At 52.3% G+C, this 48,191-nt stretch carries 40 protein-coding genes and 2 pseudogenes; 17 read left to right on the forward strand and 25 right to left on the reverse strand.

Translation table 11 applies throughout. The features are described 5' to 3' along the window. Positions 1–310: 310 nt before the first annotated feature. The 3 genes from POG22_RS13745 to POG22_RS13755 form a co-directional block, all read right to left on the reverse strand. Positions 311–5,080 carry a PAS domain-containing protein gene (locus POG22_RS13745; RefSeq protein ID WP_498905864.1) on the reverse strand — a complete coding sequence of 1,590 codons (4,770 nt, stop codon included), beginning with the start codon at positions 5,078–5,080 and terminating at the stop codon, positions 311–313. Between the two features lie 870 nt (positions 5,081–5,950). Next, positions 5,951–6,856 carry a RimK family alpha-L-glutamate ligase gene (gene rimK / locus POG22_RS13750; protein ID WP_498905866.1) on the reverse strand — a complete coding sequence of 302 codons (906 nt, stop codon included), beginning with the start codon at positions 6,854–6,856 and terminating at the stop codon, positions 5,951–5,953. A gap of 62 nt (positions 6,857–6,918) precedes the next feature. Beyond that, positions 6,919–7,380 carry an ATP-dependent zinc protease family protein gene (locus tag POG22_RS13755; protein WP_498905930.1) on the reverse strand — a complete coding sequence of 154 codons (462 nt, stop codon included), beginning with the start codon at positions 7,378–7,380 and terminating at the stop codon, positions 6,919–6,921. 142 nt (positions 7,381–7,522) lie between these two features. On the opposite strand from POG22_RS13755, the gene POG22_RS13760 reads away from it, so the two are divergent. Then, positions 7,523–8,113 carry a COP23 domain-containing protein gene (locus tag POG22_RS13760; RefSeq protein ID WP_498905868.1) on the forward strand — a complete coding sequence of 197 codons (591 nt, stop codon included), beginning with the start codon at positions 7,523–7,525 and terminating at the stop codon, positions 8,111–8,113. 124 nt (positions 8,114–8,237) lie between these two features. On the opposite strand, the gene POG22_RS13765 is transcribed toward POG22_RS13760, so the two are convergent. Next, complete coding sequence (locus POG22_RS13765; RefSeq protein WP_498905870.1) at positions 8,238–8,372, reverse strand: hypothetical protein; 135 nt, start codon at positions 8,370–8,372, stop codon at positions 8,238–8,240. A 72-nt stretch (positions 8,373–8,444) separates the two neighbouring features. Between POG22_RS13765 and POG22_RS13770 the strand changes: the two genes are divergently transcribed. Continuing rightward, positions 8,445–9,911: a M17 family metallopeptidase gene (locus tag POG22_RS13770; protein WP_498905872.1), complete on the forward strand. Its 1,467-nt coding sequence runs from the start codon at positions 8,445–8,447 to the stop codon at positions 9,909–9,911. 220 nt (positions 9,912–10,131) lie between these two features. After that, entirely contained in the window at positions 10,132–11,934 is a 1,803-nt protein-coding gene (locus POG22_RS13775; protein WP_498905874.1) for an ArnT family glycosyltransferase, read from the forward strand. A gap of 72 nt (positions 11,935–12,006) precedes the next feature. On the opposite strand, the gene POG22_RS13780 is transcribed toward POG22_RS13775, so the two are convergent. The 5 genes from POG22_RS13780 to POG22_RS13800 all read right to left on the reverse strand — a co-directional run bounded on the left by POG22_RS13780 (position 12,007) and on the right by POG22_RS13800 (position 17,558). After that, on the reverse strand, positions 12,007–12,402 hold the full coding sequence (locus POG22_RS13780) for a hypothetical protein (protein ID WP_144053645.1): 396 nt from the start codon (positions 12,400–12,402) through the stop codon (positions 12,007–12,009). Between the two features lie 359 nt (positions 12,403–12,761). Further along, positions 12,762–14,819 (reverse strand): copper-translocating P-type ATPase, encoded by a 2,058-nt coding sequence (locus POG22_RS13785; RefSeq protein ID WP_498905876.1) that lies wholly within the window; start codon positions 14,817–14,819, stop codon positions 12,762–12,764. A 706-nt stretch (positions 14,820–15,525) separates the two neighbouring features. Next, positions 15,526–16,128 carry a Uma2 family endonuclease gene (locus tag POG22_RS13790; RefSeq protein ID WP_498905878.1) on the reverse strand — a complete coding sequence of 201 codons (603 nt, stop codon included), beginning with the start codon at positions 16,126–16,128 and terminating at the stop codon, positions 15,526–15,528. A 327-nt stretch (positions 16,129–16,455) separates the two neighbouring features. Then, positions 16,456–17,070 (reverse strand): Crp/Fnr family transcriptional regulator, encoded by a 615-nt coding sequence (locus POG22_RS13795; protein ID WP_498905880.1) that lies wholly within the window; start codon positions 17,068–17,070, stop codon positions 16,456–16,458. Between the two features lie 212 nt (positions 17,071–17,282). Beyond that, entirely contained in the window at positions 17,283–17,558 is a 276-nt protein-coding gene (locus POG22_RS13800; protein ID WP_498905882.1) for a DUF6464 family protein, read from the reverse strand. A 133-nt stretch (positions 17,559–17,691) separates the two neighbouring features. Between POG22_RS13800 and POG22_RS13805 the strand changes: the two genes are divergently transcribed. The 3 genes and pseudogenes from POG22_RS13805 to POG22_RS13815 all read left to right on the forward strand — a co-directional run bounded on the left by POG22_RS13805 (position 17,692) and on the right by POG22_RS13815 (position 22,723). Then, positions 17,692–19,488, forward strand: coding sequence for a protein kinase domain-containing protein (locus POG22_RS13805; protein WP_498905884.1), 1,797 nt, complete (start codon positions 17,692–17,694; stop codon positions 19,486–19,488). A gap of 88 nt (positions 19,489–19,576) precedes the next feature. After that, a pseudogene (locus POG22_RS13810) lies at positions 19,577–20,518 on the forward strand (leucine-rich repeat domain-containing protein); the annotation flags it as partial. Between the two features lie 30 nt (positions 20,519–20,548). Next, positions 20,549–22,723 (forward strand): COR domain-containing protein, encoded by a 2,175-nt coding sequence (locus POG22_RS13815; RefSeq protein ID WP_498905931.1) that lies wholly within the window; start codon positions 20,549–20,551, stop codon positions 22,721–22,723. A gap of 255 nt (positions 22,724–22,978) precedes the next feature. On the opposite strand, the gene POG22_RS13820 is transcribed toward POG22_RS13815, so the two are convergent. Continuing rightward, positions 22,979–26,134: an efflux RND transporter permease subunit gene (locus POG22_RS13820; protein ID WP_498905886.1), complete on the reverse strand. Its 3,156-nt coding sequence runs from the start codon at positions 26,132–26,134 to the stop codon at positions 22,979–22,981. 83 nt (positions 26,135–26,217) lie between these two features. Further along, positions 26,218–28,149, reverse strand: a complete 1,932-nt coding sequence (locus tag POG22_RS13825) for an efflux RND transporter periplasmic adaptor subunit (RefSeq protein WP_498905888.1) — start codon at positions 28,147–28,149, stop codon at positions 26,218–26,220. 357 nt (positions 28,150–28,506) lie between these two features. On the opposite strand from POG22_RS13825, the gene POG22_RS13830 reads away from it, so the two are divergent. From POG22_RS13830 to rppB, 3 genes are read left to right on the forward strand one after another with little or no spacing between them, the layout of a single operon-like run. Then, positions 28,507–28,989, forward strand: a complete 483-nt coding sequence (locus POG22_RS13830; RefSeq protein WP_498905890.1) for a hypothetical protein — start codon at positions 28,507–28,509, stop codon at positions 28,987–28,989. Between the two features lie 4 nt (positions 28,990–28,993). Then, on the forward strand, positions 28,994–29,680 hold the full coding sequence (gene rppA, locus POG22_RS13835; RefSeq protein ID WP_498905892.1) for a two-component system response regulator RppA: 687 nt from the start codon (positions 28,994–28,996) through the stop codon (positions 29,678–29,680). Continuing rightward, positions 29,673–31,064 (forward strand): two-component system sensor histidine kinase RppB, encoded by a 1,392-nt coding sequence (gene rppB, locus POG22_RS13840; protein ID WP_498905894.1) that lies wholly within the window; start codon positions 29,673–29,675, stop codon positions 31,062–31,064. Before rppA ends, rppB begins: the two co-directional genes overlap by 8 nt. Here the strand turns inward: rppB and POG22_RS13845 are convergent. Continuing rightward, positions 31,053–31,718, reverse strand: coding sequence for a type IV pilin-like G/H family protein (locus POG22_RS13845; RefSeq protein WP_498905896.1), 666 nt, complete (start codon positions 31,716–31,718; stop codon positions 31,053–31,055). The genes rppB and POG22_RS13845 overlap by 12 nt on opposite strands. A 101-nt stretch (positions 31,719–31,819) precedes the next feature. Between POG22_RS13845 and POG22_RS13850 the strand changes: the two genes are divergently transcribed. After that, positions 31,820–32,824, forward strand: a complete 1,005-nt coding sequence (locus POG22_RS13850; RefSeq protein ID WP_498905898.1) for a Gfo/Idh/MocA family protein — start codon at positions 31,820–31,822, stop codon at positions 32,822–32,824. Here POG22_RS13850 and POG22_RS13855 read toward each other — a convergent pair. Then, positions 32,810–33,379, reverse strand: coding sequence for a hypothetical protein (locus POG22_RS13855; RefSeq protein WP_498905900.1), 570 nt, complete (start codon positions 33,377–33,379; stop codon positions 32,810–32,812). The genes POG22_RS13850 and POG22_RS13855 overlap by 15 nt on opposite strands. 182 nt (positions 33,380–33,561) lie before the next feature. Here POG22_RS13855 and POG22_RS13860 point away from each other — a divergent pair, with 182 nt between their 5' ends. From POG22_RS13860 to POG22_RS13870, 3 genes are all read left to right on the forward strand, one after another. Beyond that, positions 33,562–34,185, forward strand: a complete 624-nt coding sequence (locus tag POG22_RS13860) for a TenA family protein (protein ID WP_498905902.1) — start codon at positions 33,562–33,564, stop codon at positions 34,183–34,185. A gap of 139 nt (positions 34,186–34,324) precedes the next feature. Further along, positions 34,325–34,948, forward strand: coding sequence for a MotA/TolQ/ExbB proton channel family protein (locus POG22_RS13865; RefSeq protein WP_498905904.1), 624 nt, complete (start codon positions 34,325–34,327; stop codon positions 34,946–34,948). 32 nt (positions 34,949–34,980) lie between these two features. Continuing rightward, positions 34,981–35,394, forward strand: coding sequence for an ExbD/TolR family protein (locus POG22_RS13870; protein ID WP_498905906.1), 414 nt, complete (start codon positions 34,981–34,983; stop codon positions 35,392–35,394). Between the two features lie 129 nt (positions 35,395–35,523). On the opposite strand, the gene POG22_RS13875 is transcribed toward POG22_RS13870, so the two are convergent. Both POG22_RS13875 and POG22_RS13880 read right to left on the reverse strand, forming a co-directional pair. Next, positions 35,524–36,147 (reverse strand): DedA family protein, encoded by a 624-nt coding sequence (locus tag POG22_RS13875; RefSeq protein WP_498905908.1) that lies wholly within the window; start codon positions 36,145–36,147, stop codon positions 35,524–35,526. 198 nt (positions 36,148–36,345) lie between these two features. Next, positions 36,346–36,897, reverse strand: a complete 552-nt coding sequence (locus POG22_RS13880) for an Npun_F5560 family protein (protein WP_498905910.1) — start codon at positions 36,895–36,897, stop codon at positions 36,346–36,348. A gap of 130 nt (positions 36,898–37,027) precedes the next feature. Between POG22_RS13880 and tmk the strand changes: the two genes are divergently transcribed. Together tmk and POG22_RS13890 are read left to right on the forward strand one after the other, a co-directional pair. Then, positions 37,028–37,714 carry a dTMP kinase gene (gene tmk, locus POG22_RS13885; RefSeq protein WP_498905912.1) on the forward strand — a complete coding sequence of 229 codons (687 nt, stop codon included), beginning with the start codon at positions 37,028–37,030 and terminating at the stop codon, positions 37,712–37,714. After that, positions 37,707–38,321 (forward strand): pentapeptide repeat-containing protein, encoded by a 615-nt coding sequence (locus POG22_RS13890; protein ID WP_498905914.1) that lies wholly within the window; start codon positions 37,707–37,709, stop codon positions 38,319–38,321. The genes tmk and POG22_RS13890 overlap by 8 nt, the downstream gene beginning before the upstream one ends. A 236-nt stretch (positions 38,322–38,557) precedes the next feature. Here the strand turns inward: POG22_RS13890 and POG22_RS13895 are convergent, their stop codons facing one another. The 5 genes from POG22_RS13895 to purN form a co-directional block, all read right to left on the reverse strand. Continuing rightward, on the reverse strand, positions 38,558–38,905 hold the full coding sequence (locus POG22_RS13895) for a type II toxin-antitoxin system HicB family antitoxin (protein WP_017663652.1): 348 nt from the start codon (positions 38,903–38,905) through the stop codon (positions 38,558–38,560). 98 nt (positions 38,906–39,003) lie between these two features. Then, entirely contained in the window at positions 39,004–39,285 is a 282-nt protein-coding gene (locus tag POG22_RS13900) for a type II toxin-antitoxin system HicA family toxin (RefSeq protein WP_498905916.1), read from the reverse strand. 322 nt (positions 39,286–39,607) lie between these two features. After that, positions 39,608–39,736 (reverse strand): hypothetical protein, encoded by a 129-nt coding sequence (locus POG22_RS13905; protein WP_281167048.1) that lies wholly within the window; start codon positions 39,734–39,736, stop codon positions 39,608–39,610. Positions 39,737–39,822: 86 nt separating this feature from the next. Further along, positions 39,823–40,425: an orotate phosphoribosyltransferase gene (gene pyrE / locus POG22_RS13910; protein ID WP_498905918.1), complete on the reverse strand. Its 603-nt coding sequence runs from the start codon at positions 40,423–40,425 to the stop codon at positions 39,823–39,825. Positions 40,426–40,574: 149 nt separating this feature from the next. Further along, complete coding sequence (gene purN / locus POG22_RS13915; protein ID WP_498905920.1) at positions 40,575–41,213, reverse strand: phosphoribosylglycinamide formyltransferase; 639 nt, start codon at positions 41,211–41,213, stop codon at positions 40,575–40,577. Between the two features lie 57 nt (positions 41,214–41,270). Between purN and POG22_RS13920 the strand changes: the two genes are divergently transcribed. Beyond that, positions 41,271–42,098, forward strand: coding sequence for a PHP domain-containing protein (locus POG22_RS13920; RefSeq protein WP_498905921.1), 828 nt, complete (start codon positions 41,271–41,273; stop codon positions 42,096–42,098). Between the two features lie 587 nt (positions 42,099–42,685). On the opposite strand, the gene POG22_RS13925 is transcribed toward POG22_RS13920, so the two are convergent. The 3 genes from POG22_RS13925 to rsmH form a co-directional block, all read right to left on the reverse strand. After that, the gene (locus POG22_RS13925; RefSeq protein ID WP_498905922.1) at positions 42,686–43,126 is read right to left on the reverse strand and encodes an ATP-binding protein; all 441 of its coding nucleotides are present in this window, start codon (positions 43,124–43,126) and stop codon (positions 42,686–42,688) included. 3 nt (positions 43,127–43,129) lie between these two features. Then, entirely contained in the window at positions 43,130–44,803 is a 1,674-nt protein-coding gene (locus POG22_RS13930) for a SpoIIE family protein phosphatase (protein WP_498905923.1), read from the reverse strand. A gap of 187 nt (positions 44,804–44,990) precedes the next feature. Next, positions 44,991–45,905: a 16S rRNA (cytosine(1402)-N(4))-methyltransferase gene (gene rsmH / locus POG22_RS13935; protein ID WP_498905925.1), complete on the reverse strand. Its 915-nt coding sequence runs from the start codon at positions 45,903–45,905 to the stop codon at positions 44,991–44,993. A 105-nt stretch (positions 45,906–46,010) separates the two neighbouring features. On the opposite strand from rsmH, the gene POG22_RS13940 reads away from it, so the two are divergent. After that, on the forward strand, positions 46,011–47,195 hold the full coding sequence (locus POG22_RS13940; protein WP_498905927.1) for an NAD(P)H-quinone oxidoreductase subunit H: 1,185 nt from the start codon (positions 46,011–46,013) through the stop codon (positions 47,193–47,195). A 258-nt stretch (positions 47,196–47,453) separates the two neighbouring features. On the opposite strand, the pseudogene POG22_RS13945 reads toward POG22_RS13940, so the two are convergent. Together POG22_RS13945 and POG22_RS13950 are read right to left on the reverse strand one after the other, a co-directional pair. Continuing rightward, a pseudogene (locus POG22_RS13945) lies at positions 47,454–47,924 on the reverse strand (IS1634 family transposase N-terminal domain-related protein); the annotation flags it as partial. A gap of 47 nt (positions 47,925–47,971) precedes the next feature. Next, positions 47,972–48,191: hypothetical protein (locus tag POG22_RS13950; RefSeq protein WP_498905929.1), on the reverse strand; the 220-nt coding region annotated here is incomplete at its 5' end.

Genomic DNA, 48,191 nt, shown 5'->3' on the forward strand with positions numbered 1-48,191 from the left:
AAAGCTTGCCGGAAGTCATTCTGCATATCCTACTATTTTTGTCAAGTCAGTTGGCTCTTGAATGTTATTTTCAAGTCAAGGGGTCAGTTGGCTGAGTCGAAATACCTAATTCCTTTCCGATTCACTTTATACTACTTATATACTACATTTGAAGTGCGGAATGTGGGTTTGGGGGGATTCACCACAGAGACACAGAGAACACAGAGGTTTGACTGCGGCGAGATCCCCGGCATCTCCAAGATGCCGGGGATCTGGAGAGATGCCGGGGATTTGAACGAGAGCGCCAGGTGGGGAGGCGTCGCGCTCTGGTTCAATCCATCGATCGCACGATCGCAATTCGACAATTTGTCCCGTTTGCCACTTCGCATTCAAAAGTAGCATCGAGTTGATCGACCAGAATATTAACTAGCTTCAACCCCATCGATTTCGGGCGTCCTTGCAAGTATTCCTTGGGAATTCCCACGCCGTTGTCGCAAACGGCCACTTCAACGGTCGTGTTATCCCGTTCCCGCAACGTGACCCAAATTTCGCCGCCGTTTCCGTTGGGAAATGCGTGTTCGATCGCGTTCGAGAGGAGTTCGTTGACGATTAAACCGCAGGGAATCGCCGTTTCGATACTCAATTCGATCGCCTCGGCTTCGATACGAACCTCGATCGGTTGTCGATGCAGCTCGAACAAATCCGACAAATGCCCGATCGCACTTCTCAAATAGTTTGAAAAATCGATTTTCGAGAGAGATTCCGACCGATACAAATGCTCGTGAATCAACGCCATCGTCCGCAGGCGACTTTGACTTTCGAGCAACAGCGATTTCATCCGTTTATCCCCGACCTGACGCGCCTGCATCGCCAGCAAACTGTGAACCACGTTGAGATTGTTTTTGACCCGATGGTGAATCTCCCGCAATAGCACTTCCTTTTCCTGCAACGATGCCTGAATTCGCGCTTCGTAATTGTGGCGTTCGGTAATGTCCTCCGCCAGTCCCGCAATTCGATAAGGTCGATCGGTTCGATCGCGAATCAAAAACGCCGTATCCCGTATCCAACGAATCTCGTTCTCCCCGCGCAAGATGCGATATTCGATGTTGTACGCCCCTCGTCCCTCAAAAAACACTTTCCACGCCGACGCAACACGATCGCGATCGCTCGGATGAATCGGATCGAGCCACGACAGCGAGCGATCGTACAGTCGCTCTCGTGAAATCCCCCAAATTTGCTCGTAAGCCGGACTGACGTAAAGAACCTCGTGAGTTTCGAGGTCAGTTAAATAAAACACCTCCTCAATATGTTCGGTGAGCTGGCGGAACTTCTCCTCACTGCTGCGAAGTTCGGTCTCGGCTCGCTTCGCCGCCGTCACGTCCCGAACGATTTTCAACAGCGTAACGACCTCAGACGTCCCGTCGAACTCGGGAATCACGCGAATCTCATACCAGCGATCGCACGGCTGAAAAAACTCCTCCACCTTCACCGCTTCCCCCGTCTCGAGAACCTGGCGCATCGCCGCATCGCAGGTGTCGGCGTACTCCGTCGGAACTCCCGTTTCCGCCAAAGTTCGACCGACAAGTTCCGTGGGATCGTCCGTTCTCGGGGGAATCGTGGCGTTCGTATAGCGATAGCGCAACTGGCGATCGAACCGACTGATAATATCCGGCGTGTTAGCCAGCAAGCGGCGAAACTCCGATTCCTGTCGCCCCAACGCTTCTCGTGAGGCTTGCAGTTCCCGCGTGCGAGCTTCAACTCGGTTTTCGAGTTCGTGGTTGAGCCGCTCGAATTCCAGTTCGACCGCCTTGCGATCGCTAATATCGTTGAGCGTTCCAAACAGTTTCACCGTTCCCCGCTGACCGTCCCGCAGTTCCCGCAACCACACCTCGAGCCAGCGTATCTCGCGCGATCGCGTTACCAAGCGTATTTCAACAATTCTCTCATCTCCCCCGTCGCTGAAAACCGCCTGTCGAAGTGCCTCGAACGGTTCGCGATCGTCCGGGTGCAAAAACTCCTCGAGCGGTTGTCCCAAACTGTCCGCGATCGCGAACCCAAACAGCCGCGTCCACGCCGCATTCAAAAACGTCAACCGTCCCCGGTCGTCCGTTTGAAAGATCGCCTCTTGAATATTATCCGTCACGAAGCGATAGTGCGCTTCGCGGTCTTCGACTGCCTGTTGCGCCGCCTTGAGTTCGGTAATTTCCGTCACCACCGAACTGACCGCAAGCTTTCCGTCAGGGAGTTCCAGGGGATTATAACTCACTAACCACGTCCGCAGGCGCTGGGGATCGGCTGGAGTGATGCCGCCAACTTCGAGATTGCGAATCGGCTCGCCAGTGGCGAGAACTCGTTGGTAAAGCTGCTCTAACTCCTCAGCCAGTTCCGGCAAAATCTCGCGAACCGTCTTCCCAAGGTGGTCTCGAGCCGCAGGTCCGTTTATCTCCGCCAGGATATCGTTAATTTTGAGAAACACTAAGTTTTCGTCGACCAAAGCCAACCCCACAGGTAACGTACTGTAGAGATAGCTCAACTCGGCGTTTTTTCTCGCGATTTCCTCCTGCGCGTGTTTGAGAGGATTTACATCTACGAGACTCAACACTAACCCGTCGAAACTGCCATCTCGTCGGCGAAAAGGATTGACCCGCAGCAAAAACCAGCTTTGGGTTTCGCGGTTGTAGACTTCCTGAGAAAATTCACCGCCGTTGTCCGTCACTTCAGTTAGGCGATCGAGTAAATCGGGAACGTCGAGGTTGTTTGAAAAATGCTGGAGAGGACGCCCGATATCGCTCTCGACTAAGGGAACGGCGTTCGTCACGGCGGGGGTAAACTTGCGAACTCGCAGGGTGCGATCGACGAAAATTACGCCAATTTGGGTACTGTCGATAAAATTATTCGTATCTTCGTTGAGAGCCGCTAACTCGCGAATTTTCGACTGATATTCGGCGTTGAGGGTGTGGAGTTCTTCGTTAACCGACTGAAGTTCCTCGTTCGTACTTTGCAGTTCCTCGTTCGAGGCTAAAAGTTCTTCGTTCGTCGCCTGTTGTTCTTCGTTGCTGACTTCGAGTTCTTCGATCGTCTGTTGCAGGTTTTCGCGAATGTTTTGAAGCTCGGTTTCCAATTCCAAAACTCGCTGGGCAGCTTCCGCATCCGTCTCGAATTCCAACGCCTTGGGACGTCCGATCTCCGACGAACCGTCAGCTGAGATCGAAATCGCAAAACATTCCTCTACCGGAGAGTTTGCCGGACAATAGGCGGCGTTGAGGTTGAGGTTAACGACCGTCTCTCCCTCCTGTTGCCAGCGAATTCCCCGATAGCGCACGGTTTTCTGTTCTCGCCGGGCCCGTTGCAAGGCGGCTTTGAGGGGCAAGTGCAACGCTTGAGGAAGCATTGTATCGATTTTGAAGGCCCCTTTCGGAACCTGTAACAGTTGGAGTCCGTCGCCGAAAACGTGTAACAGGCGATCGCCGCTACCGACAACGAAACAGGTCGCATTGCGATCGGCTACGAGGGTTTCAAACGCCGCTTGTAAAATCGGATCGAACCGAGGTGTTTTCATTTCGGGAGGGGATCGGTGGAGGGCGCGATGCCGCAGGGGTTCGAGGTTGCGAGGCGACAGGTTCAAGCGCACGTCGCGACGTTTGCGAAACAGTTTCGTTGCCGAATCGAGGCTCTCGAATTCCCCATCGAGATTCCCGAGGGTTTCAGAACTTCCTAAAAAGAGAACACCCTGGTGTACTAAGGAGAAGTGCAGGGTTCTCAACACCTGTTGTTGCAGGTGAGGCTGCATATAAATCAGCACGTTGCGACAGCTCACCACATGCATTCTGGAGAATCCTACGTTTTTAATCAGGTTGTGGGGAGAAAAAACCAGTAAGTCCCGCAGTTCCCGGCGAACTTGAAGCTGACCGTCTCGAACGGTGAAATAGCGATCGAGCCGTTCGGGAGAGATGCGATCGGCGAGGGTTTCCGGGTAAATACCGAGGGAGGCTCGTTCGAGGGCGATCGCGTCGATGTCCGTCGCAAAAATCTTCACGTCCAGGCGTCGGTTCGCCCGCCGTCGCGCCTCGTCGAGAACCATTGCCATCGAATAGGCTTCTTCTCCCGTCGCACAGGCGGTTACCCAAGCCCGTAGCTGCTGCCCTCGAGTGAGACGCTCCAGCAAGGGAGGTAACACCTTCGTTTCGAGAACTTGCCAAGTTTCGACATCGCGAAAGAAACTGGTGACGCTGACGAGGAGATCCCGCCGCAGTCGCTGGCGTTCGGTTGGAGAGTTCTTGAGATAGTCGAGATATTCTCGGATATCGCTGCAATCGCTCAGTAACAGTCGACGTTGAATGCGGCGGGTGAGCGTTCCCGTTTTGTAGTGGGAAAAATCGAGGCTATCGTCGTCTGAAAGAGACTCGATAATGTCGTCGAGGGGCAGCGAGAGATCGTCCGAGAGATCGCTGCGCCAGGATTCTGTTGAAGAACGTAGAGGTGAGTCGTTTTGCTTGAGCGATCGCACCAGGGTTCGCGCCAGTTCTTCGGGAGACAACACCAGATCGACGACACCACTGTCGATCGCACTTTCGGGCATTCCCGAAAACTCTGCCGATGCGGGAGATTGGGCAAAGGTCAACCCGCCAGCCTCCCGAATGGCTTGTAAGCCCAAGGTTCCATCGCTACCAGTTCCCGAAAGAACGATCCCGATCGCTCGAGCGCCCATATCGTTAGCCAAACTGCCGAAAAAGCGATCGATGGGGAAGTCGAGACCCGACGTTTCGAATTGAGGCTCGAATAGATAAAGCCGTCGCTGGCGAGCCACGAGCCTCGCCCTCGGGGGAATGACGTAGATTGTATTCGGTTCGATGGCTAATCCGTCGCGAACGACTCGCACCGCAAGCTGAGTTTGATTTTGAATCAGAAGGGGTAAGGCACTCTCGAAGTTAGCCGCCAGGTGTTGCACGACGACGAACGCCAGCTCGGTATCGGGGGGGACGTTCTTGAAAAAGGCTTCGAGGGCGCTGAGTCCTCCGGCAGAAGCCCCGATGCCGACGACTGCCAATCGATCTCCAGGTGAAGACGACGCATCGAACGGCGGGGAATGGGAAGAAGACATCAAGAAATTTTGGACGAGATCGAACGGTTCGCGTCCCAGTTCTGGGTCGTGAGAACCTCAACAAGACGCGACCGATTAGTGGGTAAGGTTTATCCTCTTTTTAACATAAAAAAGTTTGGTTAGCTGATAAGTTTTTATGTTTTGATATCGTTTTATTTATAAATATTCTTAGAATTGGTCATTAAAAAAACACTATAAGTCCGCTATCGTACAGACAAAATCAAGATTAAATGCCAAGCCAGAACTAAAGATCTCAAAACAAAGCTCTCTCTTGCAAGTTTCGATAAACTGATACGATCGCGTTTTCACACTTCGGCGTGAAAATTTGAATTGATACCATTTTTCGTTAAACTTGTTAGAGATAGTCCGCAAGTTTATTTGTCACATAAGTTGAGTTTCTTCGCCTCAACTCAACAGTCGTAAGTGTAGGTACTTTTTATTAGATTTCCTCGATCGAACCAACCTACAACCATTTATAGCAATTTTAATTCATTTGTGGCAACTAACAGAAGTGAAACTCCAGACTAAAGGTCGGATGGTCTCCTCAGATCCTCGACACCCCCAAGATGCTGAGGATCTCACACAGCCATTGACCGATAGGGGATTTTGCCACGAATTATTTAATATTGCCATATAGCAAAGTTTATAAAAAAATGATACGATACGGAATCCGAATTTCAAACGTAGTTTTATCAAACATGGCAAGCCCTTCTCTGTGTCCTCTGTGCCTCTGTGGTGAAGACAATAATTCAAACTAACAAACGCGATCGCAACAGTAAGAATGAAGCTAAACATTAGCCCTCCAGCATCATCGAGAAACGAGAGGGCTTAGTTACCATTTCGATCGCCTGAGTTCGATTCCCTTATAACTTAGTAAGGAATGCGATCGCGCGGCGCACTCGAACCCGCTTTTTTCTCAAGAAACTCGATAATTTTCCCAGCAACATCGACCCCAGTGGCAGCTTCGATCCCTTCCAACCCCGGAGACGAATTGACCTCCATCACCACCGGGCCGTGATTGGCGCGAAGCAAATCGACACCCGCGATTTTTAAGCCCATCGATTTAGCCGCCCGCACAGCCGTCGATCGCTCCTCCGGGGTAAGTTTGATTTTTTCAGCTTTTCCGCCCCGGTGAATGTTCGATCGAAACTCACCGGGAGCGCCCTGACGTTTCATCGAAGCAATCACTTTATCGTTGACCACAAAACAGCGTAAATCGGCTCCCTTCGCTTCCTTAATAAACTCCTGCACCAAAATATTAGCGTCCAAGCCACGAAAAGCTTCGATAACCGACTTGGCAGCTTGATGGGTTTCCGCGAGAACCACCCCGATGCCTTGTGTCCCTTCAAGAAGTTTGATCACCAACGGCGCACCTCCGACAATCCCGATCGCCCCCTCAATATCTTGCGTCGAGTGAATGAAGCCCGTCACCGGCAAACCGATGCCTTCGCGGGCGAGAATTTGCAAACAGCGCAACTTGTCGCGCGATCGCGAAATCGCCTGGGACTCGTTAGCAGTAAACACCCCCATCATCTCGAACTGTCGCACCACCGCCGTTCCGTAAAACGTATGAGATGCCCCAATACGAGGAATCACCGCCTCGAAATTTTCTAACGGTTTACCCTGATACATTATCGACGGGCGATGAGAGGTGATATTCATATAGCACCGCAAATGATCGACCACCTTCATGTCGTGGCCCCGTTTCTCTCCAGCTTCTTTTAAGCGTTTGGTCGAATACAGGGAGGCATTTTGAGATAAAATCGCAATTTTCATAGAAAAAAACTCGATATAATCCTTGGATGCGTTTTCGTGCTTCCGCACGAGCATTTTTCGCCTTATTCGTGGGCTTGGGATTTATGGGCTTGGGCGTGATGCGCCGCCTCTTCGTCCCGACTGAGGAGGTAGGACTGACCCGGATCGACGAGAAACCGTCCGCGCACCGCTTGACGTCCTAACAGCATCCGAAACCCCATCACGTCGCGGTTGGTGAGAGTCAGTTCGATCTCCCACCGTCGTCCTGCAAGTTCGACAGACGTTAGGACGACATACCGTAATTCTGCCTTCCCTCCAGAGTTGCGAACCTCGCGACGGTCTAAAACCTCAGCGCAGGCGATCGCCGTACTTTTCGTATCCCGTTGAATGGGATGGACTTGAAAACGGACTTTTTGCGTTCCGTTTTCTGTAAACGGTTCGATATCGAAAGCATGAAGTGCCGACGATCGCGCCCCCGTATCGATTTTCGCTTTAATGGCAGGAATCCCGAACTCTGGCAGTGCGACCCACTCCCGCCAACCCATCGTTTCGTTTGGTACTGTCACCTGATGCCAACTCCCTGTTTCTCCCAATTCCTGGCGTGGGTTCCAATGGCTCGATCGGCACTTTTTCGATCTCCTACGGTCTTGAATAACAGGCCGCCCTAAGATCTTAACGCGCTCTCGCATGAGAACGACAGCTCTCGGCTTCGTCTTCGCAACGATCGCCGCACTCGTCACCGCTACGCCCCGTCCTGTGTTCAGTCAGTCTGCTGAAGCGGCCGAGGCCCTTCAGTTTGTCTGCGATGCCAGCGATGGCGTACCGATCCTAGAAGCGGTCACCGAGCGAGGTGTGTTACCGCTAGTCCGATGGGAGCGCGATCGGGCAACGGCAGCGGGCGTCACTCCAGACGTTACCTTAGATATTACGGGATTTCGCGAATGTCGAGAGGCCGCAGAGCAATTAGAACTCGCCGCTCGTCGCGGCACGCTCGATTATTTAACCCTAGGTCGCGTTGACGGTCAACTGGCAATTTGTTCGGTGAGCGATCGCCGGTCTGGGTGCAATCGTATCAATCGCGTCGTCGTCATCGGCCAAATGGGACGCAACGCTCAAACGGTTATGTCCCAACTGTTCGAGTTAGACTTCATCCCACCTCAATCTCAATGCGACATCGACGAGGCCGTTTACGTGGACGTGAACCAATATCTCGATCGCGACCCCGAGACGCCGCTTTCCTGTCAATGTTACTGCGGGTTCTGCGTCTGTCCGAGGTAGAGCTAGGATGATGGGATGATGGGAAATTCTCTCCTTATATCCTCATCTTCCGGTTGGGGGCGGTGCGTGACGCGGTAACGTACCATTGACCTGACAACGGCCAACATTTTCCGGCCGCGTCACACTACGATTCTTCCCGGTTCCCAGTTCCCGGTTCCCAGTTCCCGGTTCCCCGTTCCCAGTTCCCGGTTCCCCGTTCCCCGTCTTCACTGGTGACTGGTGACTGGTGACTGGTGACTGGAACACTGTTCCCCGTCAACGGATCGATTATTCCCGAGCCGAAAACCATTTAACATAAAATATTGCAACGTCGTAGAAGTGAGACTGTTTTATGAAATTCAACGCGATCGCAACGGCACTGTTAGATTGGTCGGGTGACGCTTTAGCGATCGGATTGCCCGAAAATGCCGTGGAATTAACCGGCGAATTGGCGCAACTGGACGAAAAACTGGCTGGAACCCTCAAAGAACTCATTGAAGAAACGGAATTTGACGGCAAACGAGATAACAGTGCCGTCACTCGCGTTGGTGGGGGCAGTACTGTCCGTAAAGTGATTTTGGTGGGACTGGGTAAAGCCGACCATCTCGACGATTGGCGGCGGTGCGCGGCGATGATGGGACGTTTGGCGAAACAGGAAAAATGTAAAACCCTCGGCGTCAGCGTGCCGCAGTGGAATAACGACCCCGCTTCGACGGTTCGATCCCTCGTCGAAGGGTTCGAGTTGGCACTTCACCAAGACACGCGCTTCAAATCTGAAACAGATGACAAAGGTGCGATCGTCGAAACTGTCGATTTACTGGAACTGGACGGACAGGACGAGGCGGTTGACAAATCGCTTAAAATATGCTCTGGCGTTTTATTGGCGCGGGAGTTGGTGGCCGCCCCGGCTAACGTGGTCAACCCGATTACCCTGGCCGAAACCGCCCAGGCTATGGCGAACGAGTATGGCTTAGAGTTAGAAATTCTTGAAAAAGAAGACTGCGAAAAACTGGGAATGGGGGCGTTTCTCGGCGTCGCCCAAGCCTCAGCTTTACCGCCGAAATTCGTCCATTTAACCTACAAACCCGAAGGCACGCCCCGTAAAAAACTGGCGATCGTCGGGAAGGGTTTGACCTTCGACTCGGGCGGCCTCAACCTGAAAACCGGGGGTAGCGGCATCGAAACCATGAAAATCGATATGGGCGGAGCCGGGGCGACCTTCGGTGCAGCCAAAGCGATCGCCCAACTGAAACCGGACGTAGAAGTTCACTTCATTTCCGCCGTCACGGAAAACATGATTAGCGGTCACGCCATGCGTCCCGGCGACATCCTCACCGCGTCCAACGGTAAAACCATTGAAGTGAACAACACCGACGCGGAAGGCCGCCTCACCCTCGCCGATGCCTTAGTGTTTGCCGACAAACTCGGCGTCGATGCGATCGTGGACTTAGCCACTCTGACGGGGGCTTGCGTAGTCGCGTTGGGCAATACCATCGCCGGGTTGTGGAGTCCCGACGACGAGGTGGCGAACGGGTTGATGGCAGCCTCGGATTTAGCCGGTGAAAAACTCTGGCGTATGCCCCTCGAAGAACCCTATTTCGAGTTGATGAAATCCCTCCATGCAGACATGAAAAACGCGGGAAGCCGTGCGGGAGGCGCGATTACGGCAGCCTTATTCCTAAAGCAGTTCGTCGAAAAAACTCCCTGGGCGCACTTAGACATCGCCGCCCCCGTTTGGGCAGATAAAGACAACGGCTACGACAGTGCTGGGGCGACGGGCTTCGGCGTGCGAACTCTGGTGAATTGGGCGATGATGTGACGACCGGATGGGGAGATGATGTGACGACCGGATGAGGTGAAATTCTCTCCTCGTCTCCTTACCTCCTCACCTTTCGGTTGGGGGCGGTGCGTGACGCGGTAATACAACATTGACCTGACTGCGGCAACATTTTCTAGCCGCGTCACGGCACCCTACGAATCTCCCCCTCTCCCCTTCTCCCCCTCTCTCCTTCTCCCCCTCTCCCCCTCTTCCCTTTTCTATGAACTCGAACTTACGCAACCGGACTTCGTTGTGGTGGACTTCGCCGGAAAAGTTTCCGATGTTGGTGTGGAGTACGTCGGTGTTGGTGGTGGCGATCGCTGCGATTTTGGCGTTTCTCTACCAACTCGGCAGTACCAATCTCATCGACGAAACGGAACCCTTGTTTGCCGAGGCTGCCCGTCAGATGACGGTGACGGGAGATTGGATTACCCCCTATTTCAACGGCGAACCTCGGTTCGATAAGCCGCCGTTGGTGTATTGGCTGATGGCGGTGGGATATTTGACCTTGGGGACGAACGAGTGGGCGGCGAGGCTCCCCTCGGCGTTGTCGGCGATCGCACTGATGGCGGTGACGTTCGTAACTCTTTGGCGTTTCGTTCCCCCCGCGAAACTGACGGGACGGGGGGCGTTGATGCCTTGGGGGGCGGCCACGCTGGCGGCGGTGGCGATCGCCTTTAACCCGCAAACGCTAGTGTGGGGACGCACGGGCGTCTCGGATATGCTGCTGTGTGCTTGTATGGGATCGTCGCTGTTGGCGTTCTTCTGGGGCTACGCCAGCGAGGGGAAAACGTCAACTCGGGCGTATTTGACCTTTTTCGCCTTGATGGGTTTGGCGGTGTTGACGAAAGGCCCGGTGGGGTTCGTCCTCCCGGTCTTTATCGTGGGGGCGTTTTTGCTGTACGCGGGACAGTTGAAAGCGGTGTTGCGAGAAATGCGCCCGGTGCGCGGAATGCTGCTGTTTTTAGCGATCGCGGTTCCCTGGTACGTCTTGGTGATGGCGACCAACGGAGAAAGCTATATCGAAAGTTTCTTTGGCTATCACAATTTCGAGCGGTTTACGCGGGTGGTGAACCATCACAGCGCCCCTTGGTATTTCTATTTTTTGGTAGTTTTGGTGGGGTTCGCACCCTGGTCGGTCTATCTTCCGGCGGCGATCGCTCGTTTGCAGGTGCTACCGCGCCGAGCGTGGCGAAATCTCCCTCGCTCTCAACAGTTGGGAGGGTTTGCCCTATTTTGGTTTGCGGGGGTGTTCGTGTTTTTTACAGCGGCGGTGACGAAACTTCCGAGTTATGTTTTACCCCTGATTCCGGCGGCGGCGATTTTGGTGGCGTTGCTGCTGGCGGAGGAAACTTTGGGTCGTCCTCGGTTGCGGCGAGGTTGGCTGTCGGTGAGTCACTGGCTGAGTTTTGGGATTTGGTTGGTGTTGGCGGTGGCGATCGCCACGGTTCCCTTTTGGATTGGGAAAGATCCCGTCGTGGACGACATCGATGAGGAAATTTGGAAATCGGGGTTAACCTTGGTGGGATCGGGGGTCGCCGTGGCGATCGCGATGGCGATCGAGGGCGTGGTAGTCAGCGATCGCCGCCGTTGGATGTCGGGGGTTCATGTCGTCAGTTTTGCGGTGTTTTTGCTGGTGATGGTACATCCGACGTTTCAGTTGCTCGATCGCCTGCGTCAAGAGCCGTTACGGGATTTAGCCGAGACGGTCAACGCGGAACGGGTTCCGAGTGAGGAACTCATCGCCATTGGCTTTAAAAAACCGTCCCTGGCGTTTTACACGCAGCAACCCGTCACGTATCTATCTCGGCCGTCTTTGGGGCGGAAATATTTGCGAGAACGGGTACAGAACCACCCCGAATCTCCGTCGACGTTGGCGATCGTGGATAAAAAGCGCTTGCGGAAGTTGGGTTTGCGAGACGGACAGTTCGATCGCTTGGATAAAGAACGACGCTATCGACTGGTTCGGATTTATCACGATCGCCTCGATAAGTTTACTCACAAGGATAACGATATCGATTGAGTCGCGCGATCTCGATTCGGTTCGGGGCGAGCGATCGAGTCAACCCGATCGTTCGCCTTCGGGATTATGTCGCTAGTTGGAATTGGCGTCGCGAGTCTGGCCGGTAACGTCGCGCAGTTGTTCGAGCGTACTCTGCATTTCCGCCATCATGCGGTTGTGATGCTCCATCATCATCGGACGCACTTCTTGCATTTGTTCTGGGGTCAACGTAGACATCAGTTCGTGCATTTGACTCATCAAGTCCAGCATTTCTCCTGACATTTGCATCGGCATCCCTTGATGGGACATTTGCCCGCCTTCCATCATCTGCCCGGACTCCATCATTGAATTCGGTTCTCTTTGAGCGATCGCGGACTCTTGGAACGCTGTCGAACTCACAACGGGTTTGGCGATCGCGCTGAGAGTTCCGAGCGTCGCAAACGTCATTAAGGCAGCGATCGATTTTTGATACTTTGGGTATACGTTCATATCGTATTTCTCTTCAACGAACAGTTTCAATTCTCAAGATACCGATCGATTATGAAATGAGAGTGAATAGGAAACTCTAACCCGGGTGCATCCCAGTTTTGCAATTGAAACCCCACCCATCCTCCCCTTGCTAAGGGGAGGTGCTGAAGGCGGAGGGGTCTTTCTACAAAATTGATATGTACCCACTCTAACCTTAGAAAAGAGAACTCAGAATCTCATAAAAACTATCGAGAGAGTTACTGATTTTCAACTGATATACTCGAGAATTGTAGATTGTAAAGCGGAAAATCAAACCGCTTGCTGTGACTCGCGCTATCCACTTGAGCTGTACCGTAAAACTGACCCGTCCGGAACAGTTTTTAAGCTAACTTTGCCCGACGTAACATAACGGCATTAATCGCCACGATGACCGTCGAAAGACTCATCAGCAGCGCTCCCATTGCTGGAGAGAGAACGATTCCCCAGGGTTGAAGGACTCCAGCCGCAAGGGGAATCGCAATGACGTTATAGCCCGTCGCCCAGAAAAGATTTTGAATCATCTTTCCGTAGGTTTTTTTCGCCAAATTCAACGCTTTGACGGCATCTAACGGATCGTCTTCGACCAACACCAAATCGGCCGATTCGATCGCGACGTTGGTTCCCGCCCCGATCGCCAAGCCCATATTGGCTTCGAGTAACGCGGCTGCATCGTTGATTCCGTCTCCGACAAATCCCGTGGGGGCTTCTCGTTTCAATTCTTTAATGCGGTTGACCTTGTCTTCAGGAAGGACGCGAGCGTAATAGCGATCGATGCCTAAATCTTCAGCCACCGACCGAGCGACCGCCTCCGCATCGCCGGTAATCATCACCGCTTGAAGGTTCATCTCGTGCAAGCGATCGATCGTAATCCGGGCGCGTTCTCGTACCTGGTCTGCCATTGAAATCACGGCGATCGGGCGATCGGAAGTCATGAGAACCACAGCACTTTCGCCCCGCTTGTCCGCTCGATCTAACGCCTGTTGGAGTCGATCTGAGAGCGAGAGATCTCGTTCCTGCACCCATTCCGGGCGACCGACTCGATAGGTCTGTCCGTCGATTTTACCTTCGACTCCCTGTCCCGTCACCGTTTGGAAATCTGCCATTTCGGGAAGATCGAGCTGACGCTGACGAGCGGCTTCGACGATGGCTCGAGCGAGGGGATGTTCTGAAGCGTTTTCTAAGGCGGCGGCGATCGCCAAAGCTCGATCTTCGTCCGTTTCGTCTACTGCAACATTTTGAACCCCAAACTTGCCCTGAGTCAGCGTCCCTGTCTTATCAAACGCCATAATTTCGATATTTTTAGCTCGCTCTAAGGAGTCGCGGTTGCGGACTAAAATGCCGTTGCGAGCTGCCAGCCCCGTTGAGTTAGCAATGACGAGGGGAATGGCGAGACCCAACGCGTGGGGACAGGTAATGACTAATACGGTTACGGCTCGGTTGATGGCAAAAACCAGATCGTCTAAGGACAGCCAAACGATAAAGGTTAGCGTTCCGACGGAAATGGCAATTATCGTCAGCCAATAGGCGACTTTATCCGCTAGAGCCTGGTAGCGACTGCGAGACGATTGAGCTTCTTCGACTAACCGCATAATTTGACTGATGGCGGTATCGTCTCCAACTCGCGTGACTCGAACCTTGACCGAACCTTCTGTATTGACCGATCCGGCCACGACTTCGTCTCCGACTTCTTTCGTGACGGGTTTGGACTCTCCGGTTAAAAACGATTCGTTGACGCTAGTGTTGCCTTCGACTACTTCGCCGTCGTTGGGAATCTGTTCGCCAGGACGAATGAGGATGAGATCGTCTGTTTCGATTTCGCGAACGGGTACGTCTTCAATCTCGCCATCTCGTATCCGGTGAGCTTCGTTGGGTACGAGCGAAGAGAGTTCTTCGAGGGCTTTACTCGCTCCCTGCACCGAGGCCATTTCGACCCAGTGACCCAATAGCATGATGTCGATGAGAGTCGCCAGTTCCCAGTAAAAGGGTTTGCCCTCGAGTCCTAGGGATACTGCCAAACTGTAGATAAATGCGACACTAATCGCCAGGGCAATCAGCGTCATCATCCCGATCCGGCTCTGGAATTCGTTCCACGCTCCTTTCAAAAAAGGCCAACCGCCGTAAAAGTAGAGCGCAATGCCGAGAATGGGGCTAATCCAACCGGCACCGGGAAACGAAATTGCCTCGTAACTCAACCAGCTTTGTAATTGTGGTGAAAAGTAGAGAACGGGTAGGGTCAGAATTAAGGAGATGAAAAATCGGTTTTTAAACATCTCCGGGCTGTGATTTCCGTGACCGCTATGCCCGCCACTCTTTCCGTTATGGTTATGTCCGTTATGGTGTTGATGTTGGTGGTTCTGCTGTTTGCGATCGTCTTTGTTAGAGGTTTGATGATGATTCATACCGTTCTCCAAAACGTTTTGTTTTAGAATAAACTCAAATCAAAAAAATCAAATAATTTCTATAAATTATAAATTATAAATTATAAATTATAAATTATAAATTATAAATTATTTTTTTGTAATTAATTTTACTTAATTTGAATTCATTTTGATAGTTCCTGTACGTTCAATATAATATTTAAATTGCGCTCGAACTTCATACTTTTGGAGTAAATTTTTAGCTGACATGGCACGCGATCGCATCAAACTCAAACGAGCGATCGCAGAAAAATTGAAAACCTGTATCGATCGACCGGGTTTCGAGTGAAACGAATTATGCTAGGTTCTCTAAACCCTCGATCGTGGGTACATCTCACTTTTGTAAAAATATAAGTCTGGGGTCGGTTGGACTTCGGCAACGCTGCCGTCCATAGGTGGAGCGATCGCTTCACCCAATAACAGCTCAATTCACTGTAGAGACTCCGATCTGATAAATTTACATTTTTGAGATGCACCCCCAAACCCAGTGTATGGAAGGAAAAATCGCGATAACCTGTAGCAATAAAAGCCGCAATTTTTAAGCCATTTTTACAAAAATTATCTAATTTTTAGACTCAGAGAACCGATTTGACGAGTTCTCGAACTATCAGTTCGGAAGAACGCCCTCTCTTAGAGTTCGATATAAATATGAAATAGCCATGAATTGACACTCGAAGGCTGGGGAGTGTCAATCTGCATCTTCTGTCGAGTCTTCTGTTGCTGGGGGTGCGAAGGTTACATCTTCGTAAATCGCGGCGATCGCACACTCGAGTTCGAGACTGACAAAGCGGACGGTTTCACCTACAATATAGGGTTGGAATTCCCAAGTGCGATCGCCCGTGCGACGAAAGACATCGACAGCGGGATGGGTTTGACTGACGAGAACATATTCTTCGAGGCTTTCGAGTTGGCGATAGTGTTGAAATTTGTCGCCTCTGTCGAAGGCTTCGGTACTTTCCGAGAGAATTTCGACGATGAGTTTGGGGTGTTGTTTGTAGTAGCGGGTATCGCGATCGCGCGAGTCGCAGGTGACGAGTAAATCGGGGTAGTAAAACCGATTTTGCGTTTCGACACGCACTTTCATATCCGAGGTATAGGTTCGAGATCCGCGTTGACGTGCAACGGGGAGAATTAAGGCGGTGAGATTGGCGGCGATGGTAACGTGTTCGTCGCTGGCTTCCGCCATAGCGCGAACTTCGCCATCGTGATATTCATGTTTGATGGGGGAGTCGCGTTCGGCGGCGAGGTATTCTTCAGGAGTGAGGTGGATGCGATCGGGTTGAGCAATCATCGCGGAGTTGGAGAGGTTAGTTTAAGGGGCGATCGAGTACGAACACCGATCCGTTGGGTGCATCTCAGTTTTGCAAAAACATTTCATTTTTGAATCGGCGAAACCTTTAAAAACATTTGATTAAATATATATTTTTTTTGTTTAAATAATTTCTAGAACTTACGCAGTTCGACCGAAGTCACACTAAATGAAGAGGTCGGTGGGCATTGCCCACCCTACAAATGGTGTAGATGCGTAAGTCCCGATATCAATAAAAACCCGATCCAGTTAAGCGATCGGGTTTTATTATTGAAATTGTGAAATCGACACGTCATCTGCCACCTATAATTACGCTCGCATATAAGATAGAGCGCTATTTTGCTCGAAAAACTCTGGTTTTTTGACAATCCAGTGTTTGTGTCCGTCGAGGACGACGATACCTTGACGTTTGAGTTCTCCTAACATTCGCGTGACCGTAACGCGGTTAGTACCGATCGCGCTGGCAATTTCTTGATGGGTCAGTCGCGCTTCCAAACGTACCCCTTCAGCAGTCAATTGTCCCATTTCAAAGATTAACAAGCGAAATAGATTAGAAAGGCGATCGAGGGCGCGTCGCTGAGAAGCGATCGCGAGTAATTCTTCCAACTGACAGAGTCGCCGCGCCTTTTGTTGCAGCAGTTTTAAACCGAGTTCGGGCGTATTTTCGATTTCCGGTTGAGCGTACCAAACGACCATGACATCAGAGAGAGCGCGAGCTTGATGGTGAGCGCGAGTCGTCAAGCCAGAACCAAACCACATTGAAGGGCCGACCCAACCGAGAACCCGTTCTTCGCCCATGGCGACCCACGTACTCAGTTGTACCCAGCCTTGGCACACTTGCCACACCCCTGCTCCAGAGAGGGGAATTGCACCACCGCGTTCGACGAAACGACAGGGGCGGTGAAGGGCGATCGTAGATTGCATGGTTGTCGTTAGGGTGTGAGGTTCGCGAGTTCGGGCCGTTCCGCCATGCAAGACATATCATGACGGGACAGCTTGCACCTCAACCGTAACGACTCAACGTTAAGCCATGGTTAGGAGGTGAAGACAGTCACCAGTCACCAGTCACCAGTCACCAGTGAAAACAGTTAACAAATAACAGTTTCTCCACGGCTCCCCCATTCCCTCTTCCCCGTTCACTGTTTTTCGTAATGACGGCATCCTTGACAGGGCCCTTCAGGATTGACCGCACAACGAATATAGGGCGATCGCGCGTTGTAGCGACAGGATCGATCGCCGAGAATTTCGAGACGAACGGGTTCGACGGGAGGAACGACTCGACGGGAACGAACAGTTTCTCGAGCGGATGTCGAGCGATCGTGAAACTCGCGCTGGGCTTTGCGAGCGTACCACAGTGACAAAACCGGCGGCGTTAAGCCCAAACCGAGAACTACGAGAACTTCTAGCCACATCGTCAGGAAGTGCCGAACGACTCGACTTCATTGTAACGAGATCGCAAAAAAGCGACTGTCCTGTGGCGATCGCGCCGAGGGTCGGCAGTTTCGTACAATTGAAGCCGGACGGTCGTTTTCCTCCCCTAATACCATGACCCTCGTAAACCAGCGATACCGCATTCTCCACTCGATCGGACGGGGTGGTTTTGGCGAAACGTTTCTCGTTGAAGACACCCATATGCCTTCAAGTCGCCGTTGCGTTCTCAAACAACTCAAACCCAGGACGACGGACGCCAAAACCACCCAACTGGTACGAGAACGGTTTGCGCGGGAAGCCGCCACGTTGGAATCTCTCGGAGAAGCGCACCCACAAATCCCCACGCTGTACGCTTACTTTACCGAAGGCGACCAATTTTATTTGGTTCAGGAGTGGATTGAAGGGCAAACGCTCACCGAACGGGTGCGATCGCGCGGTAAACTCTCCGATACGGAAGTGCGTCGATTGTTGAGCGACTTGTTACCCGTTCTCGAATTCGTTCACAGTCGAGGCATCGTCCACCGCGATATCAAACCCGATAACATTATCGTGCGCGATCGCGACGGACTCCCGGTTCCTATCGATTTCGGGGCGGTGCGGGAAACCATGGGAACGGTGGTGAGTTCCTCGGGACACCCCACCAGCAGCATTGTTATCGGAACGCCAGGATTTATGTCCGGGGAGCAGGCGGTGGGACGACCGATGTATTCGAGCGACCTCTACAGTCTGGGATTGACGGCGATTTTCGCCCTCACGGGAAAATACCCGCAAGAAATTCCCAGCGATCCGCGCACGGGGAAACTGCTGTGGTTCGAGGACGTAAGGGTCGAGGACGGGTTGAAACGGGTTCTCGACAAGGCCATCGAACCCCACCCGCGCGATCGCTTTGCGACAGTACGAGAAATGTCGGCCGCGTTGCAATCTCCCGAAACAGTCTTACAAACGCCTCCGCCGCCGTCTACAGAAGCCACGGTCGCGGTAGTCCCCAGAGGGGAGCGATCGACCGCTCCGTCAACGGTTGCGGCGACGACCGCCGTTCCCGATCCTCCGGCGAAATCCTCCAACGCGACGAAATTACTCTTCGGTGCGATCGTCGGGGGAATTGTCGGCGGATCGGTTATTGCAACGATGGCGGTACGACAGTCGCAGCGATCGGACGTTACGGTCGTTCCCACACCGACGCCGACGGTCGAGGCGACACCGACACCAACCGTCGAGGCGACGCCGATTCCCGAGGAACGCGGGTTTTATTTTCTGGCCGATTCGGCCTACGCCGATCGCGATAATGCAGACAAACGCCTGAGTGCTTTACGCGACACAGGCTACAACACCGCCGGGTCGTTTTGGCTTCCCGATTATCCAAATTTATCCAACAAACCTTACCAACAGGTTTACGTCGATCGCTTCGAGACTCGCGACGCCTGCGTCGAACAGTTGCAAGCGTACGGACGCGACTACCCAGATTCCTATTGCGCCTTCGCCAGTACGAATCCGAACACTGCTGACGAACGCATCGCCGCTAGTGAGGTGGTGGTGGTCGAAACGCCCCAAGAAACGCCTCAAGTTCCGAGCGATCGCCCGTCTCCCATCGATGCGGCACGAGACTATTATGCCGCGATTAACGCCAACGATCTGATCGTGGCGTGGAATACCTTATCGCGAGAGCTGCAACAGGACGAGGGTTTACATCCCAAAGGATTTCGCGATTATCAAAACTGGTGGGATACGGTGAACGCCGTGCGCGTTGAAGAGTTGCGATTGGTCGAAGTGGGGGAAGAAACAGCTCGAGTCGACGTGCGGTTGAAATATTTTATGAAATCTGGCGAGACGGGGGCGGATGCGTTGCGAATTACTTGGATTTGGGATCGCTATAACGATCGCTGGGTTTACGACGACGCGATTAAATTTTAACTGAAGTTCCCTGAAGTCAAGTTTGTGGCGGAGATCGGGAGGACGATGAGGGTATTTAGAATGGACGTGAGTGCAGGCAGGGGTGACGATGGCACAAAGCGGGAGCCAACAACCAGGAGATCGGGAGCGATCGGCAACTCATCAGACATCGGCACTCGAAAGAATTCGGCAAGCGAAGGCTGAAGGCGCTACAAAGCTTGATTTGAGTAAGCTAGGCTTGTGGCAAGTCCCCATTGAGATCGCCGAACTGCAAAACCTCGCTGAGCTGTATTTATGGGAGAATCAGCTCACGGAGATCCCGGAGCATCTCTCGCGACTGCACAACCTCACTGAGCTGCATTTATCGAGGAATCGGCTAACAGAGATACCGGAGCACCTCTCCCGACTGCCAAACCTCACCGAGCTGCATTTGTCGTGGAATCAGCTAACAGAGATACCGGAGCACCTCTCCCGACTGCCAAACCTCACCGAGCTGTATTTATCGGGGAATCAGCTAACGGAGATCCCGGAGCATCTCTCCCGACTGCACAACCTCACCGAGCTGTATTTATGGCGAAATCAGCTAACGGAGATCCCGGAGCATCTCTCCCGACTGCACAACCTCACTATGCTGGATTTATCGGAAAATCAGCTAACGGAGATCCCGGAGCATCTCTCCCGACTGCCAAACCTCACCACGCTGTCTTTATGGGGGAATCAGCTAACGGAGATCCCGGAGCATCTCTCCCGACTGCCAAACCTCACTGAGCTGGATTTATCGGAAAATCAGCTAACAGAGATACCAGAGCATCTCTCCCAACTACAAAACTTATCAAAGTTATATTTCTCAGAAAACCAGTTAACGGAGATACCAGAGCATCTCTCCCAACTGAAAAACCTATCAGAGTTATATCTCTCTGGAAATTATTTAACCGAAATCCCAGCGCATCTTTCACGCTTGCATAAGCTCACTGTGCTGTATCTTTCGGGAAATCAGCTAACGGAGATACCCGAGCATCTTTTGCGCCTGCCCAACCTCTCTAAACTATGTGCTGTAGGGAACGAGCAAGTATTCTGGCGAATGACAAGGATAAGTACTGGCTCCATTCAGGATAAAGACAATCCTCTCCAGACCCCACCCTACGAAGTTTGCGAACGGGGCATCGAAGCCATCCGCGACTACTACCGTCAGCTTCGGGAAGTGGGAACCGAAAAGCTCTACGAAGCCAAGCTGCTGATTGTGGGTGAAGCAGGTGCGGGAAAGACGACGCTGGCTCAAAAAATTAAAGATGCAAATTATCAACTCGCGGACGAAGCGTCGACAGAAGGCATTGACGTGTTGCACTGGCAGTTCGACTGTCCTGACGGAACGCCGTTTCGCGTCAACATCTGGGACTTCGGCGGACAGGAAATCTACCACGCCACACACCAATTTTTCCTGACCAAGCGCTCCCTCTACGCCATCGTTGCCGACAACCGCAAAGAGAACGACAATCTCTATTACTGGCTCAGCATCGTCGAACTGTTAGCGGGAAAAAGTCCCGTGCTGCTGGTGCTGAACGAGAAGGGAAACCGAAAGCGGGATATCAACGAGGGACAACTCCGGGGACGGTTCCTGCAACTCAAGGCGACGCTCCCCACCAACCTCGCCAGCAATCGCGGTCTAGAGGATATCCTGACCCAGATTCGCCACTACATCAGTCACCTGCCCCACGTCGGCGACGAACTCCCCGCAACCTGGGTGCGCGTTCGCAAAGCCCTGGAAGAGAATCCCCGCAACACGATGTCGCTGGAGGCGTACCTGCAACTCTGTGAAGAGAACGGCTTCACCCGTCGCAAAGATAAACTTCAGCTTAGCGGCTATCTCCACGATCTCGGCGTCTGTCTCCATTTCCAAGACGACCCGCTGTTAGAGAAGACGGTCATCCTCAAACCCACCTGGGCGACGGATGCAGTTTACAAAGTTCTCGACAATCCTACCGTCACCCAAAATCTGGGCTGCTTCAGTCGCGACGACCTGGCACAGATTTGGTCGGACGACTCTTACGAGGGGTTGCAGGGCGAACTGCTGCAACTGATGATGAGGTTCCAACTCTGTTACGAACTGCCTAACCAACCAAAGCACTTCATCGCCACGCAACTGCTGTCTGCCAACCAGCCAAACTACGATTGGGACGAAACTGCAAATCTCATCCTTCGCTACAAGTACGACTTTATGCCCAAGGGCATTCTGACGCGGTTTATCGTGGCATTTCACCCCGACATCGCCAACGACAGCCAGAACGAACAAGTGGTGTGGCGCACGGGGGTCGTCTTGGAAAAAGACGGGGCGTGGGCGGAAGTGGTGGAGTTTTACGAACAGCGGGAACTGAAAATCCGGGTGGTGGGGCGCAATCGCCGGGATTTACTCACCGTCGTCCTCCACGAACTCGATAAAATTCACGGCAGCTTCCACCATCTCAAGTATGACAAGCTGATTCCCTGCAACTGCGACCGGTGCAGAAACACGCAAACGCCCTATTTCTACAAGTTTGAGGAACTGAAAGAGCGCCTCGCCCACAATAAACTCAACGTTGAATGCGGTAAACCCCCGTATCGCGATGTATCGGTGCGTCAGTTGATTGACGATGTGATGGTGCGAGAGGTTATACCGGACGAGAAAGCCTTTTTACGGGGTGAGTTTGCCGAGGCGGAGATGGGCGGTTATCGGCTGCGCGAGCCGTCCCTGCAACCGCTTCGCACTTCCCCAATCTTTACCCCTCAACCCACGCCAGTTCAACCTGCTATGTCTCCCGAACCCTCGCAATCTCCCGAACCAAAGCCTACTCTCATGGAATCTTTCAACAATCTCCCGCCTAGTGCGAAATGGGGTGCTGTGGCTGTCCTCGCCTTGGTGGCTGCGGGTGTCATCACGGTTCCGTCTTGGTTGAACCCGTCGGATAACGCGGAAACCCCTTTCACCGAGACTGCGGACACCGCACAACCTGAAACTGCCCCAGACATTGACCTGGAAATCTACGTCTACACCGCTGAGGAAAACGAGCCGCTACCGGGGGTGGACGTGCGGTTTCTCGCGCCGGGTGGGGCAATTGGCGATCGCACGAACTCCGATGGCTTCGTCAAGCTGACGGTTCCCCAGAGCGAAGATATCGAAATCGAACTGCGTAAAGACGGCTTCAAACCCATTGACAAACAGGTAAATCTGGTTATCGATCCCGAACGTCGCCGACCCTATTACATGGAACCGCAATCCTGACGACAGAACCCCGATCGCTGTGGCGAAACCGGGGTTCGATCGCAGAATCTAGGTCGAACTTCTACATTTGTGAGGAACCCGAGGGACAAGTCGCGCCCGCATCCGTCATTTCAGGTTGGTCTGGAGCCGTTTTCGACACGTCGCCCGTCTCCCAGGTGCATCTCACTTTTGCGATCGCAACCCCACCCATCCTCCCCTTGGTAAGGGGAGGTGCCGAAGGACGTTCGGCGAGCGCTCAGTCGAGGCGCGGAGGGGTCATTCTACGAAATTGAGAGGCGCCGATGGACGAGACGTTAAATTCCCCGTTCCGTTGGCTCCCGATTTGGCGTCGAACTGCGGAACCAGCCAACGACCCAATCGAATATAAAGGGCAGGTAAAACTAATAGCGTCAACGCAGTTGAGGTAAACAACCCTCCAAATACGACCACCGCGAGAGGTTGTAAAATTTCTTGTCCCGAACCGGAACTGAGAACGAGCGGTAACATTCCCAAGGCGGAAGTTAACGCCGTCATTAAAATAGCAGTCGATCGCTCGATCGACCCTTCAAAAATTGCGCGATCGAGTGGAAATCCTTCGCGAATTTTTTGATGGTAATTTTCAACCAAAAGTAACCCGTTTCGAGTCGCCACCCCAAACAACGTAATAAATCCTACCATCGACGCCACTGAGAGAACGCCACCACCGATCGCCACTGAAAAAATTCCTCCCGTCAACGCCAACGGTAAATTGAGAGCGATCGCGATCGTTGCGGGAATCGATTTCACGGCGAAATACATCAACACGATAATGACAGCTAAAGACACACTTCCAAAAAACAGCAAGTTTTGCGACGCTCGCTGTTCGGATTCAAACTGTCCGCCGTATTCGATAAAGTACCCGTCGGGTAACTCGACCTCTTGAGAAATTGCCGATTTAAGTTCTCGGACGACACTTCCCAAATCGCGATCGCTGACGTTCGCCGAAACAATCAAACGACGAGAGACGCTTTCTCGGTTAATCACGTTGGGTCCTTCACCAAATTTAACGTCTGCAACCTGCGATAACGGAATTTTGCGTCCGTCGGGAGTATCGATAAGCAGATTTTGAATGGTTGTCATATTGCTGCGATCGCGTTCGGGAAGCCATACCAGCAAATCGAACAATTGCTGTCCTTCCAAAACTTGAGAAACCACCTGTCCGTTAAACGCCACTTCGACGGTGTTCGCCAGTTCGTCGATGGTGAGTCCGTAGCGAGAGATCGCCTCGCGATCGAATTCAATTTGAATTTGTTTGACCGACACTTGCGGTTCGATTTGTAAATCGACAATTCCCGAAACCTCACTCGTGACATCTCGGACTTGCGTTCCAAGGTCTCGAAGTACGTCGAGATCCGAACCGAAGATTTTAATCGCGATCGCACTACGAACTCCCGATAAAATTTCATCGATGCGGTGAGAAATAAATCCACCAATTCCCGCCACGACGCCAGGTAACTTAGAAAACTCGTCTCGCAAGCGAGCGATCGCTTTTTCTCGATGTTTCATTCCCAAATCGGACAGTTTCACGTCAACGTGACCCCCGCTCACGCCAATGGCTTCTAAATCTCCCGAAGCTCGTCCCGATCGCAATTGTATCGAGTCAAAATAGGGATCGTCTTTTAACATCTCTTGAATCGCTGCACCCGCACGATTGGTTGTTTCTAAAGACACCGTCGGATAGAGCGTCATCGTATTCACCAAATAACGCTCCTGAAACTCCGGCAAAAACACGCGACCCAACATAAAAAATATAAAAATCGAAGCAAAAAATGCTGAAATAGTTCCTAGCAGAACGTGATTCGGACGCCATAGCGAAACTTGCAAAATTTGACGGTATTTATCACGAGATTGACGTGCGATCCAAGTATCGTCTTTCGGGAGTTTGTGACGAGATAATAGAATCGCCGACAATGCTGGCGAGAGGGTCAATGCCACAAAGGTCGAAGCAAAAATCGATAGTAAATACGCCATTCCCATCGGAGCAAAAATCCGCCCTTCTACACCCGTCAATGAAAAAATAGGTGCGAAGATCGTCGCAATAATAAACGTCGAAAAAAGGACGCTCACGCGCACTTCTTTAGAAGCTTTATACACTACTTTTAGCGGTGAAACTGGCGTTCCATCCAATTGATTTTCGCGCAAGCGTCGATAAGAATTTTCCATATCTACGATCGCATCGTCTACCACCGATCCGATCGCAACCGCCAATCCGCCTAACGTCATAGTATTAATTCCTTGACCGAACGCCTGCAAAATGGTCAAGCCAATCAGTAACGACAGTGGAATCGCACTGAGCGCCATAATCGCCGTGCGCCAGTTCATTAAAAAGAGAAGTAAAACAATCGAAACGATAATAATTCCATCGCGCAACGCACCGGTTACACTTTCAATCGATTCTTCGATAAAATCCGCTTGGCGAAACGTGACGAAAACCTCTACATCTTCAGGAAGTCCCGCTCGAACGTCCGCCATCGCAGCTTCGACGGCTTCGGTGACAGTTGGCGTATCGGCGAGGGGTTGCTTGTTAATTAAAACGACGATCGCCTCGTCACCATCGACACTCGCATCGCCCCGTTTGAGTTCTGCACCGATGGTAATTTCAGCGACATCTTTTAACAGAACTGGAACGCCATCCCGTGCGGTAACGACCGTTTTTTCTAAGTCCTCCAGGGTTTCAATCCGTCCGATCCCTCGAATTAAATATTCGCGATCGGGTTGAATTAAAAAACCACCGCCAGCGTTGACGTTCGATTCTCGAGCCGCGCGAACCACCTCTGAGAGTGTAATGTCAAAGGCTTTGAGTTTCGCCGGACTGACTAAGACTTGATACTGACGGCGATCGCCCCCGTAAGACACGATTTGCGTGACGCCAGGAACGGCGAGCAAGCGGTTTTGGATATCGAGATCGACCCAAGCTCGAACGTCCATTAAAGTGGTCGTTCCGCCCTCTTTAATCGTCAACGCATAGGATAAAATCGTGCCGATAGGAGAAGAAAGCGGCGCCATTTGTGGTGTTTGAACGCCTTCGGGAAGTTCGTTCGCCACCTGTTGCAATCGCTCGGAGATCGACTGACGAGCCTGGTAGACATCAGTTCCCCATTTAAAGAGAACGCTAATCGAAGAAATTCCCACGCCGGACTTCGATCGCACCACATCGACGCCGGGGGTTCCGTTAATCGCACTTTCGATGGGAAAGCTGACGAGAGATTCGACTTCTTCGGGGGCGAGTCCGGGGGCTTCAGTTTGAATATCGACTTGAGGCGGGGCGAAGTTGGGAAAGACATCGAGGGGCATTCTCGAGACGGTGAAGAAGCCCCAAATCGTAACGAGAATGGCAGCGATGACGACGATCCAACGTTGAGCGATCGACCATTTTAAAATGCTATCTATCATGGTAATTTATCGAGGTAGCTTGAGTTGAGAAACGAAACTCAATCTAAGTTTTTTCAGTCGAGACGATCGAAGAGGGCGATTCGTCAATCTGAATCGATCGAAGAACGCTTCGCCGAACTGTCTCGTTCTGGGGTAGATTCTTCAACCGTGGTTGAGAATGAAGTCACCCGAGATCGCACGGATTTTAAAAGTTCGGGAAACGGGAGGTTTCTCCGTCGCCGCAAAAACCAAAATCCCCCCCCAGCCACACCGCCAAGAACCGGAACGATCGCCCAACTCAATGCAGTTCTCGATCGTGCGTTAGAGTGTTCGTGTTCTTCCTCGCCGTGTTCGTCTTCGCCGTGTTCGTCTTCGCCGTGTTCGTCTTCGCCGTGTTCGTCTTCGCCGTGTGCGTCACCTCCCCCTCGCAACGACTGCGCGTACAGCAACACCCCGCCTTGAGTGACGATGCGATCGCCGTCGGCTAAGCCGCGTTCGACTTCCACCATTTCCCCGAACGCACGTCCTAACTCCACCTCAACCGGTTTGAAGCCGCGATCCTCTCGGACGTAAACGATCGAACGCTCGTCGACCTCGACGATCGCCGTGGTGGGAATCGCGAGAACCGGTTGCGCCGTGCGATCGGTGACGATTTCGACCTCTGCAAACATTCCCGGTTTCAGCACGTCCCCAGTCCTGTCGATCTCCGCACGTACCGGAACGCGCTGTTCTCCTTCCACCACGGGATCGATTTGCGCCACGCGACCTCGAAACAGTCGATCGCCGACATCGCGAACCCGGACTAAAACGGTGCGATCGCGTTGAATTTGAGGTAAATCTCGCACATAGACATCAGCTCGCACCCAAACGCGATCGCTGTTGACGATTTGCATTAAAGGCGCTCCCGCCGCATCGACAGACTGTCCCAACGTGGCCGTCCGCGCACTGACCGTTCCCGCAATCGGAGCGGCGATCGTCACCGTTCCGTCGGGATTGGCCGTCGCACCGAGTTGTCGCAACCGCGCCGCATAGGTATCGTCGCTCAAGTCCAAACGAGCGCGAGCTACCTCTAAAGCCGCTTCAGCGCGATCGATTTCCGCTTGTGCTTCTCCGAGTTCCCGACGCTGTTCGGCTTGGGTTAACCGCGATCGCGCCTGCGCCAGCAAGTCTTCAGACTCCCGTAAATCCCGCACCGGTAAATCGACTTCGGCTTGTCGGACGTTCGACTGAGCGGTGAGAACCTCTCGACGGCTCACCGCAGCGGACAAATCGGCTTCGGCGGCGGCCAGACGCGCGCGAGACTCGAGCATTTGTCGTCGGGGAATCGCACCGGCTTCGACGAGTTCCACATCTTTCTCATACTGTTCTCGCGCCACGGCGACTTCAGTTTCGGCGCGATCGATCTCGGCTTCGGCGATGTCTTGCTGGCGCTTGTAATTTTCCTGCGCCACGCTCAGAACGCCGCCGCTTTCGACGAGTTGGCGATCGCGATCGTAGCGAGACTGTGCGGTTTCGAGTTGCGATCGCGCGCTGGCGATGTCGGCTTCTGTAATTTGCAACTGACGTTGGTAGTTATCTCGCGCCAGTTGTAAGTTGGCTTGCGCTTCGAGGACGTTCGCCTCGGCTTCGGCTTGCTGGCGTTGTGCGTCGACGGCGAGTCCGGCCAGTTCGGGACTCGACAACACCGCCAAGGGTTCCCCTCGCACCACCGTTTCCCCTGGCTCGACCAAAAGCTGAACCAGCGTCCCCGCCACGGGAGAAGTCACTTCGACCCGTGCGTCTGGGGTGGCTTCGATTTCCCCGGTGACGGTGATTCCCACGTCCATCAGTCGTGAGGTGAGGGTTTCGACGCGAATTCCCAAGCGATCGATCGCGTCGGGTTCGACTTCGACCTCTCGTAACTCGTTCGATTCGCTCGAGCCAAAGTCGTTTCCGTGGCCGTGTCCCGGGCCGGCCTTCGCTGGAACCTCCAGCCACAGCACCAACGCGATCGCGATTTTCAGCCAAAGGATGGGTTTGAGTGCGTTTCCTACCATGGTCAGGTCGCCCCTGTGGAGTACCGATCTCAGGCTCCCACGCAAAAATCAAAAAAAAGTGAAAATTTTCGCAGACAAAGTCCCGTAGGGTGCGTGACTTGAAAAATCGGGTGTCGATCGTGAGACCGATCGCTCTGTCACGCACCGCCCATGTACACCGCCCACAAACAAGGGTGAGTCCCGTAGGGTGCGTGACTTGAAAAATCGGGTGTCGATCGTGAGACCGATCGCTCTGTCACGCACCTTTTACTGCGGCAAATTGCGCCGAGAACCCCCGAGTTTTGCAAATTTCATCAAAATTTTAATTTTGGCTGTCATCCTTGAAATATCGATGATTTCAAGCCAGAAACAGCCGATATGAAAAACGCTTTATTCCCTGTAAAATCCCTCGCGATCGCCGCGACACTATTCTTCTTACAGAGTCCTACGATCGCTCGAGCTGACGGATACACGTCCCATTTATATAACGCGACGGCACGCCACAACACCAGTCAGTTAATGAACGCCGGTTTGACGACGAACATTTTGACCCTTCACGTTCACGGTTCTAGCATTTCGCAAGTGGCGATCGAGCTTCCCCGACGCGTTTCAATCGAACGAGGCGTTTCTGTCGTCGATGAAAATGGCAATTCTGTTGACGCCAACGTAACAATGTCCGATCGCCGCGTGACCGTCGCCTTTTCCGAACCTGTTACCCCCAACGCCGCCCTCGATATCCATCTTCGCGGTGTTAAAACGCGATTGCGACAAGGACGAGTTTGGCTTTATCCTGTGTCTGTTCGCACCGCAGACTCCAATCGGGATATTTCCATCGGAAACGCTCGAATTCATACCTACTAAAGCCATGCGAATTTTACTGGTTGAGGACGAGCCAGACCTAGGATTATCGATAAAACAAGCGCTATCACAAGAAGCGTATATCGTCGATTGGGTCGAAGACGGAACGACGGCGTGGGACTATTTAGACGATCGCATCACGCAGTACGTCTTGGCGATTTTAGATTGGAATTTGCCGGGACTCTCGGGACTCGAACTCTGTCGAAAACTCCGCCAGTCTGGACGTTCTCTACCCGTAATTATGTTGACCGTTAAAGACACGGATGCTGATAAAGTGGCGGGATTAGATGCGGGAGCAGACGATTATTTAGTGAAGCCGTTTAGTTTGTCGGAACTGTTGGCGCGATTGCGTGCGTTGCAACGGCGATCGCCTCAGTTTTCTCCTCGACCTCTGCAAGTGGACAGTTGGATTTTGGATTACCGGAATTACACGATCGCCAATACAAAACAGCCCGAAATTTTCAGTGTTGCGCTAACGAGAAAAGAATTTCAGCTTCTCGAATATTTTATGCGCCACCCCAATCTTTTGATATCTCGAGAACAGTTGATGGAACAGGTTTGGGAGCGAGAAGCCGAACCGGGAAGTAACGTCGTCGCCGCACAAATGCGGTTGCTAAGACGCAAACTCGAAGGACATCGACTCGAACTTCCTATCGAGACGATTTACGGGTTGGGGTATCGCTTTAATGTTTAAACGGCGATCGAATCGAGTTTTCGGCAAAACGAGATTTCGCTTGACACTTTTATATATCGCCATTGTCGAAACAATTTTACTCGTCTCTGGAGTCGCCGTTTACGAGTACATTTTTTATTCTCGAAGTTTGGCGTTCGATCGCGAGATCGATTCAGTTCTTACCAGCTTACACGACAGCTTTGAAGTCATTCTCCAAAAACCGAGTACCTTAGAGCCAGAAATGGCAGCCTTGGTTCCCAATCTTTGCTCGATCGAACAATCTTGTTATCTGAAGATCGATCGCCCAGAGTTTCACGCCGTCGGTCCAGTTTGGCGAGAGAATTATTCGATTTTCTTACTCGATTTATCGGGAAAACCGATCGCCACCGCTGGTTCGATTTCCTCGTCCGATCTAGAAACTCGAATTTCAAACATCGAAAACTTGGAAAACGCTCATAAAATATTGAGCGATGAGGCAGGAACTCGCTACGAATACCACTCTATTTTACTTCATACTCGAACGGGGGAAAATTGGGGGTATTTAATTGTTGGAAAAAGTTGGCGAGAGACCGATCTCGAATTACGAACGATTCGATGGAGTTTAATCGGTTTTTTCGTCACTGCTTCAGTTGCATTAGGTGCGGCGAGTTGGTGGTTAGCGTCTTTCGCGTTACAGCCTGTCTATCGCTCCTATCAAAAAATGCAGCAGTTTACCGAAGATGCCGCCCACGAATTGAGAACGCCGCTGGCCGTGGTTCACACGCAAGTCGAAACGTTGTTGCGACAACAAAACACTGAGAAATCGGAGTTTAAAACCTCGCTCCGCACGATTTTAAGACAGAACGATCGCTTAGCTAAACTGGTCACAGATTTACTTTACTTGGCACGTCTCGATCGCAAACAGGATACGACCAAACTTCAGCGTTTTTACTTAAACGATATATTAGAAGACCTCGCACAAGAATTAGTTACCTTAGCCTCAAAAGCAAACGTCAATTTAGAGATAAAATCGACCGCCGTACCCAAACTCGAGGTGGCCGGTCGCGAAGCACAACTCTATCGAGCGATTTATAATATTGCCAGTAACGCCGTGCGCTATACCCCGTCGGGCGGCTGCGTCATCGTCGATCTCGACTCGACTTCGAGCGAGGCGATCGTGCAGATTCGAGACACGGGAATTGGCATTTCTGCCGAAGACCAACAGCATATTTTCGATCGCTTCTACCGCGTCGATCGCCATCAATCTCGAAAAACAAGCGGCTCGGGGTTGGGATTGTCCATCGCCCGAGCCATCGTCGAAACCCACGGTGGTAAAATCGACCTACACAGCCAACGCGATCGCGGTAGTACGTTTACCGTTCGCCTACCCAAAAATCGCGATCGCAGAACATCCTTACTGGGGTGACGAACCCGAAGCACAAGTCGCTCCCGAATCGGTCATTTCCGGTCGTTCTGGAGCCGTTTTCGACGCGTCGTCCGTACCGCACAGCAACATTTGCGTGCCACCGTCCTCGACGTACACCAACGACGAAAAACTCTTCAAATCGTCCTGTTTCGCCGTCGCCGTCATGTACGCCGCGTCGTTTTCTACCGAAGCGATCGCGTACTGATAATTTTCCGTTTCCGACTGCAATCCGAGTTGCAACTCTTCGAGCGACTCGGCAAAGCGTTCGTTTTCTAAATAATACGCCTGTTGCGCCCTCGCCAACGCCCCGACATAAGTTTGACCTTCACTTTCGCGGGCAGCGTCCATCGACTGAGCCATCGCTTCCTCGAGCGTCACCACGCGGGCGTTTTCGGGAAGTGCCGACTCGTCCGACACGCGAGCGATCGGCAGTTCGAGATATTCCGGCGTATCTGTAGAAGCTAACGGAGAGTTGACGTAAGCTTTGCCGTCTTCCGTCAAAACGATGGTCACGCTATCCTGAGTTTGGGGATCTTGAATTTCCCAAGTTCCCGCCCAGTCCGAGCCTCCTTGCGTTCCCGAGCATCCCGCAGCGAAGAGGAGAGTTGCCGTCGAAGCCAGCCAAAATTTCGGTTTCGCCAAGTTTGGAGACATGGTGCTGTTGTTTGAATGATGTTGAAATCGCGATCGCCGAGGACGCTCGACGAGACGACATCCAGTATACGCAATTTCTTTGGCTTTCTCGTTTCAATTCCATGTCAACTCACGACCCGACTTCCCCTCTCGCCGTCGGACTCATCGGAACGGGTTTCGTCGCCACCTTACGGGCTGAAGCCCTGCAACGCGATCGCCGAGCGCAACTGAAAGCCGTCGTCGGGTACGATCCCCAACAAAGCCGCGAGTTCGCCCGTCGCTACGATGCCGACTGTCTCGACACCTGGCACGCGTTAATCGATCGCGACGATATCGACGTCGTATTTCTCAGCAGCATCAACCGCGATCGCGGAACCCTCGCTCGGGCGGCCTTCGATCGCGGAAAGCACGTCGTCGCCGAATATCCCCTCTCTCTCGATCCCACCGAAGCCGAAACCCTACTCGAACGCTCCCGCCAAACCGGAAAACTCCTCCACGTCGAACATATCGAACTCTTGGGAGGGTTTCACCAAGCGTTTGTCGAACACCTTCCCCGAGTCGAACCCGTCTCCTACGTCCGTTATGCCACCATCAAGGCCAAACGTCCGGCTTCGCCACACTGGACGTACCATCGCGAGCTGTTTGGATTTCCGCTCGTCGGTGCGTTATCTCGCTTGCACCGTTTGACCTCTTGTTTCGGCCGAGTCTCCTCTGTTAGCGGCCGGGCACGGTTTTGGGACGGCGACGAACCAGGTTATTACACGGCTTGTCTGTGCAACGCTCGACTCGAATTTACCAGCGGTGTCTTCGCCGATGTCCTGTACGCCAAAGGCGATCGCTTTTCCCACACGACCCGCGTATGGGAAGCGTGCGGCGAGGGCGGTACGCTGGTGTTGGAAAACGGACGCGGTCAACTGACGTGCGGGGACGAGATCGCGCCCATCGAAATCCCGTCGCAACGGGGCGCTTTCGCCCGAGACACGCAAATGGTACTCGATCGCCTCATCGACAACAAACCCCTGTACGTCGCCCCCGAAGACAGCGTCTATACCTTAAAAATCGCCGATGCAGTGCGGCGAGCCGCCGAAACGGGAGGGGCGATCGCCCTCGACTCAAGCGGTCGATAGCGCCCGTTCCAATTCCGTTGGAAGCTGACATTTCCAGGGTTCGTCTGGGGAAATGGGAGATGGTTTGTCTTGCCAGACTTGTCCTTGTTCGTAAGCTCGAACCAGATATTTTCGCAACTCGAGGGGAGGTTGAGAGGAGAGAACGGGGTAGCGCGATCGCAGTTCGTCCGTGTAGAAGCTGCTGTTGCGGCCGATACTGGCGATAAAGTTAAAGATTTCGGGGATGCTCTCGATGCCGAACTCGTCGAGAAAGGCTTTACAGGTATCGATCGCCGCGTTTCCGTAAGCGTGGCCGAGAGGGGCTGGGATTTTTTGGCTGCACGTCACCAAACAGCGATCGCTACGATAGTCGAGTTCGGGCAACTCTTCCCCCCAAATCTGCACGGCCCACGGAAAGTCTTGTGAAATTTTACGGCGATCGGTTACCGCCATCAGAATGTCGTTCACCGTGACGATGAAACGGGGTTCGTCTGCCTCGACCAATTTCCGAACGTCGATCGCTTTACAAGTAATCACGCTATTGACCTCAATGTCGTCGCTCGATTCGATCGCCACCCTGCACTCGAATTGTCGTTTTTCTGGGAAAGCCCTGTCAACGGGTTTGGCGAAGTTCCACCGACAACACCATTGGGAAAGGGTTTTGAAGGAATGCTACATTAAGTATTCTGCCGAACCTCGCGCCATCAGGAACCGATTGGGGTTCGCCTCGTTTGTGACGCTGCGATCGCCTCTCAACCATGACCTTATCCGATCTGCTTTGGAATGCCAATCTCGACCTCGCCCGAGCCTGTCTCGATTGTCCTTTCGTTCGCGGTTTAGCCACCGGAACGCTCCCCCCAGACAAGTTCGCCACCTACACCGGACAAGATGCCTTTTTCCTCAAAGCCTTCGCCCGCGCCTACAGCGTCGCCGCTGCGAGATCTCCCGATTGGGAAGGGTTTCAAACGTTTCACCATCTCGTGGAGGGCGTGTTAGACGAGATGGCGTTGCATCGAGAGTACGCGAAAGAGTGGGGCGTCGATTTAGAGGCGATCGAACCGAGTCTCGCGACGCGCCGTTATATCGATTTCCTCAGCGCGACGGCTTGGAGTGCTGACGTCGGCACTACCGCCGCAGCCATGTCTCCCTGTATGCGACTGTACTTCTTTTTGGGGCGGGAACTGGCACGAGACGGCATACCCGACCATCGATATTCTGAATGGATTCGCACCTACAGCAGCGACGAGTTCGAGCCGTTGGCGAAGCAGTTAGAAGCCTTAGTCGAGCGCTACGCCACCGATACCCCAGCCCTGCACCAAACCTATCGCTACGCCATGCAGTGCGAGTTAGAATTTTTCGAGTCGGCGTGGCGATCTCAGTGAAGAGGGGAGAGGGAAGAGTGAAGAGTGTGTAAGAGCCCCAGAATCTGTAAGATGCCGGGGCTCTGGAGGGGGAGAATAGGAGAAAGGGAGAGAGGAGGGAAAAAAGAACGAAATTTTTGAAGATGGGAAATTTACCAGTATGGGAAATTTAATTGCTTCGGCGGGAATTGTAGCGATTCCCCTCTTGTTATTTTCAGTGTTGTCGCTGACGCTGATCGGCGAGCGCAGTTATTTTTGGTTTCGGGTGTGGCGACGACAAGATGCCGTCATTCAAAAAGCACTGCGGTTGTTGCAAACTAACGAAGATGCGGCGATAAAACTGTTACAGAAACAGACTGATTTACCCGTTCCCCGTATTTTTCTCGAAGCCTTGGAACTCCAAGAACCGACCCCGGAAGAGTTTCGTCTGGCTTTAGAAAGTGCGGCTCAATCCGAACTTCCGACCTTGCGCCGGTTTTCGACTGCGTTAGATTCGATCGTGGCCGTGTCGCCGTTGTTAGGATTGTTGGGAACTGTTTTGGGATTGATGGCGTCGTTTTCTTCCCTGACGCTCGGCGATATCGGACAAAGCGATGCGATCGGCGTCACGGGAGGAATTAGCGAGGCGCTATCTTCGACGGTGTTGGGCTTGGTCGTGGCGATCGTGACGTTGCTGTTTTCCAATACCTTTCGCGGGTTCTACCGCCGTCAAACTGCCTTGATTCGCGAGTACGGCGGACGCCTCGAGTTAATTCATCGCCGCAAACATCGACTGTATCACTAATATTTTGTCACGAAAATTTTGGACGAACTTCTATGAATTTTTCCGATGACGATCCCGATATTCCGCCTCAAATTAATATCGTTTCTGCGATCGATGTGATTTTAGCGATTTTGACGTTTTTCGTCATTTCGAGTTTGTATCTCACGCAAACCGAAGGGCTTTCAGTCAATTTGCCGTCCGCTGAAACGGCAGAATCGCAGCAAAAAACTCGTTTGGTCGTCACAATTACCGAGGACAGCACGGTTTTTCTCGGAGAAGAGGCGATCGCCCTATCGCAATTACAAGCTCGAGTTCGCCAGCGCATGGAAAACGAGAATATTTCCATCGTAGCCGTGAATGCAGATACGGCCGTTTCCCACGGACGTTTTATCGAAGTCCTCGACGAACTGCGCCAAATCCAGGGAATTCAACTCGCCGTTCTAACCGAGGATCGCGATCGCCCGTAACCTTCAAAAAACCCCAGCATCTTGAAGATACCGGGGTTCTCGCTCGAGTTCAATAGCCTGTTTGGAGTGTTGGGGAACCTAGCGTCAACCGAACCAACAAAACTTTTTCTAACCGATCGAGCGAAACCTTCAATCTTCCGCCTTCAACGGATTCGCCGATTCCAACACCCGAGGAACGACGATCGCCACCATCGTTAACAGTAACGCCGCCACGCCGAACTGCGCCACACTCGACACCAGCGTTTCGAGCGGAACGATTCGCCCGATAAAGTAAGATAAACTCACCATCGCTGACGCCCAAACCGTCGCTCCGGCCGCATTGCAGAGAAAAAACTTACCGTAGGGCATTTCAGCAATTCCCGCCAGCGGACCGGCGAAAATACGCAGCAGCGCGATAAACCGCCCGAGAAAGACGGCTTTAGCAGCGTTTTGACTGAATTCTTCTCGAACGTTCTTCAATCGCGCCTCAGAGATGCGGAACAACCGTCCGACTCGCAACAGCAGCGGCCATCCGCCCCATTTCCCAATCCAATAGCCGAAATTATCGCCCAGGATCGCGCCTCCTATAGCACACAAGAGGACGAACCAATAATCTAACTCACCCTCTCCGGCGAGAAAACCGCCGACGAGGGTAATCGTTTCGCCAGGAAGGGGAACTCCTGCGTTTTCTAACGAAATCCCTAAAAAAACCGCCCAATATCCATACTGACGGGCGATTTCTTCAATATTCTCTAGAGAAATTACCTCAGACATTCAAGCCTCGATCTGTCTTCGATCTGCCTATCATCTTTACATTTTGACAGATCTGCGCCCCGGAGGGAGCCGGTGAGAGGGGGAGAGGGGGAGACAAGGGGACAAGGAAGAAACTGTCAACTGTCTCCACTGGTGACTGGTGACTGGTGACTGGTGACTGGTGACTGGTGACTGGTGACTGTTCTCTCATCTCCTCATCTAACTGCTAAACGAGGGAAGTGAGGCTCGATCGTCGGAAGGCTCGAAACTGGGAAGATCGAGGTTTCCAGACTCGCGGCGAGTACGTTTGGCGAGGCGATAGCTGACGCTTTGGAGTTCGGCGTGGAGTTGGCGGTTTTCGCGCTGGAGGGCTTCGACGCGCTCTTGAATGGGTTTGAGACGTTCGGCGAACTTCTGTTTGTAGACTTCGGGAAGTTCCTGAACCACTTGTTCGAGCATCCGGGCGCGATCGGTGAGTTCTTGCGCCGTTTGACGCTGTTGAAACAGCTCGCGATCGCGATCGGCGATTTGCGATTGGTAAAACTCGACTTGTTGTTCGACTTCCGCCAGTTGTTGGCGCAGCAGTTGCATTTGTTCTCGATACTGCGATGAGGGTGCGGCGCTGGAGGTTTGGTTGGCGTTACCTTTGACCAAACGAAACAGCTCTTGAGAAAGCTGTTGAACCAGTCGATCGCGCATTTTCACCTCTTCTTGCAGTCGTGCGACTTCGGCTCGCAACTCGTGCGGATTGAGGGATTCAGTCGGGTTCACCAAAGCTACCTCCTAGGCAAAATGACAGAAGAGTTCGTTTTCGTTTCTACTGAATGTTAATCTAGCATCTGCCTCGATCGCCCGATCGCTCGGTCAACGTTTCGTAGCAAATCTCAGCCAAGATTCACCTATGACAGGTTCGTTCGTCGTTTTTGAAGGAATTGAAGGGTGTGGGAAAACCACTCAGTTACAGCGAACTTGCGACTGGCTGCGATCGCGCGTTCGGGGTTCGGTGGTGGTGACGCGGGAACCGGGGGGAACGGAACTCGGACGACAGTTGCGAACGGTACTGTTAGAAGTGCGCGAGGGGGAACCCATCGGCGATCGCGCGGAACTGTTGCTGTACGCCGCCGATCGCGCCCAGCACGTAGAACGGTCTATTAAACCGCAACTGGCCAGCGGGGCGATCGTCCTGTGCGATCGCTATACAGACTCGACGGTCGCCTATCAGGGATACGGGCGACAATTGAATCGAGAACTCATCGATCGCCTCAACCACATCGCTACGGGAGGCTTGGAACCGGATTTGACCCTGTGGTTGGATGTCGAACCGGAAATCGGACTCGATCGCGCTCGCAAACGGGGAGAAGCCAACCGCCTCGAACGAGAAGCCCTAGATTTTCATCGTCGGGTTCGTCAAGGTTACGCCGCACTCGCCCAACAATACCCCCACCGTATCGTCCGCATCGACGGAAGGCGATCGCCCGACGAGGTCGAAAAGAAAGTTCAACAAATCTTGACCGAACGTTTATCCTTAAAATTATCGGGACTCGAACTCCCGCCAACTTGGACACGAGACACTGGGGACAATGGCTAACGCAATACATCTGGCGATGGTGGAAAACGGTGCAGCCAGATGGACGAATTCAAAAAACGGACGGGGAGGAGCGATCGCACTCGATTTGAGCGACGCTCACCTCATCGCCGCCGATCTCAGCAATTTCGACTTAGCGGGTTCCGATCTCAGCCACGCCAACCTCATCGGGGCAGATTTGCGGGGGGCGAACCTCGCCGACGCTAACCTAGAAGGTGCGAACCTCATCGGAGCGAACTTGCGAGAAGCCAACTTGCGAGGGGCGAATTTGTCCCACGCCCAACTTCGACGCGCCAGCCTCAGCGAAGCCATTTTACACCGCGCCCACCTCAACGAAGCGGATTTACAAGAAGCGACGCTGTACCGGGCGGAATTAGTGCAAGCCCATCTCTATTCTGCCAATTTTCAAGGGGCGAATTTACGAGAAGCCGATCTCAATGCGGCCTATTTATTCGCTGTCAATTTTCGCGACGCCAACCTCAGCGGGGTCGATTTGCGCTGGACACATTTGAAAAACGCTGACTTGTCAGGTGCGAATTTAAATGGCGCAAATTTACGATATTTGAAAGGCAAACCGGAGTTGTTTGAAGCTGAAGAAGACGACGCCTAAATTGCGATTTTCTTAATTTTAGTCGTGATATTTTTTGCCGTTTTTGTCGGGTGCATCTCAAAAATGTAAATTCATCGGATACGAGCTTTCGTAATCGCTCGAGCGGCGGTTGGGTAGAGCGATAGCGAAACCCAACCTACCCAAGACTCATGTTTTTGCAAAAGTGAGATGCACCCGAAGTGGCATTCGATGAAAATTCAAGCAAGTGACTCGTTCGATTCTGTTAAACTCCCAAGTCAGTTCGCCGTTCGTCTATTGTTTTGTTCTATGGCTTTCAGCAAAACCTCTTCCATCCAGGCATTCATACTTTTACCTGCTTTTTTAGATGCGAGAAAGATCTGGTGATGGAGTTCGGGGGTTGTCCGAAATGGGAAATTACCTGAAAAAGGCTTATCCGGCTCTTCTCCGAGTTCCTCACACAGCTCGAGGTAATCATCTACAGAGTCTTGAAACGCCTTTTCGAGTTCTTCAACTGTAGAACCCTCAAACGTCACAACATCTTTGATGTCGAGGATACGTCCGTGAAGAAATTTGCTTTCGATATCAATTTCTACGTTGCCAGTATAGCCTTTGTACTTAAACATATTGCTCCTGTAAGACTACTGGTTTATTCGCCCAATTTGAACTTGTTTTTCTGGAGTTAAAACTTCAATTATTTGAGAAGATTTGCAGTAAGAACGTTTTAACAATTAAGGTTGTCTGGCTCGAATCCTGCGTTGGTTAAAAACCTTTTTAAGTCTTTGACTGTGGGTTTATTAACGACAGGTTTAGGATGAGGCTTATGAAAAACTGCTCTTACTTCGCCCAGTACGCACCTTACGCGCGAGCCACGCCCTTCGCGAATATCTGCTCCCAACGCTCTTAGAAGATTTTCCACATCGTTCCATGAAATATCGGAACGAACGGGAGAAACAAAAATATCTTCTAGGGTTCTGCGCTGCTTACTTTTAAGCTTATCGCACATTCACAATCTTCTGTCGAACGTTCTTTATTATGATATCGTATTTTGATATCGATCGACCTTAAACAGTTTGTCGAAAAATTCTATAAAATTTCATATCAGATCCCCAGCCTCTTCAAGATGCCGAAGATCTGGATAGAAACTCCGATTCAGAGAGTTTCAACGGGGCAACCCCACGCGAATCGTTGAATGTTGCTAAGTATTGCTGCAATTTTAAATATTAAAAGTCGATCGCCCGATAGAAAAGCTTCGATTTTTTAGATATAGTCTTTCGGATTTAGTAAAGGTTTTTGAATCGAAAAATATCGAGGCGATCGCACGTCGATTAGTGGAAGACAAAGCCTGCCAAAATCACGGGAACGACGAAAGCCCCGACAACGATAAAGAAAAACGTCACGGGATCGATGTCGAAAACGGTGGTTTTCGGCTCTGTGGGAGGTTTACGATCGCTCATAACGGCCTCACTGGTGAGTCTATTCGATCGATCCTACTCCAGCAGAGTCCCTTTCACCAAAATCGCGATCCCCAAAATCCCCGATCTCAGACCGAAACCGTCTTAAGATATTCTTGAATTTCCGCGATCGTAAACATCGCCTCGAACTCTAACCCCTGTTCCCGGTAAAACTCCGCCCCACCTTGTTGGCGATCGACCAACGAAATGACGCGATCGACCTGATATCCCGCATCGCGCAGCCGCGTCACCGCCTTCATCGCCGACTGTCCCGTCGTCACTACATCTTCGAGGACGACCACCTTTGCGCCAACGTCCAACGGCGGCCCTTCAATATAGGCGCGAGTTCCGTGGCCTTTGGCTTCCTTCCGCACGATAAACGCCGGGATCGATCGCCCCTCGATCGCCGAAACCACGCTCACCGCCGACACGATCGGATCGGCACCGAGGGTCAATCCCGCCACGGCTTGCGTATCTTCAGCCAGCATCGACAGTAACAAGCGTCCCACACAAAGCGCCCCTTCCGGGTGCAGCGTCACCAACTTCCCGTTGATGTAATAGGAACTTTTCTGTCCTGAAGACAGAACGAAATCTCCTTCGCGATACGCCAACGTCGCCAGCAAATGCAGCAAATGCTGTTTGACGGCGTCTAAATCTGCCGTCGCGAGGGTCGAGGGTTGAGAAATAGCCATCTAGAAATATCGATCTTGAATTGCCAAAGATATACTTTACCGTTACGGGGAACAGGGAATGGGGAACAGAGTTTCAGTCACCAGTCACCAGTCACCAGTCGCCAGTGAAGACAGTTAACAGAGAACATTCTCCCCCTTTCCCCCTCTTCTCATCCCGCTTGCATCGCCGCAATTTGAATTCCTCGAGGGAAAATCTCGTGTTCTTGAACTTGGATTCTCGCGTGTAGGGTTTCGGGGGTATCGTTGGGGAGAATCGGAACCGCCGCTTGAATGAGAATCGGACCGCTATCGACAGTCAAACGGGCGATGTGAACCGTGCATCCGGTGATTTTGACGCCGGATTTCAGGGCTTGTTCGACGGCGTGTAACCCCGGAAAACTGGGAAGCAAACTCGGATGAATGTTAATGACGCGATCTGGATAGCGATCGAGTAATATCTCGGTAATGCGGCGCATCCATCCCGCCATAACGACCCATTCGACCCCGTACTGACTCATGGTTTGAGCGATGTCGAAATCGAAGGCTTCGCGACTTTGATATTTGCGATGGTCGATTAATATCGCGGGAATTCCCCACCGTTGGGCGCGAGCCGCCACCGCCGCACCAGGTTTGTTATAGATGAGAACGGGAATTTCCGCCCGCAGTTTTCCATCTGCGATCGCTTGCACTAACGCCTCGAAGTTCGTACCGCTACCCGACGCGAGAACGCCTAGTTTCAACGTCGAAACTTGTTTTTGGGCGTCTGCGGGAATATCGGGGGAAATGATACTCGGCGTTGTTTGCTCCACGGCTGGCTCCCTTAAAGTAGAAGTGGACGATGCGATCGAACGGTTTAAAGGCGCACGATGCTCGAACTTCACTGTCACACGACTTATTCTGACGGAACCCTGACCCCCGCGCAACTGGTAGAGGCGGCGGTGTTGGCTGGGGTAAAAGCCTTGGCGATTACCGATCACGATACCCTCTCGGGGTGGGACGAAGCCCGAGAGGCGGCGCGATCGCACGACTTACAAATCGTTCCCGGTGTGGAATTGAGTACGGTTCACTGCGATCGCTCCTTGCACGTTCTGGGATTTTATCCCGATCGCGAGCTTCTGAAAAGTCCGTTGCGCGATCGCCTTCAGGGTCGTTGGTGGCGGGCGCGGAAAATCGCCGAGAATTTAGAAAAAATGGGCTATCCCGTGACGTTACCCCAGTTGGGGGAAGGGGTCGCCCCGAGTCGCCCCCACATAGCCAGAGCTATGGTAGAGGCGGGATACGTGCGATCGCTTGAAGAAGCCTTCGATCGCTTTCTCGGGGACGACAAACCCGCTTATGTCGCGTATCCGAAATTTACCGCAGCCGAGGGCATCGAACTGTTACGCAAGTGTGGCGGCGTTCCCGTGTGGGCGCATCCCTACCTGTTTCGCGGCGGCGGCGTGGAAACTGTGTTACCCGAACTCGTCGAGGCGGGATTGATGGGAATCGAAGTCTACCATCCCCATCACCGGGCGTCTCAATGTCGGTGTTTGCTGGAACTGTGCGATCGCTACAATTTACTCGCCACCGGAGGAAGCGACTATCATGGTCCGAAAGTATCGGGTCAAAACGACTATCCTCTCAACAGCTTAAACGTTTCTCTCTCGCTTCTCTCTCCCCTCCAACGAGCGGCTCGAAACTTAAAATTAAATTAATTTCAGGTTAATTTCAGGTTGATTTTATAGCATTTTTATCGAGGCAACTCCTCAATTTTCAGACAATTGAGTGCGATCGAGTAGCATAGAAACGGGTGACATCAACGTTTGGACCTGGAGAATATCGGCAAAAAATACACCAGACAAGCCGTTTGGCATATTTTTGTTGCTGCCGATCGCGGATCGATCGGCTATTCTCAAGCGTGCTGAAAACAAAAAAATTTAAATCGATCGACTGCGGCTCACGAAATTTAGTAGTCTTAAACCTCCCAATTGAAGACCGAAGGCTCGATAAACCGAACAGAGAACTTCAGTTTTAAAATATTATCTGGCCCCAATTTGACAACAGAGGGATGACTCTCCTTTAACGAAGCCAGAGAATTGAAATTTATTCCTGGTGTGGAGCGCCGTTCGCGGAAGCAGTGCGTAGCACTTTCGTGGCTGGGTGCGTTGGGGATAGACCCGACAAAAACTGAAGTGGGATACACCTGGGAGGCTTGGCGAGAGGCTAGGCTTTCCACAGGGAAGTGGTTAAACTCCGGCTCCTCTATAGCCCGAGAATTATCGCGGCTATAGCCCGATGAGTATCAAGATTTGACCTTACTTTTATCGACGAGGTTGGCTTCTAGCTTCAGACAGTTGCGGCCTTCCATATCCACCTGCAAACTGTACTCGACGCGATCCATCAAGCGGTTCATGATCAACCAACCGTAGCCGCCTTCTTGCATCGCTTCCGGCGTCGGTGCCATATATTCGTCGAGGTTGTATCCCCGCCCGTAATCCCAGACTTCCAAACAGATATCCTCTTCCTTAAGTTCGAGGCGTACCAGAACCGGAAGGTGAGGGCGATCGCGATGGGCGTGGCGGACGACGTTAGAAAAGGCTTCTGCGAGAACCAGGCGCAAGCGATTCGACTGCCGCGGCCAGTCCATACTTTCGCCCAAGTCCATTTCCAAACACCCCAGGAGCCAGTTCTCGACGATGTTTAAAAACCTCAGTTCGCTAGGAATGTGTAATTCCGTCTTCATGGATTACAGAACCTCCAGAGAGAGAATGGTTTGGTCGTCTTCCTGCTCTTGGGTGTTACCTCGAACGCGATCGAGTAAATGAGAGAGATCGATGGGAGAACCCTCTTGATGGAGGAGTGTCCAAAGTCCTTCTTGTTGGAGCATCGTCGTGGTTTCTTGTCCGTTACTATCAACTTGCGTCACGCTGGCTTCAGTGATCCCGTCACTCGTCAGTAAAAAGACATCGCCGGGATTCAACGTTACCGAATCATCTTTAGCTTTCCAGACGGGCAAAATTCCGAGTGGAATCCCCCGCGTTTTCACGAAATTCGGTTCGACTGTAACCTCCTCGCCTCGTTGCACCTGTTCGACAACTGTTCGATGCGCCCAAATGAGGGGGTAAATATGGCCGGCGTTGGCGTACACTAACTGTCTCGTCGACGGGGTATACCGCGCCAAAACCATAGTAATAAAGCAGTTGTTGCTAATTAGGTCGTCGGACAGGCTGCTGTTAAGGTTTTGCATGACCTCAGCCGGATTGGGGGGGTTGTCCTGGGACAGTTCTCGGCGCAGCACGGACATGGCACTGGCCATAAACAAGGCGGCGGGAACCCCTTTCCCCGAAACGTCTCCCAAGGCTAACCAAAAATCCCCTTGCGGGTGAACGTAGACCTCGAAGAAGTCGCCGCCGACGCCCCGAGCGGGATAGCAACAGGCTTGTACTTTTTCAGTATCGGTTTCGGGCAAACTCTGACGCAGCAGGTTCGACTGAATTTGTCGCGCCACGTCCAGTTCGGCCAGCATTTTCTGCGCCTGTTCTTGGGTGCGCTGGTACAGGCGGGCTTGGGAGAGCGCCAGTGCTGCTTGTTCGGCTACCAGTTCGATCAGCTTGACCTCTTCTGGCGCCCATTGGGTATCGCTTCCGCTTTGGTATAGGGCGAGGACGGCGAGGCTATCCTGTTGGTACACCAAGGGAACGACGAGGTGAGTCGTGTTGGACTCTTCGTTTTGAACGAGCTGACTTTCCCGTTGTTCGACGGCGGTTTTGACTAAGACTTCGTCGTAGGGGGAAACGTCGAGTTCGTCGGAGTCGTTGGAGCTGTAGGAGACAGATCCGGAACTGCGAAGTTTGCTTCCTTCGACGGGATAGAGTTTCGCTCCCGTGGCCTCGAAGTTGCGCCCCACGGTTTCGACGATGGTGGCCAGCATACTTTCGTAGTCGAGAGACTCGCGCACCACCGTCATGATGGCGTTGAGCAAGGACTCGCGGCGTAGGATGCGGTTGAGTTCGTTGGTGCGCTGTTTGACGACTTTGTAGGTTTCTGATGCCTGCTGGACGACGGCTTTCAGTTCTTCGGGGTTCCAGGGTTTGGTGATGTATTTGAAGACTTGCCCGGAGTTGATCGCTTCGACGAGGTCTTCGACGTCGGTGTATCCCGTCAACAGGATGCGAATCGTGTCGGGATAGCGATCGACCGTTTTACTGAGGAATTCGGTACCGTTCATCTCCGGCATCCGTTGGTCAGAGATGATGATGGCCATTTCGCCCTGTTCTTCGAGAACTTGTAGGGCGGCGAGGGCGCTTTCGGCTTTGTAAACTTGAAATTCCCGACGAAACGTCCGATAGAGCAAGTCTAGGTTATCTGTTTCGTCGTCAACTACTAAGAGTTTGAGTTTTTTTCCTTTTCCCCGACTCATGCCATCTCCAGTGCGCGGGCTAGTTCGTTGGTTAGACTTCCGTGTGGGGCTGAGGATGCGGCCGGATTCGGCGATCGCGTCTTTGCCATCGTACCTTAGGATTTTGTAGAAATCGACCGTATCTTCCCCTATTTTTTACCCCCGGTTTTTCTCCGAATCGATTTTCAGCAATATTCCCTTTATATCCTTACGATCGCCCCTCGTGGGAAACACGCTCGGCAAACCGCAGTTTGGCGGAACGCGATCGAGGGTTGGCGGCGCGTTCTTCGGGTTGCGGAACGATGGGCTTTTTCGTCAGCACCTTTAAGTCGGGACAGTTCCGAAGGCGATGTTTGACGATGCGGTCTTCCAGGCTGTGAAAGTCGATCGCGGCGATGCGCCCCCCAACGTTCAGCGCCCGAGGCGCTCGATCGAGCCACGTTTCCAAGCTGTCTAACTCTCGGTTTACAGCAATCCTCAACGCTTGAAACACGCGAGTTGCCGGGTGAATTCTACCATATCGGTAGCGACGGGGGACACTCCGGGCGATCGCTTCGGCGAGAGTTACGGTGGTATAAAACGGCCGCCGTTCGACGATCGCTCGCGCGATACGACGCGACAAACGTTCTTCGCCGTAGTGATAAAACACGTCGGCTAAGTCGGTTTCGTTCCAATGGTTGATTATCTCTTCGGCGGTCAAATCTTGGCGGCGGTCCATTCTCATGTCGAGGGGTGCGTCGTGACGAAAGCTGAACCCCCGTTCGACCACATCGAGCTGGCCGGAGCTGACCCCCAAGTCGGCTAAAATTCCGTCGAAGCGTTCGTCGTCGTACGGAAATTCGGCAAAGTTGCCCCGCCAAAAGGTCACGCGATCGCCGTATTCGGCTAAATTCGCTTTGGTCGTCTCGAGTGCCATGTCGTCGCGATCGATGGCGGTCACGTGGGTGTCTGGTGCGGCTTCTAAAATCGATCGCGCGTGGCCTCCCGCCCCCACGGTGGCGTCGAGATACCGTCCCCCAGGATGCACGGCCAAGGCGGCGATCGTCTCTCGTTCGAGAACCGGAACGTGAAGAAACCGCGCTCGGTTTTCTGAAGTGTCAGTAGATATTTCTAGGTCAGTCAACCCGATCTCCCTATAATGTACAGAAGGCGAAACAAAAATACATATTCAGTCATCAAGCGAACAGCTTTTTTTTGACACCCATCAAACGGATAACCGATAGCTGAAATGCCTAAAATCGAAACCCGAACTGAACCCATGGTGCTGAACATGGGGCCGCACCACCCCTCAATGCACGGCGTTTTGCGCTTGATCGTCACCCTCGACGGGGAAGACGTCCTCGACTGCGAACCCGTTATCGGCTATCTCCACCGAGGCATGGAGAAAATTGCCGAGAACCGCACGAACGTTATGTTCGTTCCCTATGTTAGCCGTTGGGACTATGCGGCGGGAATGTTTAACGAGGCGATTACGGTCAACGCACCGGAGCAACTGGCGGGGGTCGAGGTTCCCAAACGCGCCAGCTACATTCGCGTCATCATGCTGGAGCTGAACCGCATCGCCAATCACCTGCTCTGGCTCGGTCCGTTTTTGGCGGACGTGGGCGCTCAAACGCCGTTTTTCTATATTTTCCGCGAACGGGAGTTGATTTACGACCTCTGGGAAGCGGCGACGGGTCAGCGGTTGATTAACAACAACTATTTCCGCATCGGTGGCGTCGCGGCGGATTTACCCTACGGTTGGGTCGATAAGTGCGAGGATTTCTGCGATTATTTCGATCCGAAGGTAGATGAGTACGAGAAACTCATCACCAACAACCCGATTTTCCGCCGCCGTATTGAAGGTATCGGCGTTATTTCTCGTGAGGAAGCCATTAACTGGGGACTGTCGGGCCCGATGCTTCGCGCGTCGGGAGTGAAGTGGGATTTGCGGAAAGTCGATCGTTACGAGTGCTACGACGAGCTGGATTGGGACGTTCACTACGAAACGGCGGGTGATTGCTTCGCTCGCTATTTGGTGCGGATTCGCGAGATGCGCGAGTCAGTCAAGATTATCCGACAAGCTCTCAAGCAACTTCCCGGCGGTCCGTTCGAGAATTTGGAAGCGCGTCGGATGGCCGAAGGTCCGAAGTCTCAGTGGAACGATGCCGATTACCAGTTTATGGGTAAACGGATTCCGCCGACGTTTAAAATTCCGTCCGGGGAACATTACGTCCGCTTGGAGTCTGGGAAAGGCGAGCTGGGCGTGTTTATTATGGGGAACGATAATGTCTTCCCGTGGCGCTTTAAGATTCGTCCGGCTGATTTCAATAACTTACAGGTTTTGCCTCATATTTTGAAAGGGGCTAAGGTTGCGGATATCGTGGCCATTTTGGGCAGTATCGACGTGATTATGGGATCGGTCGATCGCTAAATTTTAATCATCTAAAAAATTACGCAGTTTCTGTTAGTGATACTGCGTAATTTTTTAGATTTTTTGTGTTTAGAATCTCTATTTTGGCTGAAGTTACCCTTTGACAAAAAGGTACAGCCTATGCTAATCAAGGGATTTCAGATTTTTGCTCGGTCAGTGACTGGGTACAAACAAGGAAATATTAAGCAAATCTAACGCTTTCTGTTGTAGGGGAGTCGGTTGAGTAATTTTGAAAAAAGTCAGATTGACTCCCTCGCATTTAGACCGCACTAACAGCCAATCAAGAGCTTCATATAATTCATCTTCATCAGCCGATTCTAGTCTGAGAAGATGGCTCAACGAAGAAGAGCAAGTTTCTCCGTTGAATCCTCTGACCGTGGTTAATTTCGAGCGCGGTTCGAGAATTCTCACTGCGAGCATCGCTATGATTGACGAGCGCTTTCAAGAGGCTTTGGCACTGAGGAGTTCGGGAACTTCCAGTTGTTTGAGGGTTCCTAAGACGGCTGAGACGTGACCGTGAGGTAAACTCCTTTGGATTTGAAACGCTGCACCGTAGTTTTCGACGGCCACCCCTCCTTTGAGGACGATTCGCAAATTTTCGATCGTTTCCGAGAGCAATTTTGACAAATTAGCTAAGGTTCGTTTGTGAACTTTATTTCCCTCTCGATAGGATTCTCAGAGAAGAACGGCCAGGGGGGAATTTCGATTGGGAACTCGTTCGATATACATGACTAGAAAGTAGCGGATTTCTTTCGCCAAATACCTTAAGAAAATCTTTAATTTACATAAGGACGACGTTCGGTGGGTTCCACACCCTCTTTCCCTTCCGGAAAGCGCTTGAGAGACTTTTGAGTATGGGCTCTTCCGACCTTGGTGTGTAGGGTAAATGCTTGTAGCCTATATCTGGAAAGGAATTTCGCGATTTGAGCAGACTTTTTATACAGTTTAGCAAAAACTCTTGCCCTGTAAGGGTTTAAGCGATTTCTTGCATAGTAA

Source organism: Geitlerinema sp. CS-897, assembly GCF_028368005.1.
Taxonomy (GTDB): Bacteria; Cyanobacteriota; Cyanobacteriia; order Cyanobacteriales; family Geitlerinemataceae; genus Baaleninema; species Baaleninema simplex.

Excerpts from the sequence above, each read along its gene's own strand:
- POG22_RS13825 (WP_498905888.1), bottom strand. The coding sequence starts at position 28,149 with ATGGTAGGAAACGCACTCAAACCCATCCTTTGGCTGAAAATCGCGATC.
- POG22_RS13760 (WP_498905868.1), top strand. The coding sequence starts at position 7,523 with ATGAGAACGACAGCTCTCGGCTTCGTCTTCGCAACGATCGCCGCACTC.
- POG22_RS13820 (WP_498905886.1), bottom strand. The coding sequence starts at position 26,134 with ATGATAGATAGCATTTTAAAATGGTCGATCGCTCAACGTTGGATCGTC.
- POG22_RS13785 (WP_498905876.1), bottom strand. The coding sequence starts at position 14,819 with ATGAATCATCATCAAACCTCTAACAAAGACGATCGCAAACAGCAGAAC.
- POG22_RS13895 (WP_017663652.1), bottom strand. The coding sequence starts at position 38,905 with ATGTTTAAGTACAAAGGCTATACTGGCAACGTAGAAATTGATATCGAA.
- POG22_RS13890 (WP_498905914.1), top strand. The coding sequence starts at position 37,707 with ATGGCTAACGCAATACATCTGGCGATGGTGGAAAACGGTGCAGCCAGA.
- POG22_RS13850 (WP_498905898.1), top strand. The coding sequence starts at position 31,820 with ATGTCAACTCACGACCCGACTTCCCCTCTCGCCGTCGGACTCATCGGA.
- POG22_RS13770 (WP_498905872.1), top strand. The coding sequence starts at position 8,445 with ATGAAATTCAACGCGATCGCAACGGCACTGTTAGATTGGTCGGGTGAC.
- POG22_RS13795 (WP_498905880.1), bottom strand. The coding sequence starts at position 17,070 with ATGCAATCTACGATCGCCCTTCACCGCCCCTGTCGTTTCGTCGAACGC.
- POG22_RS13805 (WP_498905884.1), top strand. The coding sequence starts at position 17,692 with ATGACCCTCGTAAACCAGCGATACCGCATTCTCCACTCGATCGGACGG.
- rppB (WP_498905894.1), top strand. The coding sequence starts at position 29,673 with ATGTTTAAACGGCGATCGAATCGAGTTTTCGGCAAAACGAGATTTCGC.
- POG22_RS13790 (WP_498905878.1), bottom strand. The coding sequence starts at position 16,128 with ATGATTGCTCAACCCGATCGCATCCACCTCACTCCTGAAGAATACCTC.
- POG22_RS13940 (WP_498905927.1), top strand. The coding sequence starts at position 46,011 with ATGCCTAAAATCGAAACCCGAACTGAACCCATGGTGCTGAACATGGGG.
- POG22_RS13800 (WP_498905882.1), bottom strand. The coding sequence starts at position 17,558 with ATGTGGCTAGAAGTTCTCGTAGTTCTCGGTTTGGGCTTAACGCCGCCG.
- POG22_RS13745 (WP_498905864.1), bottom strand. The coding sequence starts at position 5,080 with ATGTCTTCTTCCCATTCCCCGCCGTTCGATGCGTCGTCTTCACCTGGA.
- POG22_RS13920 (WP_498905921.1), top strand. The coding sequence starts at position 41,271 with ATGCTCGAACTTCACTGTCACACGACTTATTCTGACGGAACCCTGACC.
- POG22_RS13865 (WP_498905904.1), top strand. The coding sequence starts at position 34,325 with ATGGGAAATTTAATTGCTTCGGCGGGAATTGTAGCGATTCCCCTCTTG.
- POG22_RS13755 (WP_498905930.1), bottom strand. The coding sequence starts at position 7,380 with ATGGGTTGGCGGGAGTGGGTCGCACTGCCAGAGTTCGGGATTCCTGCC.
- rimK (WP_498905866.1), bottom strand. The coding sequence starts at position 6,856 with ATGAAAATTGCGATTTTATCTCAAAATGCCTCCCTGTATTCGACCAAA.
- POG22_RS13930 (WP_498905923.1), bottom strand. The coding sequence starts at position 44,803 with ATGAGTCGGGGAAAAGGAAAAAAACTCAAACTCTTAGTAGTTGACGAC.
- POG22_RS13900 (WP_498905916.1), bottom strand. The coding sequence starts at position 39,285 with ATGTGCGATAAGCTTAAAAGTAAGCAGCGCAGAACCCTAGAAGATATT.
- tmk (WP_498905912.1), top strand. The coding sequence starts at position 37,028 with ATGACAGGTTCGTTCGTCGTTTTTGAAGGAATTGAAGGGTGTGGGAAA.
- POG22_RS13775 (WP_498905874.1), top strand. The coding sequence starts at position 10,132 with ATGAACTCGAACTTACGCAACCGGACTTCGTTGTGGTGGACTTCGCCG.
- POG22_RS13845 (WP_498905896.1), bottom strand. The coding sequence starts at position 31,718 with ATGTCTCCAAACTTGGCGAAACCGAAATTTTGGCTGGCTTCGACGGCA.
- POG22_RS13830 (WP_498905890.1), top strand. The coding sequence starts at position 28,507 with ATGAAAAACGCTTTATTCCCTGTAAAATCCCTCGCGATCGCCGCGACA.
- POG22_RS13905 (WP_281167048.1), bottom strand. The coding sequence starts at position 39,736 with ATGAGCGATCGTAAACCTCCCACAGAGCCGAAAACCACCGTTTTCGAC.
- POG22_RS13875 (WP_498905908.1), bottom strand. The coding sequence starts at position 36,147 with ATGTCTGAGGTAATTTCTCTAGAGAATATTGAAGAAATCGCCCGTCAG.
- POG22_RS13815 (WP_498905931.1), top strand. The coding sequence starts at position 20,549 with ATGACAAGGATAAGTACTGGCTCCATTCAGGATAAAGACAATCCTCTC.
- POG22_RS13780 (WP_144053645.1), bottom strand. The coding sequence starts at position 12,402 with ATGAACGTATACCCAAAGTATCAAAAATCGATCGCTGCCTTAATGACG.
- POG22_RS13870 (WP_498905906.1), top strand. The coding sequence starts at position 34,981 with ATGAATTTTTCCGATGACGATCCCGATATTCCGCCTCAAATTAATATC.
- POG22_RS13925 (WP_498905922.1), bottom strand. The coding sequence starts at position 43,126 with ATGAAGACGGAATTACACATTCCTAGCGAACTGAGGTTTTTAAACATC.
- pyrE (WP_498905918.1), bottom strand. The coding sequence starts at position 40,425 with ATGGCTATTTCTCAACCCTCGACCCTCGCGACGGCAGATTTAGACGCC.
- rppA (WP_498905892.1), top strand. The coding sequence starts at position 28,994 with ATGCGAATTTTACTGGTTGAGGACGAGCCAGACCTAGGATTATCGATA.
- POG22_RS13860 (WP_498905902.1), top strand. The coding sequence starts at position 33,562 with ATGACCTTATCCGATCTGCTTTGGAATGCCAATCTCGACCTCGCCCGA.